General features: G+C 38.3%; 42 protein-coding genes. 16 read left to right on the forward strand and 26 right to left on the reverse strand.

Translation table 11 applies throughout. The annotated features are described in order from the left end of the window. On the forward strand, positions 1-378 hold a 378-nt coding region (locus ACO1O5_RS12390), incomplete at its 5' end, for a nucleoside deaminase (RefSeq protein ID WP_486270634.1). A gap of 114 nt (positions 379-492) precedes the next feature. Next, positions 493-1,116, forward strand: coding sequence for a superoxide dismutase (locus ACO1O5_RS12395; RefSeq protein WP_486270636.1), 624 nt, complete (start codon positions 493-495; stop codon positions 1,114-1,116). Positions 1,117-1,206: 90 nt separating this feature from the next. On the opposite strand, the gene ACO1O5_RS12400 is transcribed toward ACO1O5_RS12395, so the two are convergent. Next, positions 1,207-2,250 carry an NAD(P)-dependent alcohol dehydrogenase gene (locus tag ACO1O5_RS12400; protein WP_486270638.1) on the reverse strand — a complete coding sequence of 348 codons (1,044 nt, stop codon included), beginning with the start codon at positions 2,248-2,250 and terminating at the stop codon, positions 1,207-1,209. Positions 2,251-2,413: 163 nt separating this feature from the next. Between ACO1O5_RS12400 and ACO1O5_RS12405 the strand changes: the two genes are divergently transcribed. Together ACO1O5_RS12405 and ACO1O5_RS12410 are read left to right on the forward strand one after the other, a co-directional pair. Beyond that, positions 2,414-3,067 carry a DsrE family protein gene (locus tag ACO1O5_RS12405; protein ID WP_486270640.1) on the forward strand — a complete coding sequence of 218 codons (654 nt, stop codon included), beginning with the start codon at positions 2,414-2,416 and terminating at the stop codon, positions 3,065-3,067. Between the two features lie 71 nt (positions 3,068-3,138). Further along, positions 3,139-4,206, forward strand: a complete 1,068-nt coding sequence (locus ACO1O5_RS12410) for an NADH:flavin oxidoreductase/NADH oxidase (RefSeq protein ID WP_486270642.1) — start codon at positions 3,139-3,141, stop codon at positions 4,204-4,206. An 85-nt stretch (positions 4,207-4,291) separates the two neighbouring features. Here ACO1O5_RS12410 and ACO1O5_RS12415 read toward each other — a convergent pair whose 3' ends face one another. From ACO1O5_RS12415 to ACO1O5_RS12440, 6 genes are all read right to left on the reverse strand, one after another. Then, positions 4,292-4,816 carry a DUF4399 domain-containing protein gene (locus tag ACO1O5_RS12415; protein ID WP_486270644.1) on the reverse strand — a complete coding sequence of 175 codons (525 nt, stop codon included), beginning with the start codon at positions 4,814-4,816 and terminating at the stop codon, positions 4,292-4,294. Positions 4,817-5,211: 395 nt separating this feature from the next. Next, positions 5,212-5,703, reverse strand: coding sequence for an amidohydrolase family protein (locus tag ACO1O5_RS12420; RefSeq protein ID WP_486270646.1), 492 nt, complete (start codon positions 5,701-5,703; stop codon positions 5,212-5,214). Positions 5,704-5,945: 242 nt separating this feature from the next. Next, entirely contained in the window at positions 5,946-6,587 is a 642-nt protein-coding gene (locus ACO1O5_RS12425; RefSeq protein WP_486270648.1) for a rhodanese-like domain-containing protein, read from the reverse strand. Between the two features lie 347 nt (positions 6,588-6,934). Next, a complete protein-coding gene (locus ACO1O5_RS12430; protein WP_486270650.1) occupies positions 6,935-7,288 on the reverse strand; it encodes an ArsR/SmtB family transcription factor in 354 nt (117 codons plus the stop codon). Positions 7,289-7,409: 121 nt separating this feature from the next. Then, complete coding sequence (gene tsaB / locus ACO1O5_RS12435; protein ID WP_486270652.1) at positions 7,410-8,084, reverse strand: tRNA (adenosine(37)-N6)-threonylcarbamoyltransferase complex dimerization subunit type 1 TsaB; 675 nt, start codon at positions 8,082-8,084, stop codon at positions 7,410-7,412. Between the two features lie 3 nt (positions 8,085-8,087). After that, the gene (locus ACO1O5_RS12440) at positions 8,088-8,720 is read right to left on the reverse strand and encodes a 3-hydroxyacyl-CoA dehydrogenase family protein (RefSeq protein WP_486270654.1); all 633 of its coding nucleotides are present in this window, start codon (positions 8,718-8,720) and stop codon (positions 8,088-8,090) included. Between the two features lie 76 nt (positions 8,721-8,796). On the opposite strand from ACO1O5_RS12440, the gene ACO1O5_RS12445 reads away from it, so the two are divergent. The 4 genes from ACO1O5_RS12445 to ACO1O5_RS12460 all read left to right on the forward strand — a co-directional run bounded on the left by ACO1O5_RS12445 (position 8,797) and on the right by ACO1O5_RS12460 (position 11,156). Further along, positions 8,797-9,177: a RidA family protein gene (locus ACO1O5_RS12445; protein WP_486270656.1), complete on the forward strand. Its 381-nt coding sequence runs from the start codon at positions 8,797-8,799 to the stop codon at positions 9,175-9,177. A 14-nt stretch (positions 9,178-9,191) separates the two neighbouring features. Further along, positions 9,192-10,121, forward strand: coding sequence for an NAD(P)-dependent oxidoreductase (locus tag ACO1O5_RS12450; protein ID WP_486270658.1), 930 nt, complete (start codon positions 9,192-9,194; stop codon positions 10,119-10,121). Positions 10,122-10,228: 107 nt separating this feature from the next. Then, positions 10,229-10,702, forward strand: a complete 474-nt coding sequence (greA, locus tag ACO1O5_RS12455; RefSeq protein WP_486270660.1) for a transcription elongation factor GreA — start codon at positions 10,229-10,231, stop codon at positions 10,700-10,702. A 58-nt stretch (positions 10,703-10,760) separates the two neighbouring features. After that, positions 10,761-11,156, forward strand: coding sequence for an HIT family protein (locus tag ACO1O5_RS12460; RefSeq protein WP_486270662.1), 396 nt, complete (start codon positions 10,761-10,763; stop codon positions 11,154-11,156). Positions 11,157-11,177: 21 nt separating this feature from the next. Here ACO1O5_RS12460 and ruvC read toward each other — a convergent pair whose 3' ends face one another. Beyond that, positions 11,178-11,771 (reverse strand): crossover junction endodeoxyribonuclease RuvC, encoded by a 594-nt coding sequence (gene ruvC, locus ACO1O5_RS12465; protein ID WP_486270664.1) that lies wholly within the window; start codon positions 11,769-11,771, stop codon positions 11,178-11,180. Between the two features lie 56 nt (positions 11,772-11,827). On the opposite strand from ruvC, the gene ACO1O5_RS12470 reads away from it, so the two are divergent. Further along, the gene (locus ACO1O5_RS12470) at positions 11,828-12,829 is read left to right on the forward strand and encodes a lysylphosphatidylglycerol synthase domain-containing protein (protein WP_486270666.1); all 1,002 of its coding nucleotides are present in this window, start codon (positions 11,828-11,830) and stop codon (positions 12,827-12,829) included. A 3-nt stretch (positions 12,830-12,832) separates the two neighbouring features. Then, the gene (locus ACO1O5_RS12475) at positions 12,833-13,621 is read left to right on the forward strand and encodes a DUF3108 domain-containing protein (protein ID WP_486270668.1); all 789 of its coding nucleotides are present in this window, start codon (positions 12,833-12,835) and stop codon (positions 13,619-13,621) included. 21 nt (positions 13,622-13,642) lie between these two features. On the opposite strand, the gene ACO1O5_RS12480 is transcribed toward ACO1O5_RS12475, so the two are convergent. The 6 genes from ACO1O5_RS12480 to ACO1O5_RS12505 all read right to left on the reverse strand — a co-directional run bounded on the left by ACO1O5_RS12480 (position 13,643) and on the right by ACO1O5_RS12505 (position 18,211). Then, positions 13,643-13,831: a hypothetical protein gene (locus ACO1O5_RS12480; RefSeq protein ID WP_486270670.1), complete on the reverse strand. Its 189-nt coding sequence runs from the start codon at positions 13,829-13,831 to the stop codon at positions 13,643-13,645. Continuing rightward, positions 13,832-14,671 carry an MBL fold metallo-hydrolase gene (locus ACO1O5_RS12485; protein WP_486270671.1) on the reverse strand — a complete coding sequence of 280 codons (840 nt, stop codon included), beginning with the start codon at positions 14,669-14,671 and terminating at the stop codon, positions 13,832-13,834. Positions 14,672-14,682: 11 nt separating this feature from the next. Then, positions 14,683-16,020, reverse strand: coding sequence for an MFS transporter (locus ACO1O5_RS12490; RefSeq protein ID WP_486270672.1), 1,338 nt, complete (start codon positions 16,018-16,020; stop codon positions 14,683-14,685). Positions 16,021-16,110: 90 nt separating this feature from the next. Next, positions 16,111-16,905 carry an undecaprenyl-diphosphate phosphatase gene (locus ACO1O5_RS12495; RefSeq protein ID WP_486270674.1) on the reverse strand — a complete coding sequence of 265 codons (795 nt, stop codon included), beginning with the start codon at positions 16,903-16,905 and terminating at the stop codon, positions 16,111-16,113. Between the two features lie 70 nt (positions 16,906-16,975). Beyond that, positions 16,976-17,281 carry a DUF3098 domain-containing protein gene (locus ACO1O5_RS12500; protein WP_486270677.1) on the reverse strand — a complete coding sequence of 102 codons (306 nt, stop codon included), beginning with the start codon at positions 17,279-17,281 and terminating at the stop codon, positions 16,976-16,978. 51 nt (positions 17,282-17,332) lie between these two features. After that, complete coding sequence (locus tag ACO1O5_RS12505) at positions 17,333-18,211, reverse strand: cell division protein FtsX (protein WP_486270679.1); 879 nt, start codon at positions 18,209-18,211, stop codon at positions 17,333-17,335. A gap of 289 nt (positions 18,212-18,500) precedes the next feature. On the opposite strand from ACO1O5_RS12505, the gene ACO1O5_RS12510 reads away from it, so the two are divergent. Continuing rightward, a complete protein-coding gene (locus ACO1O5_RS12510) occupies positions 18,501-21,476 on the forward strand; it encodes a leucine--tRNA ligase (protein ID WP_486270681.1) in 2,976 nt (991 codons plus the stop codon). Positions 21,477-21,555: 79 nt separating this feature from the next. Here ACO1O5_RS12510 and ACO1O5_RS12515 read toward each other — a convergent pair whose 3' ends face one another. Continuing rightward, positions 21,556-24,828, reverse strand: coding sequence for a S41 family peptidase (locus tag ACO1O5_RS12515; RefSeq protein ID WP_486270682.1), 3,273 nt, complete (start codon positions 24,826-24,828; stop codon positions 21,556-21,558). A gap of 63 nt (positions 24,829-24,891) precedes the next feature. On the opposite strand from ACO1O5_RS12515, the gene ACO1O5_RS12520 reads away from it, so the two are divergent. Both ACO1O5_RS12520 and dxs read left to right on the forward strand, forming a co-directional pair. Further along, a complete protein-coding gene (locus tag ACO1O5_RS12520) occupies positions 24,892-25,602 on the forward strand; it encodes a peptidoglycan DD-metalloendopeptidase family protein (RefSeq protein ID WP_486270684.1) in 711 nt (236 codons plus the stop codon). Between the two features lie 150 nt (positions 25,603-25,752). Further along, complete coding sequence (dxs, locus tag ACO1O5_RS12525; RefSeq protein WP_486270685.1) at positions 25,753-27,708, forward strand: 1-deoxy-D-xylulose-5-phosphate synthase; 1,956 nt, start codon at positions 25,753-25,755, stop codon at positions 27,706-27,708. Positions 27,709-27,739: 31 nt separating this feature from the next. Here the strand turns inward: dxs and ACO1O5_RS12530 are convergent, their stop codons facing one another. From ACO1O5_RS12530 to ACO1O5_RS12575, 10 genes are all read right to left on the reverse strand, one after another. Beyond that, positions 27,740-28,540 carry a segregation and condensation protein A gene (locus tag ACO1O5_RS12530; RefSeq protein ID WP_486270687.1) on the reverse strand — a complete coding sequence of 267 codons (801 nt, stop codon included), beginning with the start codon at positions 28,538-28,540 and terminating at the stop codon, positions 27,740-27,742. Positions 28,541-28,783: 243 nt separating this feature from the next. Then, complete coding sequence (mscL, locus tag ACO1O5_RS12535) at positions 28,784-29,158, reverse strand: large conductance mechanosensitive channel protein MscL (protein ID WP_486270689.1); 375 nt, start codon at positions 29,156-29,158, stop codon at positions 28,784-28,786. A gap of 32 nt (positions 29,159-29,190) precedes the next feature. Further along, complete coding sequence (locus tag ACO1O5_RS12540; protein ID WP_486270691.1) at positions 29,191-29,937, reverse strand: PPK2 family polyphosphate kinase; 747 nt, start codon at positions 29,935-29,937, stop codon at positions 29,191-29,193. 181 nt (positions 29,938-30,118) lie between these two features. Beyond that, positions 30,119-31,003, reverse strand: coding sequence for a sterol desaturase family protein (locus tag ACO1O5_RS12545; RefSeq protein WP_486270693.1), 885 nt, complete (start codon positions 31,001-31,003; stop codon positions 30,119-30,121). A gap of 19 nt (positions 31,004-31,022) precedes the next feature. After that, positions 31,023-31,586 carry a ribosome recycling factor gene (frr, locus tag ACO1O5_RS12550; RefSeq protein WP_486270695.1) on the reverse strand — a complete coding sequence of 188 codons (564 nt, stop codon included), beginning with the start codon at positions 31,584-31,586 and terminating at the stop codon, positions 31,023-31,025. Positions 31,587-31,685: 99 nt separating this feature from the next. Further along, positions 31,686-32,819, reverse strand: coding sequence for a glycosyltransferase family 4 protein (locus ACO1O5_RS12555; RefSeq protein ID WP_486270697.1), 1,134 nt, complete (start codon positions 32,817-32,819; stop codon positions 31,686-31,688). Between the two features lie 216 nt (positions 32,820-33,035). Next, positions 33,036-34,130, reverse strand: a complete 1,095-nt coding sequence (gene pdxA, locus ACO1O5_RS12560) for a 4-hydroxythreonine-4-phosphate dehydrogenase PdxA (protein ID WP_486270699.1) — start codon at positions 34,128-34,130, stop codon at positions 33,036-33,038. A 110-nt stretch (positions 34,131-34,240) separates the two neighbouring features. Then, on the reverse strand, positions 34,241-34,864 hold the full coding sequence (recR, locus tag ACO1O5_RS12565; protein WP_486270701.1) for a recombination mediator RecR: 624 nt from the start codon (positions 34,862-34,864) through the stop codon (positions 34,241-34,243). An 86-nt stretch (positions 34,865-34,950) separates the two neighbouring features. After that, positions 34,951-36,342: an Ig-like domain-containing protein gene (locus tag ACO1O5_RS12570; protein WP_486270703.1), complete on the reverse strand. Its 1,392-nt coding sequence runs from the start codon at positions 36,340-36,342 to the stop codon at positions 34,951-34,953. Between the two features lie 65 nt (positions 36,343-36,407). After that, positions 36,408-39,560, reverse strand: coding sequence for an ATP-dependent helicase (locus ACO1O5_RS12575; protein ID WP_486270705.1), 3,153 nt, complete (start codon positions 39,558-39,560; stop codon positions 36,408-36,410). Between the two features lie 197 nt (positions 39,561-39,757). Here ACO1O5_RS12575 and ACO1O5_RS12580 point away from each other — a divergent pair, with 197 nt between their 5' ends. From ACO1O5_RS12580 to ACO1O5_RS12590, 3 genes are all read left to right on the forward strand, one after another. Continuing rightward, on the forward strand, positions 39,758-41,101 hold the full coding sequence (locus ACO1O5_RS12580) for a hypothetical protein (protein ID WP_486270707.1): 1,344 nt from the start codon (positions 39,758-39,760) through the stop codon (positions 41,099-41,101). 372 nt (positions 41,102-41,473) lie between these two features. Further along, on the forward strand, positions 41,474-41,695 hold the full coding sequence (locus ACO1O5_RS12585; protein ID WP_486270708.1) for a DUF1905 domain-containing protein: 222 nt from the start codon (positions 41,474-41,476) through the stop codon (positions 41,693-41,695). 145 nt (positions 41,696-41,840) lie between these two features. Continuing rightward, a complete protein-coding gene (locus ACO1O5_RS12590; RefSeq protein WP_486270710.1) occupies positions 41,841-42,308 on the forward strand; it encodes an SRPBCC family protein in 468 nt (155 codons plus the stop codon). A gap of 75 nt (positions 42,309-42,383) precedes the next feature. On the opposite strand, the gene mutL is transcribed toward ACO1O5_RS12590, so the two are convergent. After that, on the reverse strand, positions 42,384-44,102 hold a 1,719-nt coding region (gene mutL, locus ACO1O5_RS12595; RefSeq protein WP_486270712.1), incomplete at its 5' end, for a DNA mismatch repair endonuclease MutL.

Here is a 44,102-nt window from a genome sequence, read left to right on the forward strand (position 1 = left end):
GCATTTGATGCCGACGAAGTGCCTATTGGAGCCGTAATAGTAATGAATGGTAAAATAATCGGCCGGGGGTATAACCAGGTTGAAATGCTGAAAGATGCCACGGCGCATGCAGAAATTATTGCACTCACTTCTGCTTTCAATTATTTAGGCGCAAAATATTTACCGGAAGCTACTATGTATGTTACAATTGAGCCCTGCGCCATGTGTTGTGGTGCATTATACTGGAGTAAAATAGGAAAATTGGTTTATGGGGCCAATGATGAGAAGCATGGAGGACTCTCTAAAGTGGCGCTTCATCCTAAAACGGAAATTATTGGCAACATTTATGCGGCAGATTGTATGTCAATGATGCGAAGCTTTTTCCAAAGAAAAAGATAAAATGCTTTTTTACACTTGCGTTTTGAGGAATTATTTTATAGTGCTCATGCTTTGCAACATATAGTAAGTAAATTTGTTAGAATACAAAATTGTTCACCTTTAAATTAATATAATATGGCATTTACATTACCGGCTCTACCTTACAGCTTCGATGCTTTGGAGCCTCATATCGACAAACAAACAATGGAAATTCACCACGATAAGCATCACCAGGCTTATGTAGATAATCTTAATAAGGCAATTGCAGGTACTCCCAATGAAAGTAAATCGTTGGAAGAGTTACTGGCTAATGCTGGCAAAATAAGTCCTGCTGTTCGCAATAATGGCGGTGGGCATTGGAATCACAGCTTCTTTTGGGAAATTCTTTCCCCGGATGGTGGCGGTAAACCCACCGGCAAATTAGCTGAAGCTATTGACGAGGCTTTTGGTTCTTTTGATGAGATGAAAGAAAAATTTAATACCGCCGGCGTTACAAGATTTGGAAGTGGCTGGGCCTGGCTCGGTGTACTTGATGGAAAGTTGACCATATGCTCAACTCCTAACCAGGACAATCCTTTGATGGACGTTGCAGACTGCAAATGCAAACCAATATTGGGCTGCGATGTTTGGGAACATGCTTATTATCTAAAATATCAAAACAGGAGAGCCGAATATTTGAAAGCTTTCTGGAATGTAATTGATTGGAAAAAAGTAAGTCAGCATTTTGAAAAAGCCGTAGGCAAATTAGCAACTGCCTGATTGGACGTCATAGAAAATTATACGTTTTAAAAATAAAAAGCAGTCTCAATTAAAGAGGCTGCTTTTTACATTTTGTACTACTTTCTCAAACTATAACGTAGCCATGTCGATTACAAAACGGTAACGCACATCGCCTTTCAACATACGCTCATAACTTTTATTGATATCTTTTATATTAATCACTTCTACATCAGAAGTAATGTTGTTCTCCGCGCAATAATCAAGCATTTCCTGTGTTTCCGGAATACCGCCAATTAACGATCCCGCCAAACTTCTTCTTTGAAAAATAAGGTTGAAAGCAGGCACCACTGCGGGTTCCGACGGAGCGCCCACACAGACCATTACGCCGTTTGTATTCAGCATACTGAGGTATGTATTATAATCATGAGGCGCGGATACGGTATCCAAAATGAAATCAAAATAATTGCTTACGCTTTTAACCTGTTCTTTATCGCTCGTTAAAAGAAATTTATGTGCGCCTAATCTTTTTGCATCCGCTTCTTTTGATGGTGAATGACTAAGCATAGTAACTTCGGCACCAAAAGACGCGGCAAGCTTTACACCCATGTGTCCCAAACCACCGAGGCCTAAAATTCCCACCTTGTCACCTTTGCCAACTTTCCAATGCCTTAATGGGGAATACGTGGTAATGCCGGCACAAAGTAAAGGGGCCACACCTGCGAGAGGCAGCTTCTCAGATACCTTTAATACGAAATCTTCAGTAACAACAATTTGTTTACTATAGCCACCATAGGTAACGCCACTGCCATCTCTTTCCTGGCCGTTATAAGTTCCTACCATACCGCCGGAACAATACTGTTCCAGTCCCTCTTTACAATTATCACATTCACGGCAGCTATCAACCATGCACCCAACGCCAACAAGGTCGCCGACCTTATATTTCTTTACATGGTCACCCACTTTCGTAACGCGGCCAACAATCTCATGTCCCGGCACACAAGGATATACAGTTCCGCCCCATTCGTTACGGGCAGTGTGTAAATCACTATGACAAACACCACAATACAAAATATCTATCTGAACATCGTGAGGTTTAGGTTCTCTTCTGTTTATACTCCACGGTTCAATTGGAGTGGCCGCACTTTTTGCAGCATACGCTTTTACTTCTGACATATCTTTTTTTTGAATAACAAATTAAACCATTAAAAGTTTTCACCGGATTGAAGAAAGCCACCTAAATATTTTGGTCGCGTTCCAGTTGCATAAAATTATTGGCCAATTAATTTTTTTTGCACGCAGATAAGATGCAACTTTAAACCCAATTAAAAAACTGATTATGAAAAAATGGTTTCTTATTTTATGGGGAAGTATTTCGTACTTAAGTCCTTTATTTTCTCAAACTATAGAGAAGGATGATGTGACAAAAAAAGCGGAAATGGATAGCATAACGGCAGCCCGTAAAGATAGCATTAAGTGGGCGAAGCTCGAGAGTGTTGCTTATTATCCTTTAATTAAAGCCGGGACTTTTTCAGGCGTTTTACCTGTTGAAGGAGTTGATGAGATACCAAGTCCCAAACGCCACTATAAATTGCTGTTTGAGTTTACACTCAATTTTAAGGACACTTCACATGCGAAGCTGAATCCCGGTCTTGTAGAGATAGCCCGGGTACTGAATTTGCATGTCGCTTCCGGGATACCCATCTCACATATTCATCCAGTTATAGTAGTGCACGGGCCGTCGCTTTTTTCAATTCAGAATAACGAAATATTTCAATCCAAATACAAAAAGGATAATCCTAATAGTCAACTAATTCTAGATTTAATGAAATACGGGGCGAAGTTCATTGCGTGTGGCCAGGCCATGAATTTCCTCGATATCAAAAAACAAGAATTATACCCCGGCGTGAAAGTGTCATTAACAGCACAAACGGCCTTATCTAATTATATCGGACAGGGTTACGTGTGGTACGGAATTAGTGACGAAAAATAAATAACAATTCTTACCAGGTTTTGTTATTTATTTTTTTCAATTACTTTTTATTTATTTAATTAAACAATACAATGGCATTATTATTCCAACCCTTAACGATCAGGAGCATTCAACTGAAGAACAGGATAACGGTATCGCCTATGTGCGAATATTCCAGTATAGACGGATTTGCGAATGACTGGCATTTAGTGCACCTGGGAAGCCGTGCTGTTGGTGGAGCGGCCTTAATTTTTACTGAAGCGGCGGCAGTTTCACCTGAAGGAAGAATTACGGCGGACGACCTGGGTATTTGGAAGGACGAACATATCGAATATCTTAAAAGGATTACAGAATTCCTTCATCAGCAGGGTGCAGTTCCGGGCATACAACTTGCTCATGCCGGCCGCAAGGCCAGTCATTTAAGCCCATGGAAAAGCGGGAGGCCCCTGGAACAAAGCGAGGGCGCCTGGCAAACATTTGCGCCAAGCGCCGTGCCATACAAAGAAGGCGGGCCGTTGCCGAAAGAGATGAGCAAAGATGATATAAATAAGGTAATAGATGATTTTGAAAAAGCAGCAATAAGAGCAGTAAAGGCAGGATTTAAAGTCGTAGAAATACATGCTGCCCACGGGTATTTAATTAATGAGTTTTTATCGCCAATCAGTAATAGAAGAACTGACGAATATGGGGGCTCATTTGAAAACCGGGCCAGGTTATTGGTAGAATTAGCTGGAGTAGTAAGGAAAATAATTACCGATGAGTTGCCTTTGTTTGTTCGCATCTCTGCGTCGGATTGGGTGGAAGGAGGTTGGGATATTGAAGATTCGATCAAACTTTCAGCCATGCTTAAAGAGAAATCAGTAGATCTTGTCGATTGCTCATCTGGAGGAAATTCACCTCACCAGGTAATACCAGTTAAACCTATGTACCAGGTACCTTTTTCAGAAAAAATTAAGAAGGAAGCGGGGATAGCGACCGGTGCAGTAGGCTTGATAACCACTGCAAAAGAGGCCGAGCAAATACTTAAAGAGGGGAAAGCTGATCTTATAATTTTGGCAAGACAATTTTTAAGAGATCCTTATTTTCCCTTACATGCGGCCACAGATTTAGAGATAGATATTAGTTGGCCTGTTCAATATGAAAGAGCAAAAAGACACTGATCTTCTTTTGCAATAATTGAATCTTATTCAAAATAAAAAACTCCGGTAAACTGCCGAAGTTTTTTTATGGTCTTAATGAACTTACCTATTTTTTTACATTCAATGTAATTGATTCGGATAACTTGCTACCATAAGAACGATGAATACCGTCAGCCAACTGCAGAGCTAACGTGTGCTTACCGGGAGATAACTTGATGGTTGCTTCTTTTTGTGCATTGCCGTAATGCAGATGTGTACTATCCTTTGGAACAACAACTCCCGCTGCAATAGAATCCCCTGCATCAATCAATAGATGAAAGTGGCCTGAATTAGGTTTTACCGTTCCTGCTGAATCAATGGAAATTCCGGTAGCGCCCATTTCTACTTTTACAGGCGAAGTAACTGTCTCGCCGTTTTTAAGATTTTTGAAAAAGACTTTAGCGCCGTCTGGAATTGCCGGTAGCGCATCCATTGACGTAGAACTCATAGCCATATGTGACGTGTCCGCCATGGTTGATGTATCCTTTTGAATACCTGTTGTATCAGTAGATGAACTCTCACCACCTGTACCTGAATTGCAGGATATGAGCGCCAATAAAAGTATTGAGGGGATACTCAGAAATTTTTTCATCGTTTTATATTTTAAGATTTTATATTATTATAAAATATCATGCCAAAGGAGACTGGTTATGTCACGATAGATTAAAATCTCCCAAAAAGAAAACAAAGATAGAGTATCAATTTTTTACTTATTGATAAATATCCAAAGTAGCGTAAGGATTTCAAAAATTTTACCGCGGGCCTGCAACCATTTACTAATAATTTCTAATTAGCAAACAAATATTCTCCACTACAAACCGGCTGTCGCATGGAGAATTTTCCACAACAAGAGGAAAATGATCCCGCGATACTAACCTTTATTTAGCAATGAAGCGTGACATGATTTAGCGGCCCGGTTATTTTACGTTTAACCATCATTGTTATATAATTTGGAGCAAACTGGTAAATAGGGCGCCGGTTGTAATATTACATTGGCGTAAAGCTTTTTAAAACAGCTACTGCATCATGATAGTATTCTTTAGCATAAGATATCCAGATATAGAAACTCAGCTCCGGATAATCCGGGTTTTCAATGAGCATTACGGTAGCCGGGAAGCCGCTCTTAGTTCCATCAATAGCGCAGCCCCAATAGCCGTTTATATTTTCAAGATAAATGGGCTGGGTATCCCCGGAGGCATTTTCTGAATTGTATGAGAGGCCTAAATCGTTTGCCCACTTTACAATAGCATTCTTCATACCATCATAGGTCAGGTTTTCGCCTTTGCGGGGATAAATATCTAAGGCCATAGCACTGTTTTTGGCCTCATAAACCGTGGCATCATTTTTTTGAACAACAAGATTACTGGGCGCTTTAAATTTTATTTTATAAGTATCCCATGTCCATGGTTGCAAAGTTTGTGCGTGGGTAACAGAAATGAGAGCAAACAATATGGTCGTTTGCAAAATTTTGTATCTCATAATAGTTTGGTTTAATGATTTTGAAATTCGGAAAAATAGAATTGCTAACTAAATTTAAAAAAAACATTGTGATTCTAAAGGGGAAGGATTACTTTTCCTGGAAATATTTTTCTGAATAAAAGACTTGTAAACGGGGTAAATTTTAGGCCATCGATGGCTACGCAAACTGTAACTGTTTAAGTCGTCGCCAAAGCTGAATCAGCCTTTTGCTGATTGCCATTTTTAATAATTTGCACGAATTATCAATTTAAAAAACTGGCTTCTTTTTCAATCTTAATATTTTTTTGCTCTTTTATTTTTGCCCAACCACCCAATACATTCCGAAGATTATGGTAACCTTCTTTTTTCAATATTGACGCAGCAATGAGGCTTCGGCAGTCGTTTCCGGAATGAATGTAGATATTTTGATTTTCTTCCAATTGAGCTATTAGTGCAACGTCCGTCATATCATTCAGGGGAAGATTGATGGCATCTTTTACATGCCCTTCCGCAAATTCGTTTCCTTTACGAACATCTACTACTACCAGGTTTTCATCAAAAGGAATATCCATAGCGAGTTCATCGGCTTCGATATCAATAATCATATCAATTCTCTCATTTGCTCTTTTCCAGGATTCAAAACCACCTTCAAGATAGCCTTCCACGTTATTAAATCCAACCTTGGCAAGCCTTACAATAGTTTCTTCCTCTTTTCCGGGGTCTGTTACTATTACCGTTCGTTGTTCGAATGGTAATATGCTCCCGGCCAATTCAGCAAATCCGTCGTCATGTCCAATAAACAAGGAGCCCGGAATGAACCCACATGAATATTCTTCTGCTGTCCTTGTGTCAAGCACCAGGACGTCCTCTTTAATTTTCTCTTTAAAATCTTTTACATTTAACATAACGACTCCTTTTCTTTTAATATGGGGCACCGTTGTCTTCTTAAATCAAGAAGACGGCTTTCAAACGCAGGGTGAAAAGTTTTTCAAAAATATAATTTATTTTGCCTTTGTGGTCTTTTGCAAGATTCAAATATTCATTAAGATCGCCAAAGTATTTACAATGATCGCCTTCATCATTACCCTCAATGAATTTTTTTCAGATACATATGAATTATTTTTTGAATAATTTTAAATCAACATATCTCCATCATCATTCGGACCTGGACATGAAAATTATCTTTTACTTTCGAAGGTAAAATCGATAGAAATTCGGAAGATTACAGTTCGGAAATCTTGAGGTGAAAAAATCAACCCAAAAGGCTTTTTACAAATTGATTAATTGCCTCAATTCGGGGAGCGTTGATTGTATAAAAAATAAATTTTCCTTCCCGTTGTGTGGATACAATCCCTGCCTTTCTTAAAATAGCGAGATGTTGGGAGGCTACGGATTGTTCCAGGCGTAATTTTACATAAAGTTCAGTAACGGTAAGCTTTTTATTCTCATGAATCGTTTTAATTATTTGCTGGCGAAGCTTATGATTTAACGCTCTTAAAACCAGGGAGGCCTTTTTTACACTATGATAATCAATGTCAGGAAGATTTTCAATTTCTGCGTCTTGCCTTTGTTCATTTAAAGATTGTATAGACCCTAAAGCGGTCATAATATATAAAGTTTAATAGCTTGGATATCCCTTAATTCTACAACACAAAGATACATATTGCTCATAAAAAACATTTAAGTGAAATGATAAAAAAATAAAAGGTCTTTGCAGCGTCGGATATCTATTTTTTTGAAATAGTATAAAAATCTTTTATATATAACGGTTGCGCATAGGGTATGTTTTCAACGTCATTCTTTTCATATTTTTTCCATGAAATTTCTGCAAGCGATCCGGTACTTATCTTCTCATCGATGAAGATAGAATTTGCCCTTTTATTGAGTGTTTGAAATTTGATGATACCGCTCCCTGAGAAGTAGACTTTGTTTAAAATTAGAAAGTCTGCGTAAGAATTTTCGTCGAGAATCATTGCGTTGGGAGGAACGAGCTCCTTCAAAGAATAATCATATATCGCGGTAAATACTTCCATCCGTCTTGCGTCAATCATCGGGCAATACAATGCACCTTCGTCGTTTACTAGCCTAACTGCAGAAAGGGCCATTAGCTCTAAGGAATTAAAAGTAATAAGCGGAATGCCTAACGCATAACACAGGCCTTTTGCAGTAGCAAGGCCTATACGCATTCCGGTGTAAGAACCTGGCCCCGAACTAACGCCAACTGCATTTAGTTTCTTTATAGCAAGATCATTTTCTTTTAGTAGTTGCCGGATGGCAGGATGCAGAACGGTTGCATGTTGCTTGGTATCGTCACTACAAACAGTGCCCATAACCTCGCCATCTTTTACGAGGTTAATAATGGTCGTCTCAGTTGCTGTATGAATATTTAAAATGTAAGACATTGATCACTTTGAAAACAGGAGTCGTGAATATTTTTGTTCCAACAACGGCGCCACGTAATAGCGCTTATCCGTTGCCGATAGTTTATGCAGCAGACAATAAATATTGGTTGTACCTATTTTTTCCTGCCATTCAAAGGGGCCATATGGATAATTTGTTCCAAGCTTCGTTGCCTTGTCAATTTCTTCCTTTGAACTAACTCCCTCTTCGAGCGCAAAAAAAGCCTCGTTCACAATCATGCTAACTACACGTCCCGATACTAATCCCGGTTCATCCGCTACAAATACAACATTCCAGCCAAGTTGTTCAAATAATCGCTTGGTCATACTTATGTCACCGGTAGCTATTTCCCAAGTTGATCGTTTCAAAAAACCGGGCCAGCCATTTATACGGCTGAAATTAACGGGTTGATTATTTTCTTTCAATGTTTCTATTACCGAATTGATTATAACAGGTCTGTTGTCGTGTTTATCAATACCAGCTTTCGGGCCGGCATTAAGATAAAAAATAGCGTCATAATCTTCAGTACCTGGCAAGTCAGAATAATTTTCTATAAAGATCATTTTCACTTCCGGACTGGTATTCTTACATCGAATCTCTTCCTGTTGTTCTACATTTGCCACAACAATGATCTTCATATTAGTTTTTTGCAAAAATAGGTTTGTTATTTGATGGAAAGTTTGCAACTTTATTATCCTCATTCAAAAAAATTAAATGGCTAAAAAAATTATTTATACCTCTAATGCGCCTGATCCAATCGGCCCTTACAGCCAGGCTGTGAAGGCGGGAGGATTGGTTTTTATTTCGGGCCAGGTAGCTATCAAACCAGGAACCTCGGAAATTATTGCTGGTGATATTCAAATGGAAACACAGCAGGTTATGAATAACCTAAATGCCATTTTAAAGGAGGCCGGACTTAATTTTGCTAATGTAATAAAGACTACGATTTTTTTGAAAGACATGAGCTTGTTTGCACCTGTCAACGAAGTTTACGGTAAGTTTTTTGAAACCGATTTTCCGGCGAGAGAAACCGTAGCTGTTAAAGGGCTTCCAAAAGATGTAAATGTAGAAATAAGCATGATAGCGGCCGAATAACAAAATAAATAATCTTGAAAAAGCAGGTAATCATTACATCCAAAGTGCACAATTATTTAATCGATGCACTTCAGCAAAAAGGATATTCAGTTCTTCACAACGAAAAAATAAGCTATGAAGAACTGGCCGCCATTATCAGCCAGGCAGATGGCATAATTGTAACCACTCGCTTGCCTGTCGATAAACAGCTTATTGATAAAGCAACCCGGCTTAACTGGATCGGAAGATTAGGAAGCGGCATGGAATTGATAGATGTGGAATACGCCACCTCTAAAGGCATTCGTTGTGTAAGTAGCCCCGAAGGAAACCGCAATGCAGTGGCGGAACATGCGCTGGGAATGCTATTAAACCTTACTAATAAAATAAGCTCAAGTTTCGAAGAAATTAAGGACAGGAAATGGATACGGGAGGCTAACAGGGGAGTGGAATTAAATGAAAGAACCATTGGCATTATTGGATATGGAAATACAGGGTCAGCATTTGCAAAGTTGTTATCATCTTTTGGCGTTACTGTACTTGCCTACGATAAATATAACTTTGGATTTAGTTCCGGATACGTGAAAGAAGCCAATTTTGAGCAGGTGTGTCGATACGCTGATGTAATTAGTTTGCACGTTCCGCTGACATCAGAGACGCAACATATGGCCAACGAAAAGTTTTTTAATGCCTTAGAAAGATCTCCTTATTTTATTTCTACCTGCAGAGGTAAAGTAACTGATACTAACGCGTTACTGGCTGCGCTTAGAAATAAAAAAATTGCAGGGGCAGCGCTCGATGTGCTGGAAAATGAAAAATTGGAAATTTATACAAAAGAGGAAAATCAGCAACTGAATGCACTCCTCACGCAACCGAATGTAATCATAACTCCACACATTGCCGGATACAGCGTAGAAGCTTTATTTAAAATGGCAAAAGTTTTACTAAAAAAGCTTGAGTTGGAATAATTATTCATTTTTTTTATATTTGTAATTATACAACGTCTCATTAAAAATGGGGCGTTGTATTTTTTTTCGATTTACCCCAATGAAATCATCAACTTAAAAATGAGGTTATGAGCCAGATTAATTATGTTACAAAAGATACCTTCGAGCAAATGAAGAGTGAACTTCAACACATGAAAGGTGTTGAAAGACCCGCAGCATCTAAAGCTATAGGTGAAGCCCGCGAGAAAGGTGATCTTAAAGAAAATGCTGAATATGACGCGGCAAAAGAGGCACAGGGAATTCTTGAAGCTAAGATAAAGCAATTAGAAACAATAATTGCCACCGCAAGAATTGTAGATGAGAATGCTATAGATACCAGTAAAGTTTCCATTCTTACAAAAGTTACACTTACCAACCTTGCTACAAAAAAGCAGGTTACGTACCAGATTGTTTCTGAAAAAGAGGCTGATCTTAAGCTGCAAAAAATTTCTGCCGCATCGCCGATAGGTAAAGGCCTGTTGGGGAAAGCTGTAGGGGAAACGGCTGAGATAAAGGTGCCCGCCGGAACTATAAAATTTAAAATAGAAAATATAACGGCTTAAGAAAATCATTGATGGTTAAAAAAGTAGCCAGCCAGAAAAAATTCAAACAACATATTGTATGACCATTTTTTCAAAAATAATTGCAGGTGAAATACCTTGTTATAAGGTCGCCGAGAACGAAAAATTCTTTTCGTTCCTCGATATTAATCCATTAGTGGAAGGGCATACACTGGTAATTCCTAAACTGGAAGTTGACAATTTTTTTGACATGCCGGCTGAATATCTTGAGGGCATAATGGCCTTTGCGCAACCCATTGCAAAGGCATTAGAAAAATCCTTCGATTGCAACAGGTGCGGGATAAGTGTTATAGGGCTTGAAGTTCCGCATGCACATATGCATCTGGTTCCCATCAACGGTGCTGACGATCTAAATTTTACGCGGAGAAAATTAAATCCTTCGGAAGAACAATTGAAGGCAGCGCAGCAAAAGATTTTGAAAAATTTAGAGACGTAATATTATTCCGCAAACGGTGTTCTATTTTATTCTTCCCGGATTTTGTGTCAAAAAATCCTTCCAGCCACTTAGCTTTTTTGATGTCTTATTTCCATTACTTACCGGAATATTACCCTGGAAGTGATGGCATACTGCTACGGCTAAAGCATCGGTAGCATCAAAGTATTTAGGGTCTTCATCAAAGCTTAATATTCGCTGAAGCATTTTCAATACCTGCAACTTATCAGCATTTCCATTACCCGTAATAGATTGTTTTATTTTGCGGGGAGAATACTCCGTAACCGGCACACCAGACTGCATTGCCGCAGCAATCGCTACTCCCTGGGCCCTGCCGAGTTTAAGCATGCTTTGAACATTTTTGCCAAAAAAAGGAGCTTCAATTGCCAACGCATTGGGCGCATGTTCATTCACCAGTGTGCATACTTTTTCATGAATAATTTGCAATCTTTCATACGCATCTTTTCTTGAAGACAGTTTTAGTACATCCATCATTATTAACGTAATTCCTTTTGAAGAGACTTCAATAACACCATAACCCATCAAAATAGTGCCGGGGTCAATTCCCAAAATGATTTTTGAATTTTTATGCAATTGAAGATTATTTTTGACGTTCACAACACACACCTGTTAACGCCCCAATAAAAAGAAATCTTATTCGCGTATAAAGCTACATGATCCGTGCCCGCAAAAATATCAAAATAATATTCAAGTATATTATAGCGCCCTTGCTCGGGGCATGGCTTTTTTATTCATTGTATAAACAAATTGAAGGACAGCCCGATCTTCAGCAATCCATCAATCTCATAAAAGAAGCTCCTTTTGGCAGCCAGGCATGGAAATTCTGGCTTGTTATTTCCCTTGTTTTTGTTAACTGGGGCATAGAAGCAAGGAAATGGCAGGTACTTTTGAGAACGATGCAACCGTTTAATTTTTTTACAGCCTACAAATCTGTGCTGAGTGGCGTTACGCTTTCCATTAATACTCCTAACCGAATCGGGGAATATGGTGGGCGTATTTTATATGTCCAGGAAGGTAAAAGAATTAAAGCCATATCGTTATCTATTGCAGGAAGCATAAGCCAACTTATTATTACTTTGGTTATGGGTTGTTGTGGCTTAGTCTATATTATTTATTACCAGGGCGACAACCATATTTTAGTTATGGGCCTTCCGGCGTTCTGGCTTAAAACTTTATTATTTTTGTCAACATGTGCAATGGCAATTACAGTGTTATTTTATTTCAGGTTATCGTGGCTTATAAAACTTATTGAAAAAATTCCGGCGGCGGCAAAGTATGTTCAATACATAAACGTGCTTGATAATTTTAATGCCAAATTATTGTTAAGGTTACTTTATCTTTCTTTCTTTCGTTATGTTGTATTCGTCATTCAATATATATTACTGCTGCAGGTTTTAGACGTATCGATATTATGGTTAAACGGGTTCTGGATTATAAGTATTCTTTTTTTGGTCTTGGCGATTGTACCTTCATTTGCGATTGCAGATCTTGGAATAAGAGGAAAATTCAGTATAGAACTTTTGAGCTTTTACAGCACAAACACTGTTGGTATCATAGGTACCACTTTTGGAATCTGGTTCATCAATTTATTTATTCCGGCTCTCGCAGGAAGCCTGTTAATTCTGGGTATAAAATTTTTTAAAGACAAACAATAAAGATTGAAAGCAATTACAACCATATTTATTTTACTTTTTGCGTTTGCAACAAAAGCAGATGACGAATTTTGCGGCATTACCAATACCGCCTTCAATGCCGGCGAGGTTGTAACTATGAAAGTTTATTACACTACGTTGGGAATGTACGTTGGTGCGGGCGAAGCTGTTTTTTCTACCAACCTTGAGCGCTTCAACGGTAAAACGGTATACCATTGTATAGGTACTGGTTCCTCCTATTCTTTTTTCGATAATTTTTATCGTGTACGGGACCGTTATGAAACCTACATTGATACGGCCACAATGTTGCCTGTAAAATTTATTCGAAACGTTGATGAAGGGGGAACAAAATTTTATGACAATGTAACTTTTAACCATACAGCGGGAACTGCCGTTAGTACGAAAGGGGTTTATAAAATAGGTTCATGCATCCAGGATGTTATCAGCTCGGTGTATTATGCAAGAAACATCGACTTCAATAAGTATAACCCCGGGGATAAAATCCCTTTTGATATGTTTTTAGATAATGAAACGTACCACCTGTACCTCCGTTATGAAGGGAAGGAAAATATTAAGACGAAGTATGGAAAATTCAGGGCGATTAAGTTTAAGCCGCTTCTGATTAAAGGCTCAATTTTCGAGGGTGGAGAAAAAATGAATGTATGGGTAAGCGACGATGAAAATCATTTGCTGCTTAGAGCCGAAAGCCCTATTTCAGTCGGTACCATTAAAGTTGACATGATGGGTTATAGGAATCTCAGGCATCCGCTTAAGTCATTAATCAGCTTCCGGTAAGAAATATTACTTCAACATTTATCATTTCTTTTTTTCAGAAGATTTTGCTCTTATCAATCCTAAAACGCTGAGGCCGACAATAAGATATAAAACTGAAAGGAAAATATTTTCGTTTGGAGTGAGTACAACACCTTTGAACTGTTCCTCTACAAAAAGATAAACAATGCAAGCCATGCTTGCCAGGAGTATAATTATTAATGCATTTTTCATTTAAATTTCTTCAAGCTTAAATATGTCTTTACTACGTACACCCCTGTCAGTTAGTTGCAGGTTACAGCATTCGATTGTTGGGTCATGCTCGAAAAAAAGTATATAATCCTTTTGTTGGGCTTCAGTAATCAACTGTTTTTTTTCTTTGAGCGTCTCCAGTGGCCTGGTATCATACGCCATAATATATGGCACAGGAATATGCGCTACAGAGGGGAGAAGATCGGCCATATAAATTATGGTCTTGCCTTTGTATTGTATTTGCGGCAACATCATAGATTCGGTATGGCCACTTACAAACCGGATTTTAATAACATCTGTAAAGTCAATGGCATCAGTTGTTTCAACAAATTTCAATTGCCCGCTTTCTTTTATCGGTAAAATATTTTCTTTTAAAAAGCTTGCCTTTTCCCTGTCATTGGGATGGGTAGCCCATTGCCAGTGCTTTTCATTACTCCAATAGGTGGCATTTGAAAATGCGGGAATTAATTTATCGCCAACTCTTTCTATTGACCCGCCACAATGATCGAAATGGAGGTGGGTTAAAAATACATCGGTGATATCTTTTTTTACGAAACCATATTTTGCTAATGACCTTTCCAGCGTGTCGTCCCCGTTTAAAAAATAATATCCAAAAAACTTTTCATCCTGTTTGTAGCCCATTCCGTTGTCAATAAGCATTAGCCGGTTTCCATCTTCTATAAGCATGCAGCGCATCGCCCAGTTACACATGTTGTTTTCATCAGCCGGGTTTAGTTTAGTCCAAATACTCTTCGGAACAACGCCAAACATAGCCCCTCCGTCAAGTTTGAAATAGCCTGAATTTACAGCATACAATTGCATAATAATATTTTTTACACAGCAGGTTCAACTAATGCGAGCTGTTTTTGTTTTGTAAGAGCTAAATACAAAATGATAAAGCCTATTATAAAGAAGCACATAATTACCAATACTGAATTTTTCATACTGCCGGTGAGTTCCTCAATCAATCCAAAACTAAACATGCCAATTACAATACCGATCTTTTCTGTAACATCGTAAAAGCTAAAAAATGAAGTGGTATCTTTTGTAACGGGCATCAATTTAGAATAGGTTGACCGGCTGAGTGACTGTATGCCACCCATTACGAGACCCACCACTGCAGCTAGCACATAAAAATACATTTCAGCGTTTACGCCCTTGTCGCTAATGGTAGCAATTTCATAAGCGCCCAGGCACACCAATACCCAGATAACAACAACCCATAACAATGTTTGAAAGTTGCCAATCTTTTCCGAAAATTTAGCCATCATATTAGCACCTGCAATGGCCACAATCTGGATAATAAGAATGGTAATGATTAACTTTTCCGTAGGCAATTTTAATTGCTTGCTTCCAAAAAGTGCCGCCACCAGCATTATGGTTTGAACTCCCATATTATAAAAGAAAAATGCTAATAAGAACCGTTTTAAAATTAAAAGTGTTTTCAGTTGTTTAAAAACTTTCCTTAGCTCAATAAATCCATTGGCGAAAATATTGTTCTCAGGCCTCGATGCTGCGGGCGTGCCTTTTGGCATTACGTTTAAAGTTAATTGTGCAAATCCGAACCACCAGATTCCGACTAACAAAAATGAAAAGCGTGCTGGCAAAGTTGCGTCGTTTTGCATGCCAAACCAGGCTGGTTTAAAAACGAAGACAAAACAAACCAATTGCATAATTACACTCCCTATATAACCCATGGAAAAGCCTTTGGCACTTACTTTATCCCGGTCTTCAGGAGCTGCTATTTCAGGCAAATAAGAATTATAAAAAACAACACTGCTCCAAAATCCAATGCATGCAATCATGCTGCAGAGAATGGCAATCCATACAGTTTCTGTTCCTCTAAAAAAGAAAAGCATGCTACAGGAGGCACTCCCCAATAAGCAAAAAAAGCGAAGGAAACTTTTTTTGTTGCCTTTATAATCTGCTATTGACGAAAGGATCGGCGACATGATAGCCACGATAAAAAATGCCACAGCTAATGCATAATTGTATAAAGCCGAATTCACAAAATGTCTTCCCAAAAAAACCACCTCATTGTCGGAGTTGTTTTTTGTTACGGTTTCGTAGTAAGCTGGAAAAATAGTTGACGTTATCACCAGGCTATACACCGAATTAGCCCAGTCGTACATGGCCCACCCGTTAATAACTTTCTTAGAAGCAGTTTGCATGTGTAAATGAATGATTGCTCAAATTATGAAAATTTGTTTGGAAGCAACTTATTTCATTTGTAGATATCGGACATGCCTGTGTGAGTATGTTTAAGAATTTAAAAATCCCGTGTACAGCATGATGAGTAAAGCGATGCCAACCACCACGCGGTAAATTCCCCAAATTCTAAAACCATATTTTTTTAGCATCGTAATAAAAAATTTAATGGCTAGTAGCGCCACAATAAATGCAACTATATTTCCTACGGTAAGAATTTTTATTTGATCTGTAGTAAAACTTCCATATTCCTTTATGTATTTATAAATTTTGTAAACAGTTGCAGCAAGCATCGTTGGCACTGCAAGGAAAAAAGAAAATTCAGCAGCAGCGCTCCTGGTAAGCTTTTGCTGCATGCCACCTATTATTGAAGCAGCGCTCCTGCTAACACCTGGTATCATCGCGATACATTGCCAGATACCAATTATAAATCCTTTACCATAACTGACTTCCTTTTCATCGTGAATTACCGGATTTTTAAAAAGATTGTCTACAAAAAGTAAAACGATGCCGCCTGCCAACATACTGATAGCAACGGTAGTAGAACTCTCGAGCAAATCATCAATTGCTGAAGAAAATAAAAATCCCAATATCAACGCCGGAACCACAGCAACAGCAAGCTTCACGTAAAACTGCCAGCGTGAAAAATCAAAGAACTTTTTCCAGTATAAAACGACAACCGATAAAATAGCGCCCAATTGAATAGCGACCGTAAATACGGTATTGAAAGAATCATCATTTATCTTCAACAATTTTTCGGCGATGATCATGTGTCCTGTAGACGAAATGGGAATGAACTCCGTAATACCTTCAACAATTCCTATTATAACAGATTGAGCTATGTTCATTTTTAAAAATTAAAAGCAAATAATCAAAAAAGGCGATGATAAATCACCGCCCTCTATTTATTATAATTAATTACTTTGGCTTCTTCATGATAGCAAATATTTCTATCAAAAGCCCCGCAACAATTAATATGGGCGCAATGGTTATTCGTACCGGGCTGTAAATATCGTTATCGCTAAAAACTTTCGGGTCGGGACTTTTACCCCCAGCCATCAGGAAAAATCCAAGAGCCATTACCGCCAATCCTATTACCATCCACTTATAATTTTCTTTTGTGAATAGAATATTACCCGCTGAAGAATGGTCAGCAGGCGCAGTTTTTGCCACCGGTGATTTTGCACCGGGAGTTGCTTTTTTTATTGGTTGTTGAGTTGCCATTGTGAAATTTGAATTTGCAATATTAATGCTTAAAATAAAATAGATAATCAATTAGTATAAATCATCGAGTTTCATTTTCAAATATTTTACTACAGACCGGTGCGTACTGAAAAGAGTAATGAATAGTCCCAAAATAATGATCCCGGAAAAAATAAGAATCAGGTTTTTTGTATCGTGAAGTACTTTAAGGTATGGGATAAAATTTTCTGAAAGCCATATAAATCCAATCATAAGCCCTATGGCAATACCGGAAGCAATCAAGCCATTTAAGACGGCCCGCCCATCCAAAGGTCTGGCGATAAACCCTCTGGTAGCGCCCACCATCTGCATCGTTTTAATTAAAAACCTGTTGCTGTACATCGCAAGGCGTATCGTATTATCAATGGAAATAATAACAAGAATCGATAATATTATGGCCACAATTAATAATACCAACGTCGTGTTTTTTACAAACTGGCTTACCCCGGCCACAGTTTCTTTAGGCGTTTGAAACTCTGATACGGTTGTTGGGAAATTCGTTAACAGATAGTTTTCAATATTGGCAAGACTGTCTTTGTCTATATAATTTGCTTTCACATAAAAGTCAATACTTTCAGGCAGCGGGTTGTTTATCGCCAGCTTTTTCCAAAGCGTATCATTGTCTTTATTATACTTTTCAATGGCCATTTCACGGGTTGTGTATTCCACGTTCACGGCATACGGCAGGCTGGTAACATAATTTTTTACTGAATCAATTTGGTGGGCATTGGCGGTACGATACAGGTAGGCGTGCAACTGTATATTTTCTTTAAAATAATCGCCCGTTTTTTTAATGTTTAAAAAAATCCAGCCCACAACACCAAAAAGAAATAACACCAATGAAACCCCAATGATTGCATATACATAGGAAGGTTTCCCTCTTTTGGCAGATGCTTTTCCTATTTGCGACATAAGTTGAATAAAAGTTTAAATAGACTGAGCTCACGATAGTAAGCAGCCCGCAAAAATAAATGTTTTTAAACAGTTTAGTATTTTTGCCCCAATACTTGAAGTTGCTAATGTAATTTACATGAAGCATCAGCGGTAATAATCATTTAATGAATAACATTTCTTTCACAAATAAATAATTTCGGGATTTAACGAGGTTCGTTTTTGAAATGCCCTTTTAAACAGAAAGGCCTTGTCAATATGATTGCAAGTTAAAACGGGAGAAAATTTAACGACAGACATTACAATAAAAATGGAATACAATTTCAGGGAAATAGAAAAAAAATGGCAAAGCACGTGGAAAGAGTCCCGCGTTTACGAAGTAAGTAATACGTCCGGTAAGCCCAAGTTTTATGTGCTGGATATGTTTCCATACCCAAGTGGCGCAGGGCTTCATGTTGGCCATCCTCTTGGATATATTGCCAGCGACATTTACGCACGCTTTAAAAGACTCAAAGGCTATAATGTGTTGCACCCGATGGGATACGACAGTTTTGGCTTGCCCGCCGAGCAATATGCGCTGGAAACCGGCCAACATCCTGCGGTTACTACTGAAAGGAATATTGAAACTTTCCGCCAGCAATTAGACAATATTGGTTTTTGTTTTGATTGGAGCCGCGAAGTACGCACCAGTGACCCAAAATATTATAAGTGGACGCAATGGATATTTCTTGAAATTTTTAATAGCTGGTACGATAAGAATCACAATAAGGCAAGAAAGATTGAAGACCTTATAAGAATTTTTGAACAACAGGGAAATAAGGAAGATAACGGTCAACGACAAACGCAAAATCATTTTACCGCTGATGAGTGGAATGGTTTCACGGGCGAACAAAAACAGGAAATCCTTATGGATTACCGGCTTGCATATTCGGCTTACGGAGAAGTGAACTGGTGCGAAGCATTGGGAACTGTTTTGGCAAATGATGAAGTTATAAACGGGGTGAGTGAACGCGGTGGGCATCCAGTAGTAAAAAAGAAAATGCGCCAATGGTATTTACGCATAACCGATTATGCTGAAAGATTATTGCAAGGACTGGAAACGGTTGATTTTTCCGATGCCATGAAGGAAATGCAACGCAACTGGATTGGTAAGAGTGAAGGAGCAGAGATGGATTTTAGTTTGAGCCTCACCCCTAACCCCTCTCCTGAAGGAGACGACGAAAATTTAAAATTAAAAGTTTACACAACCCGACCCGACACCATTTTCGGGGTCGATTTTATGGTGCTGGCTCCGGAACATGAGTTGGTAGAAAAAATTACTACGCCGGAACAACGGTCAGCCATAGACGAATACCTTAGTTATGTAAAAAGCAGAAGTGACCGGGAACGCATGGCAGAAGTAAAACAGGTTACCGGCTGCTTTACCGGCGCTTATGCGATCAATCCTTTTGATAGAAGAAAAATTCCGATCTGGATTGCAGAATATGTTTTGGCAGGATACGGAACCGGCGCCATTATGGCCGTGCCTTGCGGTGACCAGCGGGATTTCGACTTTGCCAAACATTTTAATATCCCTATTACAAATATTATTGGTGATTATTATAATGGTGAAGAAGCCAATCCTACGAAAGAAGCGATACTTACTAATTCCGGGTTTTTGAATGGTATAAAAATGAAGGATGCCATTGATATCGTTTTGAAGAAAATTGAGGAAGAAGAAATCGGGCAAAGAAAAATAAATTACAAAATGCGTGATGCTGGCTTTAGCCGCCAACGTTATTGGGGCGAACCTTTTCCGATTGTTTATCGTAACGGTGTGGCCTACCCGCTGGAAGAAAAAGATTTGCCTGTTGAATTGCCGCATTTAGAAAATTACAAACCCGGACCGGAAGGCGAAGGACCTTTGGCAAATATTAAAGATTGGGTGAATTTAGGCAATGGAGAAAAAAGGGAGACTAACACCATGCCGGGATATGCAGGCTCTTCCTGGTCCTTTCTCCGCTATATGGATCCTCACAACGATAAAGAATTTGCAAATAGAAGAGCAACAGATTACTGGAAACAGGTCGATGTATATGTTGGCGGAACTGAGCATGCAGTTGGGCATTTATTGTACAGCCGCATGTGGACTAAAGTTTTATATGATTTGGGTTATATAGGTTTTGATGAGCCGTATAAGAAATTGGTGAATCAGGGGATGATACAGGGTGTGTCCGAAGTTATTTATCGATACGACCTTATTACAAATGAGGCATCTAGTGAGGAGACAGATAGTAAAAGATCAAATTTTCTTCCGTTTGGTGTTCCATTTCCATTGAGTAATGATGAGGTTTTTACGTTTTATAGGTCAGCCGATATGGTTGATTCGGACGAAGAAAATCAATTTACGAAAATACATGTTCCTATATCGAATGTTGATGACAATATTGTAGACATTGATAAATTGGCAAAAACTGAAAGATTTAAAAACGCGGTTTTTTCTCGCAGGGATGGATATTATTTCAGAGGTAATTGGTATAAGGACGAAGATGGAGATGCTGTGGTTAGAGTAAAAAGAGAAAGGATCAATCCGCTTAAATTTCGATCCAGGTCAATAGTCGAAAAAATGTCTAAATCCAAATTAAACGTCATTAATCCAAATGATTTAATCAATAAATACGGCGCTGACACTTTCCGCATGTATGAAATGTTCCTTGGTCCCGTAGAAGCAAGCAAACCATGGGATACCAAAGGCATTGAAGGTGTTCATCGTTTCTTAAAGAAATTATGGCGTTTATTTTATGATGATATCAAGGGGAAAGTTTGGAACGAAGAAAAGGCTACGGATGCCGAATTAAAAGTATTACACAAAACAATAAAAAAAATAGAAGAAGACACCGAACGATTTTCGTATAACACGGCCGTTAGTGCCTTTATGGTTTGCGTAAATGAGTTGACCGATTTAAAATGTCATAAGAAAGAAATTCTGGAACCATTGCTGGTTTTATTAACTCCCTATGCGCCTCATATCGCTGAAGAATTGTATCATGCGCTGGGCAATACAACAACTGTGCTTAACGCTGCATATCCAAAACTGGAAACAAAATATTTAATCGAATCTGAAAAAGAATATCCTGTTTCTATTAATGGTAAAATGCGCACAACCATTACCATTTCTTTAGACGCTTCGCAATCTGATGTAGAAAAAATTGCGCTGGATAATGATATTGTTCAAAAGTGGATTGAGGGTAAACAGCCAAAGAAAATCATCTTTGTAAAAAACAAAATGATCAATGTGGTTGTATAGCCTCCCAAACCCCTCGGGGGGAGGGGCTTTTTAAACCTTTGGTTAACTTAAAGTTACTTGTTTTGCAGAGATGTAATTCTTACTCTCCTCCTTTGGAGGAGCCGGAAGAAGCCACTTCTTGCAACATCTCTTTTACTGCCGCTTCAATCTGCTGATCTTCGCCGCTAAGAATTTTATTATAGTCGTTTTGAATTTTAATATCTGGTTCAAGCTCCATGTTTTCAAGCGGCCTTCCTTCTTTGATGCCAACACTTGCAATCATAGGAATACCAAATATCATGGTTGGATCAATTTGTGTTTCCCACCAAACGGCGGTGCCTGTGCCGGGTACCGGCATACCAATTAATTTTCCAATTCCTTTTGCACGGTAGGCGTAAGGAAAAATATGGGCATCACTATAGTTGGCCTCATTCATAACAACACAACTGGGCTTATACCATTTGCCTTCGGGCTCTCCGCCACCGATCGGCTTTTCACCATACGGTTCGTAACGAATGTATTGTTTGCCCGCAAGAAAGTTCGACAAGTCTTCATGAAGCCAACCGCCGCCATTAAAACGGGTATCAACTATCAGGGCTTTCTTAGTTAGATTTTTACCAAGCACTTCATCATAAACATTGCGATAGCTGGCGTCATTCATAGATCTTACATGCACATAACCCACCTTGCCATCACTAAGCTTGTCTACCATGGCTTCCATTTTTTTCGTCCACCTCCTATAGAGCAGCTCCGATTCATCGGAAGGCTTTATTGGTTTCACCACTTCATCGAACGTATTTTTTGTAGCGGGGTCATAAACAGTTAATAAAACATTCATGTCATTTTTCCTGTTTAAAAATATAGCCCAGTCTTGCGAATCATTTATTTCGTTACCATCAATTTTCATAATAACCTGGCCGGCTCTTACCTTACTTTCAGCTTTGTCCAATGGTCCCCCGGAAATAACTTCAGCTATTTTCAGTCCTTTGCCACCTTCCATTTCATCATATAGTAAACCAAGCGATGCTGTTTCGTCAGCGTTCTCGGTTTTCGGGATATAGCGGCCACCAGTATGCGAAACGTTCAGTTCACCGAGCATTTCACTTAGCAGTTCCCTGAAGTCGTAGTTGTCGGCAATAAACGGCAAAAACCTGGCGTAGGTCTTTTTGTACATTTCCCAGTCAAGTCCGCGCATATTGGGGTCATATAACTTTTTCTTTACCTGCCGCCACGCATGATTAAAAATATATTCTCTTTCTGCCACGCCGTCAACTACCATTTCACCTTTAATTGTTATAGGAGTTATCTTACCATCCGAAGTGGACACCTGCGACAGTTTGCCATTCGCCAGAACATAAAGCATTTTGCCATCCTTGCTTAATTCGAGCGCCGCATAATTTGCCCCAAGTTTTGCAAGGGTTTTCAATTCATGTGTTCTTGTATCAATTTCCCACAGGTCATAGTTCTTTTCAAACTTAACCGTTAGATAAAGTTTATCACCCTTGGGCGAAATACGATAACTGCTTAAATTAACAGAAGCCGGAGTAAGCCTTATTCTGCGTGTATCCAAATCAGTTAGATCCATCTTAAATGGCTCTTTTAGCTTATTTTCAAGTGCAGAATCTTTTTTTTCTTTCTCATCTTTATCTGTTTTATCCGTTTTATCTTCTTTCTCTTTTATTAGTGCATATTCTTCTTTGCTCAGTTGAAACTGATCGTAGGTTCCTTTGTCAAAAAACATGGCATATACATCCACTTCCCTGGCACCCTGTATTGCCAGTGGGCGTTTGCCGTTTCTGTCAGTAACCCACAAGAGCGCTTTGCCATTTAATGCCCATTGCATTCCGGCACTTGAAAACCCTGATCCGGTTACATCAGTTCCGGCGTCATTTTTTGTTACGTTGAAAAGCAATATTTCATTTGCGTTGTAATATCCTTTAGAGCTACGTGCGGCGATCCATTTGCTGTCGGGGCTCCAGGTGTACGACTGATCCCCATCGGCATAAGAGAAATTCTGTCCTTCCGGAATTATTGTACGCGAAGTTTTTTTATCAAGATTGAAAACCTTTAAAATATTTCTTTCTTCCAGGTAAGCGATTTCTTTTCCGTCTGGCGAAACTTCCGGTTGAAATTCGTCCTTATCAGTTGCCACTACAGGTTCTGTATTCAATATGGTAGAAGTAAAAAAGTAAGGCTCTTCTTTTCTTGCAATAGACGTTTTCATTATATCCCAGCCCTTGCCTTCATGCTCAGCGGCGTAATACAAACTTCTTCCATCAGGCGAAAAGATGACGTTTCTTTCCTGGAACGGCGTATTGGTTATGCGCTTCGTAATTCCTCCTTCAACTGAGGTTACAAATATTTCTCCGCGGAAAACAAATGCAATTTCTTTTCCGTTCGGTGACACCTCAAATTCAGTGGCGCCGCCACTTACAGGCATTACGGTTTGTGTATTACTCTTATTTTCAGTAGTGATTGCCACGTTTAATTTTTCAGGAGAACCGCCGGGTTTCATTGTATAAATTTCTCCATCGTAGGTAAAACACAGCCTATTGTCGTTTGACCGGCTTAAGAAACGTACCGGGTTATTCTTAAATGAAGTGAGTTGTGTTTCATCATTTCCGCTAAGAGATGCTTTGTATACATTTAATGAACCACTTTTCTCATTGAGGTAAAAATATCCCTGATCGCCTGATGCGAACACCGGTTCACGATCCTCGCCATTGAAGGAAGTAAGTTTTTTATATTCGTTCGACCTAGGAGTATACACCCAGATATCTCTTGTTATGGATGAAGTATGGTGTTTGCGCCAGGGATCCTCAAAGCCTTTATTATCCTGGAAAATAATTTCAGTTCCTTTTGAATTGTAATGTGCATTTTCCATTCCTGCGCCGTTAAGCATTATGCTGCGTCCACCCGTAACCGGTACCTCGTATAATTTCTTAAATACCGAGTTAACCGGAAACCTGGCTGAACTGGCCATATCGTTCCTGCTGGTACCAAAAATAACTTTACTGTCATCAGGAGAAAAATCGTAAGGATAATCTGCTGCGGAATTATAAGTTAGCCTCGTCGGTTCGCCTCCGTCAGCATCTATTACAAACACATCGAAGTTTCCAAAGCGGTCGCTTGCAAATGCGATTTTTTTACCATCATGACTCCATACCGGCATAAAGTCGTGTGCCTCATGTAAGGTAAGCGGGTAAGCAGTTCCGCCGGAAGCAGCAACTTTATATAAATCCCCTTTAAAGCTGAAAACTATATTTTTGCCATCGGGTGAAATGGCAGGATATCGAAGCCATAGTGGCGTTTTTTGAGCGATAGCCTGAAATGAAATGAGGAGAAGAAAATAAAAAATTTTAAAATGATTCATATTGCAGTTAGTTTGTAAGAAATGATGAACTTGCAATTTATTAAATAAACGCTACCACTGGATTTGAATAACAATAATTTACATGAATGGTTAAAAATTAACCAAAAGCATTTTCATCCCGTTGTACAGTTTGATCCCACGACAGACAAGTTGTTGAGTATTGATTTCTCCGGGAGTAATACAGCATTACAGGAAATTGATGTTTCTGATACAGCATCGCTTTGTAAATACACTAATGAATTATTGCAAAACGCAAACGCAAAGTTTGGCATCGGTGGCTATAATGAATTAAGAGCTGTTTACAGCAGAAGCCCTCTCTTTAATAATGACATTAATAAAAATGAGGCTGATGACGAACCAAGAAGATTACATATTGGCGTAGATATCTCAGGAAAAGAAGGAACCGCGATATTTGCGCCGTTCGATGGAACAATACACAGCTTTGCAAACAATAACAACTTTGGCGATTATGGGCCAACTATAATATTATCACATCAATTTGACGGAATTTCTTTTTATACACTTTACGGGCATTTATCTCTTGCAGATTTAGAAAACATCAATGAAGGCGATTTTATTAAAAAAGGACAGGAGTTTGCACACTTTGGATCGATTGACGAAAATGGTCATTGGCCACCCCACCTGCACTTCCAGGTAATTAAAAATATTGGCAACTATAGTGGAGATTACCCAGGCGTTTGTAAAGTTAGCGAGCGTGATAAGTATTTATCGAATTGCCCTGACCCGAATTTGATTTTAAATTTGATAGATTAGTTATCTATTTTTTCCCATAATTCACAGTCTGCTGCTATCTACATACTATTTCTCCATTTTTTCCGTATATAAATGATAACGTATTGAAAGCTTTTCAAACTAATACGCTCAAAAACTGTTTAATTACCATAACAAATCAAAAACATAACTTTGCAACGCAAAAAATCTGAGATGGAAATGGAAATAAAACCAGGCAAATTATTACAAGACATCAATAGCCCGGCCGATTTGAAAAAACTCAGCAGGGAGCAATTGCATGAAGTATGTGATGAATTGCGCCAATATATTGTTGATATCGTCAGTGTACATGGCGGCCATTTCGGGGCAAGCCTGGGAGTGGTAGAACTTACAGTTGCACTGCATTATATTTTTAACACGCCCTATGATCAATTAGTTTGGGATGTTGGCCACCAGGCGTATGGTCACAAAATACTTACCGGGCGCAAGGATAATTTTAAAACAAACAGGAAATATAAAGGATTAAGTGGTTTTCCGAAGAGAACCGAAAGTGAATATGATGCTTTCGGCGTTGGCCATTCATCTACCTCCATTTCAGCCGCTCTTGGTATGGCAATGGCTTCGCATTATAAAGGCGAAACAGACAGGCAGCATGTCGCAATTATTGGTGATGGCGCGATGACCGCAGGAATGGCGTTTGAGGCATTGAATCACGCCGGAATTGAAAAAAGCAATCTCCTCGTTATTTTGAACGATAACTGCATGAGCATTGATCCCAATGTAGGTGCTTTAAAAGAATATCTTACCGATATCACTACTTCTCATTCTTATAATAAACTTCGCGACGATTTTTGGAAAGCGCTGGGAAAACTTCCGGCTAAAACTTTATCACGTAAAATAGTTTCAAAGATGGAAGCCGGCTTAAAAGGAATTTTAAGTAATAGCAGTAATCTTTTTGAAGCGCTTAATTTACGTTACTTCGGGCCAATTGATGGACACAACATTACAAAATTGGTTGATACTTTAAAAGATATTAAAGATATCCCCGGGCCGAAATTGTTGCATATCAGAACCGTGAAAGGAAAGGGATACGAATTAGCCGAAAAGGATCAAACGAAATGGCATGCACCGGGATTGTTTGATAAGATAACCGGTGAAATTTATAAGAAAAAATTTGACCTTCCCCAGCCTCCAAAATACCAGGATGTTTTTGGACATACTATCATTGAATTGGCGGAAGTAAATGACAAAATTATGGGTGTTACACCGGCAATGCCCAGCGGAAGTTCATTAAAATATATGATGGAGAAAATGCCGAATCGTGCTTTCGATGTTGGCATCTGCGAGCAACATGCGGTTACCTTAAGTGCCGGGTTGGCAACACAGGGAATGAAAGTTTTTTGCAATATTTATTCTTCGTTTATGCAGCGGGCCTACGACCAGGTAGTGCACGACGTGGCCATACAAAATTTACCGGTTGTGTTTTGCCTTGACAGGGCAGGGCTTGTTGGTGAAGATGGCCCAACACATCATGGTGCTTATGATATAGCCTATATGCGTTGCATACCCAATATGATTGTAAGTGCCCCAATGAATGAAAGTGAATTACGTGATTTGATGTATACGTCACAACTGGAAAAAATAAAAAATCCATTTGTAATTCGTTACCCACGCGGAGAAGCTGTAAAGGCCGAATGGAAGACTGAAATGAAAGAAATTAAAATTGGCACCGGAAGAAAATTAAAAGACGGTGAAGAAATAGCGATTCTTTCTTTTGGGCATCCGGGAAATTTTGCGGCTGCCGCAATAAGAGATGTAATGCGTGAAGGTATTAATCCGGCACACTACGACATGCGTTTTGTAAAACCCCTGGATGAGAAAATACTTCATGAAGTTTTTACGAAATATTCAAAAATAATTACCGTTGAAGATGGGACGGTGAAAGGCGGCTTTGGCTCTGCAATCCTGGAGTTCATGGCCGAAAATAATTATAATGCATCCGTAAAGATTTTAGGAATTCCAGACGCGATTGTTGAACATGGCACACCTAAAGAGTTATATAACGAGATAGGGATAGACGCAAATAATATTGCAGAAGCGATACGGGATATGGCTAAAATAGAGGTAAATAAACTTATTGCAGGTTAAAAGCACTTGCCTTAAGATATCGGCTATCACATTAATTCTGAAGCGGGTCTACGAATGGCAGTTCTGCTACGGTAGCTTCTTCCACTCGTTCATTGTTATATTCAATAATGAAATTATTGACGCCTTCTCCCATAATTATAAACAGATATTTCTGCTGAATCAGTTCCAGCATATTGAGGAATAGAAATATGGCATGAATCCGGTTTTCTGAAATATCAAATATCTTTTCGAAAGAAATGGTTCTTTCTTTCTTCACGAGGTCAAGCATATATTTTCTGCTGCCTTCCATTGTGTAATTATATTGTACAACGGTATGTACCGGCTGGTGTCTCTTCTCATGAAGACGACTGGCAACTCTTTCAAAAGCTTTCATCAGCTTAAATAAAGAAACAGCCTGAATTTCTGTTCCCTCACCTGATTCTTCGCCAATTTTAGAAAGCTCCTCCTGAATATTTCCCCGTTTCACCATTAACATGCGCAATGCTTCCAGTTCACTCATCTTATTTGCGGCCTCTTTAAATCTTTTATATTCCAGAATTTTATCCACCAGTTCCTGCCTCGGATCTATTTCATTTCCTTCTGCATCCACTTCTTTCCTGGGCAAAAGCATCTTTGCTTTGATCCGCATCAGCGTACTGATAAACAAAATAAATTCGCTGCTTAACTCAATATTAAGCGATTCGCTTTTGTGAATGTAAGCGAAGAATTCGTTCGTAATTTTTGTTATAGGAATATTATAAATATCCAGTTCATCCCTTTCAATAAAAAATAGCAGCAGGTCAAAGGGGCCTTCAAATTGGGGTAGCTTAATTTGGTATATTTCTGTATTCATTTACTTTATTCGAATGGTAGACAAAAATACTTTAAAATTAATTGTGCGTCTTGTCTCCTTTCTTTTCAAAGGTAGTTAGGCCTGTGCTGGCTCAATAATAAACAAACGAAGTAACCAGCCGCCGATGACTGTAATTATTCTTTTCGAAAAGTGAATTGAATTGCTCGATACGAATAATGAAAAAAATATCAAGCAGTTTTATTGCCTGATATTTTTTGATAAGGTATCTATCTAAATTTCTTTTTACGATTTCTTTAATTCATCTCTAATTTCCATTAAGAGCTTGTCTGTAGAAGATGGTCCTGCTGGAGGTGCTTCGTCTTTTTTCTTTTGAAGTGAAGACAGGGACTTAATCAACATAAATATTACAAGTGCTATGACAATGAAGTTGATCACCGCCGCCAAAAATTTTCCGTAAGTTACTGCTCCCCATTTCAATTCGGCGATGTCCTTGAGACCTGCTTTATCCAATAAGGGAGTAAGTAGTAAAGGGGTAATAATATCAGTCACCAGGGACGATACAATAGCACCAAAAGCGGCGCCAATAATTACGGCAACGGCCAGGTCCATTACATTGCCTTTCATGGCGAAGGCCTTGAAATCTTTAATAAAACTCATGTTGTTTGATTTTATGGTTATGAAAGTTGATACTATTTTTTAAGACCGGGATATTGCATTTTTAGTCCTTCTAATGTATCCCTCAGTGTTGAGGCGATAATATATTCTTTATACCAGTTTTGGTCGCTGGGAACAATCGTCCATGGAATTTCACTACAATTTTCAAAACAATCTTCATACATCTGCATATAAATATCCCAAAGCTTTGCTTCCTCAAAATCATTGGCATTGTACTTCCACATTTTTGACGGATCTTTTATTCTGTCCGAAAGTCTTTGCTGCTGCTCTTCCGGCGATACGTGAAGGTAAAATTTCAGTATGCTGGTACTGTTGTGTTTTGATAATAAATCCTCCCATTCGTTGATTGCTTTCATTCTTTTTTTAGCGGTTTTATCATCACACCACTTATGTACCCTCGTAATTAAAATGTCTTCATAATGGCTGCGGTTAAAAATCTGTATCATTCCTTTGGCGGGAGCGTGAGAATGAATTCGCCACAAAAAATCATGGCTTAATTCTTCAGGAGTGGGTGCCTTGAAACTTTTTACATTAACACCCTGCGGATTCATTGATGTAAACACATTTCTAATTACACCATCTTTGCCACTGGCATCCATACCTTGTATCACGACTAATATTGAATGCTTATTTTCTGCAAATAAAAGATTTTGTAAGTCGTCTAATTCTGTAAGTATTTTTAGAGTTTTATCTTTTGTCTCTGATTTATCAAATTCTTTTCCTGCCCGGGTACTTATTTCTTTAAGATTTATATGGCTCATTATATTCTATTATACAGAAATGAAATTCTTTGAAATAATAATTTAAAATAGCAAAAATTTTACATATAAAATGTTTTCTCAGTTTATAAGATTTAAAAACTTTTTGAAGCCCCTGAACTATCTTATCAGGCAAAATTTATTGGAGAATCTTTTTGAATCCTTTTAGCAATGAAAACAGGAATTACTTTGAATGAAGTAATTCTTTTCTTAGTTGTTTCGCAGTTTTTGTACTTCCATCGTGACTCCAGCCGGGCGGCATTACCAGGTATTTTATTTTTACATAAATTGGCAATTTCTTTTTCAGATCGGTTCCAATATCCTGCCATTCGTGAAAAATAATTTTAGTGAGATGGTGAGGATTTTGCAACTGTTTGGTTAGTCCATATCTTACTGGATCTTCCGCTACTTCATCCTGAAAAGTACCAAACATTCTATCCCAGATTATTAATACCATTCCCATGTTCCTGTCGAGGTACCGGATATTGCTTGCATGGTGAACCCTGTGGTGCGAAGGGCTTACAAAGACTGTTTCAAACCAGTGAGGCATTTTATTGATGTACTGTGTATGTACCAGAATGCCATATATCTGTGTAAGCGAATACATAAATACAATATCAATAGGCTTAAAGCCTAACAAAACCAGCGGTAAAAAATAGATGAACCTATACAACGGCTGCAGGACTGATGAACGGAAGCCGGTGGTTAAATTAAATTCTTCTGATGAATGATGCGTAACATGCACCGCCCAAAAGAAGCGGCAATAATGATCAACCCTGTGTTCTATATAAAACGCCAGGTCCTCTAAAATAAAAAGTGCCGGCCAATACAGATAGGGGCTAGACGAAAAATCAACAAAATGAAACCGGTAAATTGACAGTAAAATAAATATGTAGACGGCCCTGAATAAAAGATCAATGCCACCGTTGAGAAGGCATAGATAAATATTGATGAAAGTATCCTTAAGTGAATAATACTTTTTTACATGAATATGGCTCAGTATCATCTCCGCACCAATTACAATAACATATAATGGAGTAGTTATTAATATTAGTAATTGTTCTTTCAAAATATAAATTCAAAATAATTTATACAGCCATAATTTCTTTTTCTTTAGCCTCAAGATGCTTATCTACTAAAGAAATATAATTATTGGTTATTTCCTGCACATCACTTTCTCCATCTTTTGCAGCGTCTTCGCTAAGTCCGTCCTTCTGCAATTTTTTGATTTGTTCAATGGAATCTCTGCGGATATTTCTGACAGCAATCTTGGCATGCTCCCCTTCAACATTGCTCCTTTTTACCAGCTCTTTTCTCCTTTCCTCCGTAAGCGGCGGTAGAAATAATCGAATCATATTGCCATCATTTTGAGGATTAATTCCAATATTAGCTGCTATAATAGCCCGCTCTATTGGTTGAAGCATATTTTTTTCCCACGGTTGAATAGTAAGGGTTCTTGCATCCATAACACTTAAATTGCCAACCTGCCCAATCGGGGTTGGGTTGCCATAATAATCAACCACAATTCCATCCAGCATATTGGGACTCGCTTTCCCCGCTCTTATTTTTACCAGTTCAGATTCAAAATGATCTATCGCCTTTTTCATCGATATTCTGCTATCGTCTAATATTCCTGCTAATTCGTCTGACATTTATTTATAGTTTAAGAATAAAAATATGGCACCTAAATGGCGATGCATAAAAAGTGCACAAATTTAATAAAATCAGATCGATAAAAAAGTTAATGGGGCTTAATTCTGCTCAACAGTTTCTCCCGCAAGAGTAAGGATTTTGTGAGATTTGAGAATAGAATCTTTTTGGCTATGGCCAGGCAGAGTAATTGGCTTGGCCTTCGTTTTTGGCCGGCTGTAATAAACAATACTTACAATAGTTAAGGACACCCCGGACAGCGCAAGAATCACCATCGTAGTGCCTGTAAAGCGAAGTAAATAGGCTAAAGTTATAAAAGCAATATTGCCTAGAATACAGGTTATTGTAATCATGCGGTGGCTATAGCCGAGGTCGAGTAAAAAATGGTGAATGTGATTTCTGTCTGGGCTAAAAGGTGATCTGCGGCTTATAATGCGAATGGTTACAACTCTCAAAGTGTCAAAAAGAGGAACGATCAAAATTGCAAAACCAATGGCAGGCGCTGATTGCACGGGCAAGCCAAAAGATGGATCTGCAGCAATCGCTATGAATTTTATTACAAACACAGAATTTAAAAGACCTATTAATAAAGAGCCGGTATCGCCCATGAAAATTTTTGCAGGGGAAAAATTATAGATTAAAAAACCGATCAGGCTGCCCACGAGCGAAAAGGCCATTACTGCATACATTAATTGGGATGTTGCCAGGAAGTAGGCCCCAAAAATTGACGACGTTAATAGTCCGAGACTACCGGCAAGTCCATCTACTCCATCGATAAGATTAAATGAATTGGTAATAACAACAATTGTAAACAGGGTGAGCAAAATGCTTGCGGTATGAGGTATTGTATACAAGCCTAAAAAGCCGTGCATATTGTTAATTTGGATACCTCCAAATTTAATGACGATGGCTGCTGCTACGAGTTGGCCAATGAATTTTTTAGACGCAGAAAGTATTAAAATATCATCTTTTATTCCAAGGAAAAATATAACCATAATGGCGGCAACAAAATATTGGAAAACAGGTGGAACTGAAGAAGGGACACCTAATAACGAAGCAACAATAAAACCGGCAAAAATTCCAAGGCCGCCCAAGGTGGGGATAACCGCTTTATGCACTTTTCTTTCATCAGGTTCGTCGAAGAGCTTTTTATCTTTGGCGACTTCAATGATTACGGGTATCGAAAAAAACGTAATTAAAAACGCCAATCCCCCGCTTAGTAAGATATTATCCATGCCGCAATTTTAAAATAAGCATTCTGCTACAAAAGTATAATTTAGTTTGAAGTAAAACTATATTATCCTAAAATTATATACCTAATCTTAAGTACCAGATTTATATAAAAAAATAAGTTCAAAATGATCTCTATTTCTCTGCAAATCGCTATGTGAATATTATAACGGCTATAACTACCTACTTATTACATAATTGTCAGAAATTTAAAAGATGTTTCATTCGCTTAATTTTTCATCGACCGCTCCCACTACAATATTTGCGCTCATCCTGTTTATAGGATTTTTCCGGTTTTCCTCATACATTTTTTGGTTATTCAAAATGTCAATGCAGCTAAAAATTGCTGCCCGAAATGAGGAAGGATCTGCTCTATCTTTTCCTGCAATATCAAAAGCAGTTCCATGGTCGGGACTCGTGCGAATCCCCGGTAATCCGGCTGTATAATTTACTCCTTCTCCAAAAGCAAGGGATTTAAAGGGAATCAGGCCCTGGTCGTGGTACATTGCCAGCACAGCATCAAACCTATTGTATTGTGCCCTGGCAAAAAATGCATCGGCGCTGAAGGGTCCCATTACCAGCATATTTCGTTGCTTGGCTTCCTTAATAGCAGGCCTTATAATTTCTTCTTCCTCGGTACCAATTAAGCCTTCATCCCCCGCATGTGGATTTAAAGCCAGCACCGCGATCTTTGGCCTTTCTATGTTAAAATCTTTTTTTAGAGAAGCATGCAGAATCATTAGTTTACTTATAATAGCCTCTTTGGTAATATGCGCAGCAATTTCTTTTACGGGGAGATGCTCGGTAACCAAACCGATTTTTAAATTCTCAGCAGTGAGTAACATTAATACATCGTTCACGCCAAAAAAATCTTTGAGAAAAGGAGTGTGGCCGGTGTAGGTAAAATCAGATCCTTGTACATTTTTTTTATGAAGAGGTGCCGTAACAAGCGCATTAATTTTGCCATCTTTTAAAGCACTGGCAGCTGCCTGCAAACTTTTTACTGCATATTGTCCGGCTGCACTACTAAGAGTTCCCGGGTTAATCGCAACTTCTTCTTCCCAACAATTAAAGACATTTACCTGGCGGGGATTTAATTTGTAAAAATCTTTTACGCTGGCAAAGCTAAAGTTCATTTCAGCAATGCTTTTCCTGTAGAAATTAATCACTTTATTACTGGCAAAAACAACTGGTGTACAATAGTCCAGAAACCGGTTGTCCGAAAGTGATTTTAAGATTAATTCGGTGCCAATACCATTGAGGTCGCCGCAGGTAAACCCAATTACAGGTTTATTTTCTGATAAGTTAGTACTCAAATTATTAGATTGAAATGCATTGCTGCAATTTAGTAATTAAAAGTTTGATGGCAATAATAGTGTTTGTTTAATCATCGGCCCTTCAAAATATTACAAGACTTTATTATTAGCTATAATTTATTACCAACATAATTTTCTACTGGTATGCGGTTGGAAATGCTGCGGGCCAATGTCATTTCATCAGCATATTCAAGCTCGCCGCCAAAAGCAATTCCACGGGCGATGGTGGTAATTTTTAAGGGTTGTTTTTTTATTTTTTTACTGATGTAAAATATGGTGGTGTCTCCCTGGATATTGGGGCTCAAAGCAAAAATAAGTTCTTCAGTATTTTCATCATCCACTCTTTTTATAAGTGAGTCTACCTGGAGCTGATCGGGTCCAATGCCATCCAAAGGAGAAATGACCCCTCCCAAAACATGATAAAGCCCATTATATTGTTGCGTACTTTCAATGGCTATTACATCACGAATGCTTTCCACAACGCAAATCATATGCTGCCTGCGGGCACGGTCTGAGCAGATATTACAAAGTTGCTTATCGGAGATATTATGACAGCGGGTACAGAAATTAATTTCTTCCCTCATTTTTACAATTGCTTCGCTGAAACTTGTTACGTCTTCAACATTTTTTTTTAGCAAATGAAGCACTAACCGCAACGCAGTTTTTTTACCGATGCCCGGCAGTTTCGCAAATTCGTTTACGGCATTTTCTAAAAGTGTAGAAGAAAAAATCATGTTACAAATATAAGGTACGATGTGCGATGTCGGTTGTCTGTCTCGTCCTTTCGCTCATTGCCTATTGCATATTAGCGATTAGCAAATTATAAAACAATATCCTTTTCATTCTCCCAATCCTGGCGAATATCTATTTTTTGTTTTACGGCAAAAGCTTTTTCCGGCTGTTTTTTTAATTGATAATTGCCCGGATCCCAAATTCCATTTTTGTTATCATCTTCCAGGATCCTTATTTCATAGGAGCCGGGTTTAAAAAGTTTCGCACTCCATTTCGCTGAAGTTAGAGGATAGGAATTGACCACTTCGTTATTTGATACAAACTGCAAAACCGGGTTTTTAAATTTTTCAAGATTTTTAAAATTAATGGTGATCGTCCCGTAGTCGTTCTCTTTCTTTGTTTGAAAATGAATTGTGTCAGATTTTAATAACGCGACACCAGAAGTATCAGTAGCAAAATCTTTTGGAATAATCAGCCTGTAATCTGTATTATCCGCCCACTTGTCTGCAACAGTTATTTTCGTGGCGGTTGTATCTATGCTTACAATCGCTGCGGCAATCGGGTTATAAAGTGTATCGGTCAACTGAATTTTAAGGCTGTCAAAATCTTTGAGTTTACGGTTAAATTCTATTGAAAGGGGCGTGAGTAAATCCTGTCGTCCATTCTCAATTGATGAGGTATATCTTAATTTCTTTTCTTTAGAGGCTGCCCTGGACGAAGAATTTTTTTGCTTTGGTTTTTCCTGGGCGTAAGCAAATAATTGTATGTGCTTCGTGCTATCACTTACCGTAACTGAACTATCTGCAAAAGCAAACAATTCATCATCATGATTATAAACTTTTTGTCCGCTCTCATCCTTTAATGCATAAACATTGTAGATGCCACCAGGTAAGTTATGAAATGTAAAATTGCCTGAACTATCCAGTCTTGTTATATACTTTGGCTTATGCTTTATTACGGCAGAATCGTCCAGGTCTTTATATAAGAATACTAATAATGTGGAATCCGTTTTTCCTGTTTCTGCTAATCGAACATTTCCGGAAAATTCCAGTGAGTCAATGTAGGGGCCCGTGGAAAAGATGAACGAAAAATTTTTGACGGGGTTGCCTTCATTAATATCCTGTATGGCATTTCCCATGTCGAAACGATAAGTAGTATTGGGTTCTAACGTATCACGTATTTTGATAGTAACCGTTTTTAATTTATAATCGATGTTAGGAATAATTTTAGGAGTAGGAGATACCAGTAAATTCTCCTGTAATTTTTGAATCTGTACATACTCATCATAAGTGAGCGTGATGCGATTGCCTTTAAAATTTGTAGTTCTGTTTGGCGGGTTGGCGTTTAAAAGCTTTGGCGGAATAGAATCTCTTGGACCACCAGTGGGAGCGCGTATTTGCGCACAACTGCTTCCGATGATTGAAATTGTGTAAACGGCGCAGCAGGCAACAACAATAATTAAAAGATTCTTGTAATTCATTTTGGAAAAAAAGCAAACATAATTGCTTTCGGGTGATAAAGCCTTTTCGGCCTCCTAAAATAATTCTAAATCTCTTCTTCAGGCTCTTCAATTACTTCGTGCAAAGCAACGGCCATGTTGTTGGTTTTTACAAACTCACACCAGTGGCAATCGGGTTTGCCACAGCCCGTATAAAAATCGCGCTGCTGAATTTTATCCCATACGGTTTTTATTTGTTGTTTAACGGTGGTAATATCTTCCGGGTTGATATAGATTTTTTCTTTACGGTAATTCTTCTTTTTGTCTGGCTCAATGAAATCAAATTCGCTGCTCACCGCTATCCAGTCGCGGTTATGATTATCCAGTAATATTTTATAAAACACCGCCTGCCGCCAATAGTCGCCACCGTTAGGTATCTTTTCCTGCGGCGGTTTCAGTTTATCTTTTGCTTTATCAACGTCGCCGGTTTTGTAATCTACTACGTTTACCTCTTTACCGGTGAATTCAAGTTTATCTAATTTACCTTTTAGCGGAACGCCATTCACTACAACATTTTTTATGCTTCTTTCAAGAGCAACAATCTTGTTCCAGCTATGTAAATATTTATCATAGTAATTTGATAAAACCTCTTCACCATATTCCAATCTTCTGGCAAATTGTTCTTTCGTAAAGCTTTCACGATGGCGATGCATATACCAGTTAAAGTCTGTAATGAATTCTTCTTTGGGTGGAAAAACATTTTTATCGTTCTGCATTTTCTTGAACAATTGCTCCAATGCATAATGCACTGAAGAACCAAATTCAGTTGCTTCATTTTTTGGCGAAGGAATACGGATGAGATTTTTAAAATAAAATTCCAATGGGCATTTTAAATAATTGTTCAACGCCGTTACATTCATTACGAATCTTTCCAATAAGCTTGTAATGTATACTTCTTCAATTTTTTCTATCTCAGGCTGATGATCATTTTGTAATTGCAATATTTGGAACTCTGCCTGCGTGGCATCATCAATAAAAATTTTTTCTGTTTGCAGTTCATGATTGTCTAATATCTCCGCAATAAACATAGATGGTTCCAGTTCTTTTCCATCATCCTTGTACGAACAATAAGAGATATTTAAATTTTGTTCAGCACGGGTAAGCCCTACATAAAATAACCTGCGCAATTCTTCATCTGCAGCCTCATCGCTGGTTGTAACGGAATTGAAGATATTATCCGGAAATTTATAACCTCCGAATGGCTTACGTTTCTTTTCCCAGAAACTGGCATTACATCCGGCGAAGAAAACATATTCAAACTCGAGTCCTTTGGAACCGTGTGCCGTTAGCAGGTTCACTCCTTTATCACTGCCGCTTACTTCAACTAACGGAAGTGACAAACCTTCACTTTGCATCAGGTCAAATACTTTCATCAATTGTTTCAGGTCAAGATTGGGATTGCGATGTGTTTCTGTCTTTATAAAATCAAACAAACCTGTAAGCACCTGTAACAACCAAATTTTTTCATCATTTTTCATGATGTAACTCACCACGCGCGCTTCACGAATAATACATTCAAACAAACCTTGTAAGGTTACGTTCGGCACTGTTGCAATCAGGCTTTCGATGGCTTCACTCGCTTTCTTCAAACCCTCGTTCATGCCTTGTGTAAACAAATCGCGAACCGGCTGTTTGCTCCGTTCGTACAGTAACTTTCTAATTGAAGTTTTTTCCTTCGTGAATTGTTTATCTGCTACTTCAATGCTTACCCTTGCAATTTCTATCGGCGGAATTGTGAACCAGTCGTAGTGCAAAATTTCGAATAACAACTCGTCTCCGCTGTAAGGGATATCATGTTCGAACGAAAGATATCTTAAAATGGAAATGATCTTTTTGGCAAAAGGAATGTTGAGGATATTCAAACTGCGTTTACTGTAGTACGGTATTTTTTTCAGTTTTAAATATTGCGCAAGTTCTTCGCCATATTTGTTTTCCTTGTAGATGATGCCGATCTTTTTTGGTTCAATGCCTTCGGCCAAAATTCTTTCAACCTGCTGTGTAATGCCAACCATTTCCTGGCGCTGCGTTTCATATTGTTGAATGATGGGCTTATGGGTAAGATGTTTTATTTTATCATTGGACGAAAGCAACTCTTTTGTTAACCCATCCATTTGGTTTATTAACCGGTCATTATTTTTATCGATAATGGTTTTCGAAACATCCAGTATCGGTTGCACAGAACGATAATTGCTGGTAAGCACTACCGTTAGTAAATCATTTTTATAGCTGTTGGCAAAGCCGAGCATGTTCTCCACATTCGCTCCCTGGAAACGGTAAATGCTCTGGTCGTCATCGCCCACAACAAATACATTCGGTTTATCCCAATAGTTAATGAGCAGTTCCACCAAACGGTTTTGCGTACCGCTGGTATCCTGGTATTCATCCACCAAAATGTATAAGAACTGTTCCTGGTAACGCAGTAACAAGTTTGGATTTTCTTCAAATGCTTTTATTACCCAGTTGATCATGTCGTCAAAATCATACAAGTTGTTTTTGCGCATGAGTTGCTGGAAATTGGTAAATTCATTTACCGCGGCCCGCAATCTTTCCATCCTTTCCACTTCTTCTTCAATCTTATCAATTCGCACATCACCTTTCTTAAAATCCTTCGTGGCCCGTTTGGCAATGTATTCCTCACGGTCACGCAAAGACGAAACGTAGGCGTCAATTCTTTCATTGATAAATTCCGGCGACCATCCTTCCCGCTTCATGGTACTGAATAAAGATTGCAGGTTATTGATCTCGTAATACACATCGCCACGATACCGTTTCAGCGGATGATTTTTCGGGAATGAATCGATGAGTTGTTTAAATAAATCTATCCGCTGCAAATCAGAAACAGGATCAAGTGCTGTTTTCTCAAACAGTCCGAGATTATCCTGAATCACATCATTACAAAAAGCATGGAACGTGTAGATGTTTACTTTGTATGCATCAGCACCGATAAAGTCCAAAATGCGCCTGCGCATGGCAATTACGCCTGCATCCGTATAGGTTAAGCAAAGAATATTTTGAGGTTGCGTGTCGGTATCCAGCAATATTTTTCCAATGCGTGCAGAAAGAATTTGTGTTTTCCCTGTGCCCGGCCCTGCAATAACCATTACCGGCCCTTCAATTGTATCAACAGCTTTCTTTTGCTGTGGATTGAGGCGGTTGTATTCTTTGTTGAATTTTTCTAATTGATAGTTATTGCGGGGCATGGTGTAAAGATACTATAAGCAGGAAATTCTAATTGTTTTGACAATTCCCCGAAAATTATTATGATTTAATTTACTCATTTTGACAATCACATGTTTGCCAGCGCTACTGTAGAAGTGAAGAGTTACCACATTATATCAAAGGATATTTGTCAGTAAATGGAAGACTAAAGCATACATTGAAGCGGCATTTTTTATAAATGAATAAGGCAAATGATTTATTTTTAAATATGCACAGCCATAATCTTGACGAGGTTTTTGGAATATCACGTAATGTTCCTTTAAATTATGTAGAAAGAAATCACGTGGACAATCAATTAAAGGAGTGTTTAAAACGAAAGCAACATATAGTTATTTACGGAAGCTCAAAACAGGGAAAAACGTGCTTGAGAAAGAAAAATTTGGATCAATATAGCTTCATAACAGTTCATTGTTCAAATCATATAGATATTGCTAATTTAAATCAACTCATTCTTAAAACTGCGGGATTTGAAATTGTAAGTAGTCATAACAAAACCATTACAGGGAAAGCTAAAGCGAATGCGACATTCGGGATAAATTTGTTTGCAAAATTGAACGCTGAAACTGGGTTGGAAGGAAGTATTGAAAATCAGACCATCAAAAATTCTTTAGAACTAGACTTAGAAGATACTAATGATGTAATTAGAGCTTTACAGTCGATTAATTTTAGAAAATATATTGTTCTTGATGACTTTCATTATCTAAGTGCAAAGACACAGAGAGAATTTGCGTTTGCATTAAAAACTTTCTATGAATGTTCAGATTACATTTTTGTTGTTGTTGGCGTCTGGCTCGAAAAAAATAGACTTATTGCCCTATGCGGCGATTTAGCAGGACGAGTGATATCAATCGATGCGGAACTCTGGACCCCTGAGGATTTAAGAAAGGTGATTTCGGGTGGAGAAAGGTTATTAAATTTTACTCTAAATGAAAAGATAACCGAAGCAATACTTGAACAATCATACGATAATGTGTACATTGTACAAGAAACTTGTTACAGGATATGTTTGCATTATAACATCACTAAAACTCTCTCTGATAATTTCTATATAGGTAGTGGTCAGTTTGAAACCGAAGGTTTTCTCAGTATTGAAAAAAATAATATTCACATCGGTGCTATTGTAAAAGATATTATTAGTCAACATAATGGTAGATATAACTCATTTATACTTCAATTTTCGGACGGATTCCAAAATTCAGAAATGGAAAATTATAAGTGGTTACTGTATCCTATACTTTCTTCAGAACCTGACCAATTGATTAATGGATTAACCTTTAATTCTATCAAAGACTGCTTAATGGCAAAACATGAGAAAGGCCGAAATTTAAATCTTAACAACTTATTGACCGCTTTAAACTCTCTAACAGCTTTACAAATCGAGAAAGGTATCACACCAAATATTTTAGATTACGATCAAACTAATATGAGACTTAATGTTGTTGATAAAGAATTTTTGATATGGCTCTCTTTTCAAGAAAGGAACGAATTATTTAACATGGCTGGATTTGCCGGTTTAAATTAAATATCCTTTGCTACTCATTACTAAATTAGTGTTTCGTATTTGTATCTCAGATAAATAAAAATGGCAGATTACCACTTGAGAAAAGTAAAGGTAATTGCATCCTGCATGAAAATTTTTAGCCTTTTACAAAAGCAGTCCCCACTCATCTTCGCAATCATTTTTTGCGAATGTAAATACCCATTGTCTAAATTTTTGCCGGAAAATATCTTTTCCATCTTATATGTTTTGGAAGAATTACGTAAACCACCCTTAACTTGTCGTTTTCGCACACTTTGATTCTCTATTAACCATTCTACTTTTGTATCAAGCTAAACTTAGCAACAACGATTCGACAGCCAATACAATTTTTTAAGACAATACAAAGCATTTCGTATGAGTATACTGAACAAGCATTTCAAAGCAGAACTGCAAAAGAGTAATAGCAAAGGAGGTTGGACTTACGTTGTTTGGCCGGACTCCGTAAATTTTTTTAAAACAAAAGGCCTCGTTAAAGTTCGTGGTACAATTGATGGACATCCATTTTCAAGTTCGTTTATGGCGCTCGGTAATGGCACGCATAAGTTGCGGGTAAAAGCGAACTGTGAAATGTTATAAACAAAGAGGCAGGAGATATGATTAAGTGTTCATCTCAGGGGGAAAGTAGAATGAACCTATTGGATTTCTGCTATCGCATTGCCAACGGATTTTGTTTCCTCGCAACCAAATCCTTTTTTCTTTGTTATTGACGGTATCAACTATTATGAGCAAAGTTTATCAATTAAAAAAAGTACAGGTTATTCCGGCAGCTATTGAAAAAGTGTGGCAATTTTTTTCAGCTCCCGAAAACCTCAAAACCATTACGCCGCAACATTTGGGTTTTCAAATATTGTCAGAAAAATATGGAGACACTATGTATGCGGGTGAGTTAATAGAATATACCGTTAAACCTTTATTGGGTATTCCTTTGTACTGGATGACTGAGATTACTCACATAGAGCCATTGAAATATTTTATAGATGAGCAGCGCTATGGCCCTTATTCTTTCTGGCATCACCAGCATCATTTTAAAGAAGTGGAAGGCGGTGTTGAAATGACCGACATCGTTCATTACAAAATTCCGTTTTGGTTTTTGGGAGATATCGCCAATTCTTTAATTGTAAAATCGCAACTGCAAAAAATATTTGATTTTCGGAAAGGCGTTACCGATAAAGTTTTTGGAAGCAATTGAATAAAAACATAAACCCTATAATTGAAGACTTAACAAGTTAGTTCCCTCTCCTTCGGAGAGGGGGTGGGGGTGAGGCTATCTTCCAAACATCTTATCCAATTCATCCTTCTTAAACTCAAGAAAAACCGGCTTGCCGTTAGGAGTTGTATTGTATATTTCACAGGCAAATAATTCTTCAACCAGGGAAGTAATTTCCTTTTTATCAAGAAATGTTCCTGCCTTTACCGATTGTTGCCACGCCATTGAACGCAATAATTTTTCTCTTTTGCTGAAACTAACGTCCATGCTGAAGTGCTTATATTGTTCCAGCATTTTTTCCAGTGCGGCTTTCTCATTGCCGTCAGCTACATCAGCCGGTGAGCCTTGTATTACAAAAGTATTTTTGCCAAATGGTTCTACCTGGTAACCTAATAGATTAAGGTCGGGCAATAATTCATTTATTAAGACCGCATCAGCAGGAGTTACCTCCAGTGTTACCGGGAAAAGACTTCTCTGTATTGCTATGGGCTTACCTTTCAGCGCATTTACAAATCGTTCATATAAAATTCGTTCATGCGCATTTTGCTGGTGAATTACTATAAATCCACTTTCATTTTCAGCAATAATTAATGTTTTATGCAACTGAACAAATTCTTCTGAAGACGGACGCTTATTGAGTTTTGGCTTTTGCCATTCTTTTGAAAATGATGGAGCGCTATTTTCCTCTTTTTGTTGAACGGGCGTCGATAAATTATTGCCGGCTTTATCATGAATAGCTTTTTGTACTTCCGGAAAAACGGTTTCCCAATACTCGAGATCACTTTTTTTATTAATGAAATGCGCCTGGTTTTTTTGCGTAAATGTTTGGTACAAATGGGTAGCCGCTGCCGAGTTTTGTTTTTCGGCAGTAAATGGTTTACTAACGGCATCTGTGTGTTGGATAGACGCATCTAAATCAAAATCCAATGTTGGCGTTACGCTGTATTGCGCCAAAGAATGTTTTACTGCGGATTGAACAAAAGCGTAAATTATTTTCTCATCTTCAAATTTTATTTCCTGCTTGGTTGGGTGAACATTTATATCGAGCCTGGAAGGATCCAGGTCAATAAACAAAGCATACATCGGATAGGTCTCTTTGCCAATCATATCCGCAAAGGCATTCATAACAGCGTGATTGAGATAAGCGCTTTTAATAAAACGATTATTTACAAAAAAATATTGATCGCCTCTTGTTTTCTTCGCAGTCTCCGGTTTGCCGACAAAACCATATATATTTAAATAATCTGTTTCCTCTCTCACACTCACCAGGTTAGCATTGTAGCTACTTCCCAATATTTGGATAATCCTTTGCTTTAACGATCCCTTTTCCAAATGAAATACTTCCTGGCCGTTAGACGTAAGTGAAAAAAAGATAGTCGGAAAGGCCATCGCCACACGAATGAATTCATCAACGATATGTCTTAACTCTGACGCATTACTTTTTAAAAAATTTCTTCTTGCCGGAACATTAAAGAACAAATTTTTCATCGCAATATTGGTTCCGTCAGGAGTGGCTATCGGCTCCTGCGTAATCACAACACTGTTTTCAATTTCGATGAAAGTACCAACTGTTTCCCCGGCCTTTTTCGTTTTTAATTCCACCTGGGCCACACCGGCAATACTTGCCAGCGCTTCGCCACGAAACCCCATCGTTTTAATATGAAAAAGATCATCAATATTTTTTATTTTGGAAGTGGCGTGGCGTTCAAAGCTCATCCTCGCATCGGTTTCGCTCATTCCTTTGCCGTTATCAATTACCTGTATTAAAGCTTTGCC

The sequence above is a fragment of the Ginsengibacter sp. genome (assembly GCF_057362405.1).

Bases quoted from the DNA above. Each gene is read 5' to 3' on its own strand.
- ACO1O5_RS12395 (WP_486270636.1), top strand. From the start codon at position 493: ATGGCATTTACATTACCGGCTCTACCTTACAGCTTCGATGCTTTGGAG.
- ACO1O5_RS12400 (WP_486270638.1), bottom strand. From the start codon at position 2,250: ATGTCAGAAGTAAAAGCGTATGCTGCAAAAAGTGCGGCCACTCCAATT.
- ACO1O5_RS12405 (WP_486270640.1), top strand. From the start codon at position 2,414: ATGAAAAAATGGTTTCTTATTTTATGGGGAAGTATTTCGTACTTAAGT.
- ACO1O5_RS12410 (WP_486270642.1), top strand. From the start codon at position 3,139: ATGGCATTATTATTCCAACCCTTAACGATCAGGAGCATTCAACTGAAG.
- ACO1O5_RS12415 (WP_486270644.1), bottom strand. From the start codon at position 4,816: ATGAAAAAATTTCTGAGTATCCCCTCAATACTTTTATTGGCGCTCATA.
- ACO1O5_RS12420 (WP_486270646.1), bottom strand. From the start codon at position 5,703: ATGAGATACAAAATTTTGCAAACGACCATATTGTTTGCTCTCATTTCT.
- ACO1O5_RS12425 (WP_486270648.1), bottom strand. From the start codon at position 6,587: ATGTTAAATGTAAAAGATTTTAAAGAGAAAATTAAAGAGGACGTCCTG.
- ACO1O5_RS12430 (WP_486270650.1), bottom strand. From the start codon at position 7,288: ATGACCGCTTTAGGGTCTATACAATCTTTAAATGAACAAAGGCAAGAC.
- tsaB (WP_486270652.1), bottom strand. From the start codon at position 8,084: ATGTCTTACATTTTAAATATTCATACAGCAACTGAGACGACCATTATT.
- ACO1O5_RS12440 (WP_486270654.1), bottom strand. From the start codon at position 8,720: ATGAAGATCATTGTTGTGGCAAATGTAGAACAACAGGAAGAGATTCGA.
- ACO1O5_RS12445 (WP_486270656.1), top strand. From the start codon at position 8,797: ATGGCTAAAAAAATTATTTATACCTCTAATGCGCCTGATCCAATCGGC.
- greA (WP_486270660.1), top strand. From the start codon at position 10,229: ATGAGCCAGATTAATTATGTTACAAAAGATACCTTCGAGCAAATGAAG.
- ACO1O5_RS12460 (WP_486270662.1), top strand. From the start codon at position 10,761: ATGACCATTTTTTCAAAAATAATTGCAGGTGAAATACCTTGTTATAAG.
- ACO1O5_RS12470 (WP_486270666.1), top strand. From the start codon at position 11,828: ATGATCCGTGCCCGCAAAAATATCAAAATAATATTCAAGTATATTATA.
- ACO1O5_RS12480 (WP_486270670.1), bottom strand. From the start codon at position 13,831: ATGAAAAATGCATTAATAATTATACTCCTGGCAAGCATGGCTTGCATT.
- ACO1O5_RS12485 (WP_486270671.1), bottom strand. From the start codon at position 14,671: ATGCAATTGTATGCTGTAAATTCAGGCTATTTCAAACTTGACGGAGGG.
- ACO1O5_RS12490 (WP_486270672.1), bottom strand. From the start codon at position 16,020: ATGCAAACTGCTTCTAAGAAAGTTATTAACGGGTGGGCCATGTACGAC.
- ACO1O5_RS12495 (WP_486270674.1), bottom strand. From the start codon at position 16,905: ATGAACATAGCTCAATCTGTTATAATAGGAATTGTTGAAGGTATTACG.
- ACO1O5_RS12500 (WP_486270677.1), bottom strand. From the start codon at position 17,281: ATGGCAACTCAACAACCAATAAAAAAAGCAACTCCCGGTGCAAAATCA.
- ACO1O5_RS12505 (WP_486270679.1), bottom strand. From the start codon at position 18,211: ATGTCGCAAATAGGAAAAGCATCTGCCAAAAGAGGGAAACCTTCCTAT.
- ACO1O5_RS12510 (WP_486270681.1), top strand. From the start codon at position 18,501: ATGGAATACAATTTCAGGGAAATAGAAAAAAAATGGCAAAGCACGTGG.
- ACO1O5_RS12515 (WP_486270682.1), bottom strand. From the start codon at position 24,828: ATGAATCATTTTAAAATTTTTTATTTTCTTCTCCTCATTTCATTTCAG.
- ACO1O5_RS12530 (WP_486270687.1), bottom strand. From the start codon at position 28,540: ATGAATACAGAAATATACCAAATTAAGCTACCCCAATTTGAAGGCCCC.
- mscL (WP_486270689.1), bottom strand. From the start codon at position 29,158: ATGAGTTTTATTAAAGATTTCAAGGCCTTCGCCATGAAAGGCAATGTA.
- ACO1O5_RS12540 (WP_486270691.1), bottom strand. From the start codon at position 29,937: ATGAGCCATATAAATCTTAAAGAAATAAGTACCCGGGCAGGAAAAGAA.
- frr (WP_486270695.1), bottom strand. From the start codon at position 31,586: ATGTCAGACGAATTAGCAGGAATATTAGACGATAGCAGAATATCGATG.
- ACO1O5_RS12555 (WP_486270697.1), bottom strand. From the start codon at position 32,819: ATGGATAATATCTTACTAAGCGGGGGATTGGCGTTTTTAATTACGTTT.
- recR (WP_486270701.1), bottom strand. From the start codon at position 34,864: ATGATTTTTTCTTCTACACTTTTAGAAAATGCCGTAAACGAATTTGCG.
- ACO1O5_RS12570 (WP_486270703.1), bottom strand. From the start codon at position 36,342: ATGAATTACAAGAATCTTTTAATTATTGTTGTTGCCTGCTGCGCCGTT.
- ACO1O5_RS12575 (WP_486270705.1), bottom strand. From the start codon at position 39,560: ATGCCCCGCAATAACTATCAATTAGAAAAATTCAACAAAGAATACAAC.
- ACO1O5_RS12580 (WP_486270707.1), top strand. From the start codon at position 39,758: ATGAATAAGGCAAATGATTTATTTTTAAATATGCACAGCCATAATCTT.
- ACO1O5_RS12585 (WP_486270708.1), top strand. From the start codon at position 41,474: ATGAGTATACTGAACAAGCATTTCAAAGCAGAACTGCAAAAGAGTAAT.
- ACO1O5_RS12590 (WP_486270710.1), top strand. From the start codon at position 41,841: ATGAGCAAAGTTTATCAATTAAAAAAAGTACAGGTTATTCCGGCAGCT.